Here is a 57,671-nt window from a genome sequence, read left to right as displayed (position 1 = left end):
AGGATAAGTTTGTACAATTTTGATTCGTTCTACCAAATAAAACCCCGTAACCTTTAACTCTATTTAACTGTTTTCCTTCTATTCTTTATGTAATCTTCAAAAATGTATTCGCCTAAGCCATTTAAAGAACTGTAAAAAGCTCTGCCGCCGTTAATTTCAGTAAACTGACGAACGAATTGTTGCAGATATGGGTCTTTAGCAATCATAAATGTAGTAATGGGAATCTTCAATCGCTTGCATTGAGCAGCCATATTTAAGGTTTTGTTAATTACCTTTCTATCCAAACCCATACTATTTTTGTAGTACTTTCCATTCTCTTTCAAACAGGTAGGTTTTCCATCTGTAATCATAAAAATTTGTTTGTTATGGGTTTTTCTTCGGCGAAGTAAATCGGCTGCCAATTCCAAACCTGCGTAGGTGTTGGTGTGGTAAGGTCCAACCTGCAAATAAGGTAAATCCTTTACCGAAATTGGCCACGCATCATTTCCAAAAACTACAATATCCAAAGTATCTTTAGGGTATTTTGTTTTTATCAATTCGGCTAAAGCCATGGCAACTTTTTTGGCTGGTGTAATTCTGTCTTCGCCATACAAAATCATCGAGTGCGAAATATCAATCATTAACACAGTAGAAGTTAAAGTTTTAAAATCCTTTTCTTCTACTTCTAAATCTCTGTCTGTTAAAGTAAAATCGCCAATTCCATGGTTAATTTGCGCATTTTGAATCGAGGCAGTCATGTCGATTTGGTCTAAACTATCACCAAAACTGTACTCTCTCCTATCAGCATTTTTTTCCTCACCAACACCAGATTGGTTGCTATTGTGATTACCTCTGCCCGATTTTTTTAGTTTCCCAAAAATTTCATCTAAAGCCGATTTACGAATGGTTTGTTCGGTTTTGGCTGTAATCTTAAATTCACCAGATTTGTTATCTTTTGTTAGGTAACCTTTATCTTTTAAATCATCGATAAAATTTCCAATACCATAATCATTATTGGTTAATTTATATTGTTTGTCGAGTTCATTTAGCCAGCTTAAAGCCTCTGCTGCATCACCTGCTGTATAATTTAGCAACTCGCTAAATAATTTCAGCAACTCATCGAACCCACCTTTTGGCTTATCGCCAGGCTTATAATCAGAAAAACGGAAACCTCTCATGTGTCTTTAATAACGAATTAATAAAGATAAAAGTTTCGATTTGGATTAATTTAAGCGGGATGTCATTTTTGGGTGAAAGGATGAAGGAGTAAGAATGTAGGAAGTAACAAAAACGAGAAACCAAAAACGAAAATCAAACTACTCCTCTGTCTGTATTCCTACAAAACGAAATAAGATAATTTAGTCGTCTGCGAAACATATATCATGGGTACAAAAATTTAAAAAGATATCACAAAATCAAATATTTTTTGAAGAGCAATAACCGTAGCATCTATTAATGTTCGTCCCGCTATCGTTCCAAGTCCTCATCCTCGTTCCTCGTCTTCCGGGCTTTCCACTCTATCGGGTCTAGTTAAATTTGCTTCTGCAAGTACTTAAGGTTGCAAGAAAATAATCTTGTCATTGCCAGGTAAGAAGCAATCTTCTTCTCAAAATTCATCTTTTATACTCCTCGGTCTGTGTCCCCACATACCGAAACAAAAATTACCTAACTAATAAAATGTGAGGAACAGACCACGATAGAGAATGAAAGACGAAAAACGATAAACAAAAAAATTAAAACATTTCAACCTTAAAACGGTTCGTCCAAATTCGTTTCGGGTTCAAAAAACACCCTCATTAGTTCCATTTAAACGTTTTAGTAAAATATTTTTAAATAAATTTTATTATTGTTTGCAATTAAGAAAAATAATCTGCTTCTTTACGGTGTAGATAATACACCAAGACAAATGAATTTTAACACTTCGATTATTACAACGATTATTATTACCACCTGGATAAACCAGCGGGGCTAATTTGTTGTAAATTGATTTGAAAACATAAAAACACAAAAAGCGTCCCGACACAAATCGGGGCGCTTTTTTTTTAAACACAAAAAAAAATGAAAGTATTAAAATTCGGTGGCACATCCGTAGGTTCGGCCGAGAACATTAAAACGCTGCTCAACATAGTGGCCAAAGAAAAATTACAGAGCAATCCGGTAGTTGTATTATCGGCTATGAGTGGCGTAACCAATTTGCTAACCGATATGGCCGAAAGCGCCGAACGGGGGGAAGATTACGATACTTCTCTAAAAGAAATTGAAGCAAAACATTTCGCAGTTATCCGCTCGCTTTTGCCTGCAGCGGCACAAAACCCGGTGTTTACGCGTTTAAAAATCTTCTTTAACGAACTGGAAGATTTATTGCAAGCCGTAACCAATCTTCGCGAGTTGAGTTTGCAAACCAAAGACCAAATTTTAAGTTATGGCGAACGCTGCTCATCTTTCATGATTGCACACATCGCATCGCAACAATTTGAGGAAGCAATTTATGTTAATGGTTCTGAACTCATTAAAACCGATAGCAATTTCGGACAGGCAAGGGTTGATACCGAACTGACTGAAATCTTAATCAATGATTTCTACCAGGCAAATAAAAGTAAAGTTTTATTCGTTACAGGTTTCATCGCAAGCAATTCAGCCGGCAGGGTAACAACTTTAGGCAGAGGTGGTTCTGATTATACTGCAGCAGTATGGGGCGCTGCTTTAAACGCTGAAGAAATTGAAATATGGACGGATGTTAACGGAATGATGACTGCCGACCCACGCATCGTGAAAAAGGCTTTCTCACTGCCAGAATTAAGTTACACAGAAGCGATGGAATTGAGTTATTTCGGTGCGAAAGTGATTTATCCGCCAACCATGATTCCGGCCTTTATGAAGAAAATCCCAATTGTAATTAAAAACACTTTTGAGCCTGATTTTGCCGGTACTTATATAAAAAGTGATGTAAAAGCATCGAGCTTACCAATAAAAGGCATTTCTTCTATCGACCACATCAGCATTATTAACTTAACCGGAAGTGGCATGGTTGGTAAAGCTGGTTTTAGCGGAAGGCTATTCTCCTTACTATCACGAGAGCAAATTAACGTAGTTTTAATTACCCAATCTTCATCAGAACATAGCATTACTTTTGCCGTTAAACCAACCGATGCCGGACAAGCAATTTCCTTAATTAAAAAGGAATTTGAACTGGAATTGGATGCAAATAAACTTGCTCTACCAGAGGTTGAAAATAACCTGGCGGTATTAGCAATTGTTGGTGAGAACATGAAACGCACTCCAGGGATGAGCGGAAGATTATTCAACGCTTTGGGCAGAAATGGTATCAACGTTAGGGCAATTGCACAGGGTTCATCTGAGTATAATATTTCAGTAATTATTAGCGCTGCAGATTTATCGAAAGCTGTTAATGCTGTTCATGATGCGTTCTTTACTGATTTGAAACGTACACTCAACATTTTCTGTTTAGGCACTGGTAATATCGGCAAAACTTTGTTTAATCAACTAAAAGAGCAAATGCCTTTCCTATCTGCCAACAACGATTTGCAAGTTAAAGTTGCGGGCATCAGCAATACAAGGAAAATGATTTTTAGTGCCGAAGGATTATCGCTTGAACATTGGGAAAGCAATTTAAATACCAATGGCGAACAGGCTGATTTAGCTGATTTTGTGGAACGAATGAAAGCGCTAAACCTACCAAACTGCGTTTTTGTAGATAATACCGCAGCAGAAACACCGATTGAATTTTATCAGGGCATTTTCGAAAGTAGTATTTCGGTGGTTACCTGTAATAAAAAAGGAAACTCTGCAGATTTTGCTCAATACAAATCGTTTAAAGATACTGCCCGTAAATTCGGTGTCGATTTTTACTACGAAACCAACGTTGGTGCAGGTTTGCCAATTATTCGTACGTTAAGAGAGTTGATGATGAGTGGTGATAAAGTGGCTCGTATCGAAGCCATTTTATCGGGTACAATTTCTTACATTTTCAACAACTTTAAGGGCGATGCCGGTTTTTACGAAACCGTTAAAGAAGCACAGGAACTGGGCTACACCGAACCAGACCCTCGCGATGATTTAAATGGAAAAGATTTTATGCGTAAAATGCTAATCCTGGCTCGCGATGCAGGTTATCCTTTAGAAGTTGCTGATGTTAAAATCGATAATATTCTACCTGAAGCTTGTTTAAACGCAACTTCTGTTGAGGATTTCTACTCAGAATTGCAAAAAAACGCAGCGTATTTTGAAGATTTGAAAACCAAAGCGGCCAATGATAAAAAAGTTCTGCGCTACATTGGTAAGCTGGAGAATGGTAATGTAGAAATCAGCTTGCAAATGGTTGATGACAGTCACCCTTTTTACATGCTTTCGGGAAGTGATAATATCATCTCGTTTACAACAGATAGGTATCATGCTCGTCCATTAGTAGTAAAAGGACCTGGTGCTGGTGCAGAGGTTACAGCCGCTGGGGTTTTTGCAGATATTATTAATGTGGGTTCTTTAAGCTAAAAGTAGAAAGACTAAGGCAATGACTCAATTGAATAACTAACAGGATGGCCCAAGGTTTCAGCCCTGGGAAAAAATGAAGAGATATACCATGCTAAATAACAATTTAAATTCAGTTGAAGCATTAGACAAAACCGACGGAAAGGCAAATGCCCCCTTTGAGGGTTTGGGGATGATTCGCGTTTTTGCCCCTGCTACCGTTGCAAACGTAGTTTGTGGTTTTGATGTACTTGGTTTTGCGGTAAACGAACCTGGCGACGAGGTTGAGATGCGCTTAACCGATGCTCCCGGTGTAATTATAAAAAGAATTACTGGCGACGACGGCAAACTACCTTTAGATGCAGCAAAAAATACAGTTAGCGCAAGTGTTCAACATTATTTGCAACACATTAATCGGTTAGATGTTGGTGTTGAAATTGAACTGCATAAAAAAATGCCAATCGGTAGCGGATTAGGCTCGAGTTCGGCCAGTACTGTTGCGGGCTTATTTGCCATTAATAAACTTATGGGCGATTTATTAACCGCAAAAGAATTGGTTCCCTTCGCTATGAAAGGTGAAGAATTGGCTTGCGGCTATGGACACGCAGATAATGTTGCACCTGCCATTATGGGAGGCTTTGTTTTGGTTAGAAGTTATGAACCACTTGATGTAATTTCTTTGCCAACTCCTGCTGGCATGTTTGCTGCAATTGTGTATCCGCAGGTTGATGTACCTACAAAAGATGCCCGACAAATGATTCGCAGTAAGGTTCTTTTAAAAGATGCTGTAACTCAATGGGGAAATGTTGCCGGCTTGGTAAGTGGTCTATTTATGAATGATTTCGACTTAATTGGCAGAAGTATGAAAGATGTTCTCGTAGAACCAACCCGCTCCATTTTAATTCCGGGTTTTGAAGAAATGAGGAACCTGGCGATGGAAAACGGTGCCATCGGTTTCGGAATTTCTGGCTCTGGTCCATCTGTTTTTGCCTTAACCAAAGATGAAGAAACAGCTAAAAAAATAACGAAAGCACAACAACAACATTTACATAAACTTAATATTAACAGCAAAGCTTTTGTTTCTTCGGTTAACGCCGAAGGACCGAGAGTAATGTAAGAAAGGCATGAGGTTTAAGGTAAAAGGCGTTAGGTCAAAGCGCCCAAATCCTAAACCTTAAACCTAAACCTAAAACCACTAATGAAACTATATTCAACCAACAATAAAGACTTACGCGTTTCTTTTAAAGAAGCTGTTTTCAATAGCATGCCGCAGGATAAAGGCTTGTACATGCCTGTAGAAATTCCACAGCTGGATGCTGATTTTATTGAAAACATAGCGCAATATTCCTTACCAGAAATCGCTTATAAAGTAGCATCCGCATTATTAAGAGATGAAATTCCGGCTGAAGATTTAAAAGCTTTAATTGAAGATGCCATAAACTTCGAAGCACCTGCTGTAAAGCTTGATGAGGATACCTACGTACTAGAACTCTTCCACGGACCATCATTAGCTTTTAAAGATTTTGGCGCTCGTTTCATGAGCCGTGTAATGGCTTATTTCTTAAAAGATGGCGAACAATTGTTAGATGTTTTAGTAGCCACTTCTGGCGATACAGGTGGTGCGGTTGCCCTAGGCTTTTTAGGTGTTCCGAATACAAGGGTTACCATTCTTTATCCAGAGGGAAAGGTTAGTCCGATACAGGAATTACAGTTAACCACCAACGGACAAAACATTAGAGCTATTGAGGTTAAAGGTACTTTTGATGATTGCCAGGCTTTGGTTAAACAAGCTTTTTCGGATGAAGAATTAAACGCAAAATTTAGGTTAACATCTGCAAATTCTATTAACATTTCGAGGTTAATACCGCAAACTTTCTATTATTTTAACACTTATGCCCAATTGAAAAAACAAGGCTTTAGTGATGTAATTTTTTCAGTTCCAAGTGGAAACTTTGGTAACATTGGTGCGGGTTTATTGGCTTATAAATTAGGCTTGCCAGTTAAACAATTTATCGCTGCAACAAACATCAATGATACCGTTCCACGTTTTCTTGAAAGTGGCGTTTATGAAACGAAACCATCAACGCAAACCTACTCCAATGCAATGGATGTGGGTGCTCCAAGCAACTGGATACGCATTATGGATTTGTTTAATCAGGATGTAGAAGCTTTGAAAAAAGTGGTAACATCTTACCGTTTTAATGATGAAGAAACACTTAACGGTATTTTAGAAATTGATGCTAAATTTGATTATGTTGCTTGTCCGCATACTGCAATTGCATATTTAGCAATAGAAAAATATAGAAAAGAAAACCCTGAAGATAAAAGCGCTGCAACATTTTTATCGACAGCACATGCTTGTAAGTTTCCAGATATTTTTCCTTCAGATATTGCTGCTAAAATTGAAATTCCTGAACAAGTAAAAGCTTTAGAAAGCAAATCACACTATGCTGATAAATTAGGTGTAGATTTTGACGGTTTTAAAAATTATTTGTTAACTAAGGTTAATTAACAATTTTAGCAACGGATTAGGTTCAGTTGAGGTTGTTTATGCTTAAAATCAATGAGACTAAAATAGATTCAGATTTAAAATTGAATATCATTCAAAACAAAAGCGGGATTCTTTTATCGATTAAAAAGAACGCTGCTTATACTTGTTTTAGTGAATAATAATTGTTGCAAGATAGAACTTGCTTCGACTATTTTTTATATTTCTCTGTTCGTGCATCTTTAATAATGCCTTTCCAGTTTAAGCCATAGCCAAAATCGTAGCTGTTACCCTCAGTATCTTTATGTGTAACTAAATCAAAAGGAACATCTTCTTTCTGCTCTTCTACAGTTTTCATGTTCGCCGGCATTTGCAATGGCAGCAAACCAGATGGTTCTGTTCTGCCCGAAATAACATCTAAAACTGCCTGAGTAGAAACACCAAAATTTAATACTATACCATTAACATTTTTCTCAAACTCATTAAAAACCATTGGTTTTGATGCCGTAACTGAAACAATTACCGGTTTGCCATTCATCATTTCTTTAGTATCTAAAATGGTTCTTAAATCCATTGTATTTGATACCGTAACTGTTTTGCCTTTATATCCTCTATCTTTTATCATTGGGTCGATGACCGGGTCGCCAGCTGCAATACTTTTCGATCTGGCTTGTTCAGCTGTATAAGTTCCATACTGCAAAGAAATTGGCACATAACCGTTGCTTCCTGCTGTTCTGTCATTGATATCGTAACCACCTTCTGCACTCTGCGGACTTGAAACAAAAACGATTGCAAAATCGGCCTTTTCTGGAGCATCCGTAACGTTATAATATTTTTTAACTAAATCGATATTCACCGGATAATCCAGTTTTGGAGCGGTATAAAAGCCCCACCAATCCTTTGTTGGTGCAGAATATATTTTGGGTATATAAACGGTTTGCTTTTCTTTCAGCGGAAGAACATTCGCTTTGTTTTTTAATAAGACTATTGATTTTAACTGTGCATCATAACCTGCTTTCATAAATTCGGCATTACCAACAACAGTTTTGGTTTCTTCTACATTTAAGTAAGGATTTTCGAAAAGACCAACGCGGAAAATATTTTTAAGTAAACGAACAGCCGAACGCTCAAAACGTTCACGCATAAACTTTTCGCCATATTCTTTTACACCCATTTGGTAAGCTTCCAAGACCGGTTTTTTATCATTGTTTCCACCAAACTGATCTACTCCTGCCATTAAAACTTTGTAATGTCTTTCGGCAATAGTTAAAGCCTCGGCTCCCCATGGCTTACCGGCAAAAATGTTTGGTGTTTTACCTTCATCTCCAGTAACAGACCAATCGGTACAAACCACACCATCGTAACCATATTTATCGCGAAGTAAATCCGTAATTATGTATTTGCTATAACCGTTGGCTACATTTTCTTTATATTTTTTATCTTGGTTAAACGTAATGGTATAATAAGGCATAACCGCCGAAGCTTTGCTAGTTTTGCCCTTCAATTTGAAAGCTCCATTCACAAACGGATCGATGTGCTGTTGTAAATTATTGCCGGGATAAACCGTGAATTTTCCAAAAGCCCAATGCCCATCTCTACCACCTTCTTCTGCACCACCACTTGGCCAATGTTTTACCATTGCATTTACGCTTTTATAACCCCAACCATCTTTAATTTCATCCTTCCCGTATGATGTTTGAAAACCATCGATGTAAGCTCTGGCCATATCCGTAGTTAACTGCGGGCTTTCGCCAAATGTCATAGCAATACGATACCAACGTGGCTCGCTACCTAAATCTATTTGAGGCGATAAAGCCGTTGAAATACCCAATGCTCTATATTCTTTTGCGGCAATTTGCCCAAATTGCTCAACAATTTTCGAGTCGAATGTTGCGGCCATTCCTAAACCATCTGGCCACATCGAAATTTTACCACCCGCACCTGCGTTAAATTCGCTGGTTGCCATGGCCGTATGGCGTGGGTCGGTACTGTTATTTGCCGGAATGCCTAAGCCAATACCTTCTACAAAAGCTTGCGCATTGTTATTCCAAATGGCTGCAATTTCTGGCGTTTGTACACTTGTTAATAAAACGTGTCGAAGGTTATCATCTTTAAAAAAGTCTTTTTGCTGATCGCTTAAATCAGATGCTTTTTCCTTACTTTCAGGAAAAACCTTTCCATTATATGTGCCCATATTGTAACCAAAAAGACCTGCAGGCAAAGCCTGATGTTTGCTGTAAAGCATTAAACCTGCAATTTGCTCAACTGTCATTTTCGAAGCTAAATCTTTAGCTCTTTCATCAGCCGTTAAGCGCCAATCCTCATATTTATCGAGCTTGCCGTTTTTATTCAAATCTTTAAATTTTAAACCGCCAACTGTTAAAATTTTTACGCCAGAGGCTGATGAATAGCCCAGCGTTGAACCGTTATTATTTTTTACCGTTGTGAATTGCTGTGCACTAAGGCTTAAACCGCCAAGGAGGCTAATGATTAATGTTGATGTAATTTTTTGCATTTGGTTAGAATTTAATATAGTCTCAGCCATAAATGGGAGATTTTTAATTGTCGAATCATAAATGTCCTTTAGCAGGATAATTGATTAGGAAAATCTGGCTAAATTTCATTGCTTCATAAAGAAGCAATGTATTAACTTTAGTTTAGAAAAACAAATCATTAATTTAGAAGTCTTTAAACTTTACCTTTTGTAAATGATCGTTCCTGACATACTAGATGCAAGTGCAGAATTTTGGAAAAAATCATTACCACATATTTCGATAGATTGTGTGGTTTTTGGTTTTCATGCCAACAGCTTAAATGTTTTAATGTTAAAACTTAAAAGCGCAGATAACTGGATGTTACCTGGTGGCTACGTAAACAAGAATGAAGCAATAAATGACGCTGCAAAAAGAGTTTTATTTGAACGTAGTGGAGCAGACAAAATTTTCTTAAATGTTTTTGGCGTTTTTGGTACGCTAAACCGTTCTGAGGAATTTTTTAAAAATTATCCTGATGATTTATGGCACAAGCAACGCTTTGTAACTGTGGGTTATTATGCGCTTGTAGATCACACACAGGTAACGCCTGTTACCGATTCGTATTCTGATAAATGTGAATGGATGCCGATTGATAATTTGCCAACCATGGTGATGGACCATCAAGAAATACTAAAGAAAGCGCTTGCAACCTTAAGAGAGCAATTAAGCTATAAACCAATTGGCTACAATCTGCTTCCAGAAACATTTACAATGCCCGAATTGCAAAGTTTGTACGAAACAATTTTAGGTCAGAAGTTAAACAGAGGCAATTTTTACCGTAAAATTATGCGTTATAATATTCTTGTAAAGCTTGATGAACCAAGAAAAGGTGGCGCACATAAAGCCCCAAACTTATATCGTTTTGATGAAGAAAATTACAAGAAAGCCTTGAATGAGTTTAATTGGTAGAACTTTCCCCCTCAACATTTATAATTTCTAAAGCGCTTTCATTACCTGTTCTATCAATTGCCGTAACGGCTATATTTTGCAATGGTTGCTGAATCATTTTAGCGGCATCAGCATAGCTAACTTTAGGCACCAATAAGAACCTACTTTTGTAATTTAAAATGGTGTAATTCCACTTACCGCCATAATTTGTGTAAACGATGTATTTGAAATCATCTCTTTTATTTGCTGGTTTCCAATCGATGTAAACATCTGTATTTCTATCTGCTATCGTTACATTAGGTCCTGATGGTTTATTATCATCCAACCAGGGCGATGCAGGAACCAAAGCTTCTGCTTTATAAGGACCCTTGAGTAAATCATTACGAAGCATTTCATTTTTGGTTAATGCAGCAATACTCCAATGTGCAACACCAGGAGATTTTGGTAAAATTCCGCGGCTTATCATAATTTGATTTATGATTTCATCACTGTTTTTCTCTCCACCACCAATGCCACTATTTAATCCTGGCCATAAATGTCGCTGTTTAGTATTTTCAGATTGCCACCAACCTAATAAAACAGGGAAACTTTGTGGAATGTTATTAACCTGCCAGTACAATTGAGGCATAAAATAATCAATCCAACCTTCATTTAACCATAATTTTGCATCGGCGTAAAGTTTATCGTATTGATCAAAACCTTTAATAGATTCGGGGAAGCCTGGTCTCCATATACCAAACGGACTGATACCAAATTTGACATACTTCTTTTCCTCTTTTATAATTTTGTAAACCCTTTGAATAAAAACATTTACCTGTTCCCGGCGCCAATCGCCACGAGCAAGTTGACCTCCATTTTTCTGGTATTCAGCATAGCTTTCCCCATCAGGAAAATCTTCACCACCGTTATATTCGGCGTACGGATAAAAATAGTCATCGAAATGAACTCCATCAATATCGTATCTTTTCACAATGTCTTTAACCACTTCAGCAGATAAATCTTGAGTTCCCTTTTTTGATGGATCTAGCCACCAATAGCCTTGTTTTAATTTATAAACCAGTTCTGGATGTTTCTTAACGACTGAAGATTCAGAAGGTTGACCGCCAGAAATATGATGCGCCCGATATGGGTTTAACCAGACATGTAATTCTAAGCCTCGTTCATGTGCAGCTTCAATCCAAAATTCTAATGGATCGTAATATGGTTTTGGCGCCTGACCTTGAACCCCGGTTAAAAAATACGACCAAGGTTCTAAACTACTTTTATACAATGCATCGGCCTGTGGACGAACCTGGAAAATAACTGCATTAAAATTATTTTTCTTTAGCATATCCAATAAAGCAACTGCTTCATCTTGTTGCTGTTGAGTTGATAAACCCGGCTTGCTTGGCCAATTAATATTTGCAACCGATGCAATCCATGCCGCACGAAATTCTCGTTGTGGTTTTGGTATTTCAGTTAGATTTATTTGCTGAGCATCAACTTTAAACGTAATCCAAAAAAGTATAAATAAAGCAGTTAATTTATTTCTCATAATATTGAATAAACTATAAACATAAGGCATTTTAAATTGCAACCAAGCTAATATTTTAAAATTTTTACACTCTTGTAAATAAAAAAGCCGAGGTAGTAAACCCCGGCTAAACCAAACATTAAAACTAAAAACCTACTTTGTATTTTTTGATTTTAAAGAGTCAACCTCAGCTCGTAATTGCTCAATTTGTTGTTGCTGCTCTTTAATACTACCAACCAATAGCGGTATTAAACTTTCGTAATCTATAGTAGAAACTGTTGCTGTTTTAAAAGCATTTTTTCCTGAAGGATAATCTTTAGCTTGCTTTCTCACTAGAGATGGTAGAATTTTTTGAACATCGGTAGCTACAAATCCCATTTGAGATTTATTGGATAATTTTAATTTTTCTGCCCATTTAGCATCATAATTAAAGCTAACTGGCTGTAATTGAGAAATAACAGAAATAGAATTATTTAATGGTTGAATATTAGTTTGCCCAATTTCTTGCGCACTAATTTTTAAAGATGCTGATATTAAAAATACCGCAAAAGATAATGAAATTGCTCGTTTCATAAGTAAGTATAAATTATTTAAATGTGAATAGAAATACCTTTCAGGACGATTTGCCGAAAGGGTAATATTGTAGTATAGCATCTAAGAAATGCCAGATGGTGGAGGCGTTAAAACCTCTGGAAAATAGGATAAGAGTGCATTATTTGTTGGATAAGACTCTTTAACCTTTACTAATACAGGTATTTTAACATGCTGAACAAGAAATAAATTGTTATCAAAATATTCTGATTCAATTTTCTTTTCTTCTTTCTCTGTACCATCCTGATTGGCGATACTATATTCCGTATTTTTAAAAGAATCGAGAAAAACAGATGATGCGCCAGTTGTTTTAAGCAGCAGCATTACTGCAAAAAAACAAATTAAAACATATTTTGAGGCATCTGATTTCATTACGACAAATATAACATCAACAATTTGTTAGCAAAAGTATATTCGTTAAAGTTGTGTCAGAATTTTTCTAATTACAAAAGCTAAAATATAGCTTTTGCAATTTGTTTGGTTTGTTCTGGTCGGCCCATAGTGTAAAAATGCAGCACCGGCACGCCAAAATCCATAAGTTCTTTGCATTGCTTTATCATGGCTTCGGTACCGATTTCTTTAGCTTCGCTATTGTTTTTTGCATGAGATAGCGCATCAGTTAATTCTTCGGGCAAATCGATATGAAAGATTTTTGGCAATACATTTAATTGAGACAGTGTACTTATCGGTTTCAAACCAGGTATAATAGGCACATTGATATCATTCTCTCTACATTTTTTTACGAAATCGAAATATTTCTGGTTATCAAAAAACATCTGTGTTACAATAAATTCAGCACCCATTTCTACCTTTTTCTTCAAAAATTTAAAATCTGAATTTAGGTTTGGCGCTTCAAAATGCTTTTCAGGATAACCTGCTACACCGATACAGAAATCGCTATTAAATGTTTCGATGTCTTCATGCAGAAATTTACCATCGTTGTGGTTTTTAATGTGCTGGATTAGATCAGTTGCATAACAATGTCCACCTTTGCTTGGCACGAAAGAATTGTCGGCAGCACGGGCATCGCCGCGTAAAGCCAAAACATTATCAATCCCTAAAAACTGCAAATCAATTAAAGCATTTTCGGTTTCTTCTTTGGTAAAACCTCCACAAATTAAATGCGGTACAGCGTCGATTTTATATTTATGGATAATTGCGGCACAAATGGCAATTGTTCCAGGGCGTTTTCGATAAGAAACTTTTTGCAATAAGCCATTTTCCTGCTCTTTGTAAATGTAATCTTCTCTTAATGAAGTAACATCAATAAATGGTGGTTCAAATTCCAAAAGCGGGTCAATAGCATCATAAATCCATTGAATGCTCTGGCCTTTTATTGGTGGTAAAAGTTCAAAAGAGAATAAGGTTTTACCTTTTGCGTTTTTTATATGGTCGGTGATTTTCATTTGGTTGGTTTGTTGTTTAGATATTTTGTTTTTTGGTAAGAAACCAATTAGTTCCCACGATTTAAATAAACTTATATCTATTCTTTTAAAAGGAATCTGATATATCCATTAATTAGTTTTCCTAAAGTTTCAATTTCATTAATGCATTCAGTCAGTTGCAATTCAGATATAAATCCAATATCAAACGAAACATAAATCTGAGTTTCAAGCTCATATAGAGATTCTCTAGAAATCGCTAAAAACTGAATTGTTTCTTTCGCATGTCTTCTACCGGAACCCTCTGCAATATTAGAAGGAATAGATACAGCGCATCTACGTATTTGAGATGTTAAGCCATATGCTTCTTCCTTTGGGAAAGCAACTGTTAACTTGTAAATTAAAGCAGTGAATGCTCTTGCCCTTTTCCAAACTTCTAGTTCTGTATACTTTTGATAAGCCATGCTAATTACTAAAACACCAACAAACTAATACGCCAAATTAGGCGAAAGCCACCTTTCCGCTTCTTCTATTGTCATTCCTTTTCTGGATGCATAATCATCAATCTGGTCCTTTGTAATTTTTCCTAAACCAAAATATCTTGATTCAGGATGGGCAAAGTAAAAACCACTTACCGCAGCTGTTGGATACATGGCATAACTTTCGGTTAAACGCAATCCAATTTGATTTTCGGCATCAAGCAAATTAAACAAAGTGCCTTTTTCAGTATGTTCCGGACAAGCAGGATAACCTGGTGCCGGACGAATACCAGCATATTCTTCCTTAATTAATTCCTGATTGCTTAAATTTTCGTTTTTGGCATATCCCCAAAATTCTTTCCGTACACGTTCGTGCATGCGTTCTGCAAATGCTTCTGCTAACCTATCGGCTAAAGCTTTAGCCATAATGCTATTGTAATCATCATGATTGGCTTCAAACTCATTTACCAAATCATCAATACCAATACCTGTTGTAACTGCAAAGCCACCAAAATAATCCTGTATGCCGCTTTCTTTAGGTGCAATAAAATCAGATAAAGCATAATAAGGCTGTCCATCTACTTTTTCTGCCTGTTGGCGAAGGGTGTGAATGGTGATGTAAGATGGATGATGTGAAACGGATGATGGGTTTGCTGTTCCATTTTCCATCTTCCCTTTTCCATCAATAACATCTGAAACATCTAACACAATATCATCTCCAACAGCATTTGCTGGCCAGAAACCAATTACACCACGAGCAGTTAATAACTTTTCATCTAAAATGCGCTTTAACAATGTCTGCGCATCAGCAAAAAGTTTTTTTGCTTCATCACCAACATTTTTATCATCAAATATTTTAGGATAACTACCGCGAAGTTCCCAAGTATGGAAAAAAGGTGTCCAATCGATATATGGAACCAATTCTTCCAATGGATAGTTATCAAAAACACGGGTTCCTGTAAATAGTGGAGCAGGTAGGTTTTGTTGAAAATCTATTTTAAATTTATTCGCTCTTGCTTCTTCTATGGTTTTAAAACGTTTATCAGATCGTTTGTTTAAATGTGCTTCACGGGCTTTATCATACTCAGCTCTAATGCCTGCAACATAATCATCTTTAGTTTCAGGATTCATCAAGGTGCTGCAAACGGTTACACTTCGCGAAGCATCCAGAACATGAATTGCTGGTCCTGAATAATTTGGGGCAACTTTAACTGCTGCATGAATTCTGGATGTTGTTGCGCCGCCAATAATTAGTGGTATGGTAAAGCCTTCGCGTTCCATTTCTTTGGCAAAATGAACCATCTCATCCAACGAAGGGGTGATTAACCCACTTAAACCAATAATATCAGCATTAATTTCTTTGGCTTTTTTGATGATTTCCTGAGCAGGAACCATCACGCCCATATCAACTATTTCGAAGTTATTACATGCTAAAACCACACCCACAATATTTTTTCCGATATCGTGTACATCGCCTTTAACAGTTGCCATTAAAACCCGCCCTGCCGATGAACTTTGATTTTGGTCTGGATTATCTAATTTCTCCTGTTCGATGAAAGGCAACAAGTAGGCAACGGCCTTCTTCATAACCCTTGCCGATTTTACAACCTGTGGAAGAAACATCTTTCCGGCGCCAAATAAATCGCCTACAATGTTCATCCCATCCATCAACGGACCTTCGATAACCTGAATCGGACGAGCATATTTCTGTCGGGCTTCTTCAACATCATCATCCAAATACTCTACAATTCCTTTTACTAATGAGTGAGATAATCTTTCCTCTACAGAACCTTTTCTCCATTCCTCATCTCTAACAATTTCTTTACCCTTACTTTTTATCGTATCGGCATATTCTACCAAACGTTCGGTTGCATCATCTCTTCGGTTAAGCAAAACATCTTCTACCCTTTCTAAAAGTTCGGGTGGGATTTCCTGATAAACTTCCAACATACCAGCGTTTACAATGCCCATATCTAAACCAGCCTGAATCGCATGGTATAAAAATGCTGAGTGCATGGCTTCACGAACGGTATTATTTCCTCTAAAAGAGAATGATATGTTTGAAACACCGCCACTCACTTTCGCATAAGGAAGGTTTTCTTTTATCCACCTTGTGGCATTTATAAAATCTACAGCGTAATTATTATGCTCTTCTAAACCAGTTGCAACGGTTAATATGTTTGGGTCGAAAATTATATCCTCTGCCGGGAAGCCAATTTCGTTTACTAAAATATCGTAGCTTCTTTTACAAATTTCTTTTCTGCGTTCGTAATTATCGGCTTGCCCCTGCTCATCAAAAGCCATTACTACAACCGCAGCACCATATTGCATAATTTTACGAGCGCTCTCTCTAAATTTATCTTCACCTTCTTTGAGTGATATGGAGTTTACAATTCCTTTCCCCTGCAAGCATTTCAAACCATTTTCTATCACCGACCATTTAGATGAATCGACCATGATTGGCAGTTTTGCAATATCAGGTTCGGAAGCAATAAGGTTCAGAAATTTTGTCATTGCAGCTTCAGAATCCAACATTCCTTCATCCATGTTTACATCGATAACCTGTGCGCCACCTTCAACTTGTTGTAGCGCAACCGCAAGTGCCGCTTCATAATCTCCACCCAAAATAAGTTTAGAAAATTTTGGAGAACCAGTAATATTGGTTCGCTCACCGATGTTTACAAAAATACTTTCGGGGGTAATGGTAACAGGTTCTAACCCGCTCAAGCGCATAAATGGCTCAATTTTTGGGATTTTTCTTGGCGATGTTTTTCTAGCATTTTTGGCGATACAGCTGATGTGTTCTGGCGTGGTACCACAGCAACCACCTACAATATTCACAAAACCTGATTCAAGAAAATCATCTACCAGGTGTGCTGTTTCATGCGGTTGTTCATCATAAGCACCAAACTCGTTTGGCAAACCCGCATTTGGGTATGCCGATACATAACAGCCAGCTTTTGCAGCCAATTCTTCGATATGCGGACGCATTTCTTTAGCACCCAAAGCACAGTTAAAACCAATGCTTAATGGCTTTGCATGCATAACAGAATTTAAGAAAGCTTCAGCAGTTTGACCGGATAGTGTTCTTCCAGAAGCATCGGTTATGGTGCCAGAAATCATAATTTCTAACTTCCGACCAATCACTTCTTCGTATTTTTTTATGGCAACAATGGCAACTTTAGCGTTTAGCGTATCAAAAATTGTTTCAATTAAAAGTACATCCGAGCCACCATCTACCAAGCCACGAACCTGTTCGTAATAAGCAGCTTCCAATTCATCAAAATAAACCGCTCGGTAACCAGGGTCATTTACCTTTGGCGACATAGATAGCGTACGATTTGTAGGACCAATTGCGCCTGCCACAAAGCATTTCCTATCAGGATTTGCTGCCATAAATTCGGTTACAGCTTCTTTGGCTACACGGGCACCTTCAAAACTCATCTCATAAGAAAGATCTTCCATCTGATAATCAGCCATAGAAATTCTTTGCGTACTGAAGGTATTGGTTTCGATAATATCGGCACCTGCCTGCAAATACTCCAAGTGTATTGCTTTTATAATATCAGGGCGTGTAATATTTAGCAAATCGTTATTGCCTTTCACATCGCAGGGATGATTTTTAAATCTTTCGCCTCTAAAATCTTCTTCGGTTAAAGTATAACGCTGAATCATGGTACCCATCGCACCATCTATCACTAAAACACGTTTTTCTAATTCTTCTCTAATGCTCATTCTGTTTTTAGATGTGAGATTGGAGATGTGAGATATGAGATATGAGAATTTATAAAACATTTATTATGTCTTTAATCTCAAATCTGATTTCTCAAATCTCTAAAATGGCTTATTTAAAAGTTGGAAATGATTGTAATCCTAAACTTATCTTTTCCCGATTAATCGGGATAGAATTTAGCACCTTGTTGGCACAGGTTGCTAAGACATCGTTGGGTCTAATCCCTCCGTCTTTCTTTATAAGCGATACAAAAATGCAACAAAGCATTATCAATTCCAAAATTTATCGCTTTGGTACCAAATAAAATTACAAAGGCCACGCAAAACTGCATGGCCTTAAGAATATTGTTCTGTTAATGATTACTTTCTGCTTCCAAAAATACGCAGTAAGAATAAGAAAATGTTTAAGAAATCTAAGTATAAAGATAACGCCGCAACAATAGCCATTTTTTTAGATTCGACTGCTAAAACTTGCTCGCCACTTGCTTCAATACCTTCACCAATACGTTTAATTTTCTGTACATCATAAGCGGTTAATGCAGTGAAAATTGCAATACCGATATATGCCATAAATAAACTAAAACCTTCACTTTGAATGAACATGTTTATTACAGTTGCGATAACTAAACCGATAACGCCAACCATTAAAATTGGTCCGAATTTACTTAAATCGATATTTGTTGTGTAACCCATAAAGGCCATTATACCAAATATGCCTGCCGCACCAGCAAAACAACTTACAACTGAGCCAGATGTATAGGCTAAAAGTATAAAGCTTAGGCTAATTCCTGTTAATACAGAATAAAGCACAAATACACCAATTAAAGCTGGTAATGATAATCTGCTTAAGCCAAAACCCATTAACAAAACTAAACCAAGTGGTGCAAACATGGCTATGTAGCCAAAAATTGACATACCAACCTTTCCGGTATTTGGGTTAATCGTCATTAAGTATTGCATTAATTGCTCATTTGTTCCGAATAAATATGCTGCAATAGTTGATAAGCTTAATGCTACAAACATCCATAAGAAAACGTTTGCAAAGAATTTTTTTGATATAGAGCCTTCTTGTACAAAAACGCTGTTATCCTGATATTGATAATTTTGTTGTTCCATTTTATTTTTGTGTTTTTTTATATTATTTGATAAATGATGAAAAGCCTTCAAAACTTAAATCTTCATCTAGTTTTTCCCAGTGTATGCCAAAAGGAGATAATTGATAATCTTGTCTTTCCTCATCACTTGCATTTAAAAGTTTTGGAAACCAACTTAATGGATGACTTTTGTTTTCTCCTGTTAAAGTTTTAATGTAGATATGATTATTATGAAACCAAACTTTAATCATATTTTCCATGATACTCAAACCATTTTGCAATAATAATTTCTTTATTTTCTTCTATCAAAGATTGTGCAAGGTTTATATCTTTATTTTTCAGCCCTTATTACTGACAAGTTTAACATTTTCTACTTCAAATTTAGCTTCTCCATCTGAATTTCTGACATGCACGTGAATCGGCAAATGTTCATTGGAATAGAAGAAAAAACGTAGTCCAAAAATTATGAATAACGTAGGCATCAGATAAATATAATTAATTCAATCTTTTAGTTAACTGCTCTTCCACCTTTTTAAAGAACTGTAAAGGTTTTAACGTTCGCCATGGCATATTATCGAAAGAACCTCCAAAATTAATGTAATAATCAATGCTATTGTCTTTAAACTCCCGAATTACATGTTCTTGAAAATTAACGCCAACTATCCAACCATCTTCAACTTCTTGAAACCATTCTTCGTAGTAACTATCATCAGATGCATGGAAATTTAATACATTTTCACCTATCAAGATAAACTTATTTAAACCTTCATCCATCATTAGCTCCAAAATATCACGCTTCATAAGCATAATATCATTGTTTATGGCATCGTTCCATTCGCCAATAAATTCTATAATTGCATAACTTCTGTCGTAATCGGCATATAGCACTTTCATATAAAGCGTGTTCGAGCCAAATTCATCCCATTGAGGATGTAACAAAAAATTATAAATCTGCTTATCAAAATATATTTCTGAATACTCGGTGTTGTAAAAAGGAGAACGCTCATCTTCTGCCGAAATATAATCATCTCTCCACTGGTAATAAGGCTCTATTTCGTGCATGTAACTTTAATTTTGAATGAATGATTTATTGAATGTTGAATGTTTTCGAGCGATTGCATCATTCAAAATCCCCTTAATCAATCATTTTTCTAATGAATTTGTTTTGCCTCTACGGCTCTACGTACACTTCCGTGAGTTGTCAAAAGTTCTGCAGCTTCCTCGTAACCAATATTCAATTCATCGGCAACCATTTGTATGCCTCTATCAACCAGTTTATTATTGGTTAGCTGCATGTCAACCATTTTATTACCAACAACTCGCCCAAGCTGAACCATTACGGTTGTACTGAGCATATTTAAAACAAGTTTTTGCGCAGTTCCAGATTTCATTCGGGTAGAACCAGTAATAAATTCTGGCCCTACAACAACCTCCACCGGGAAATCAGATTCGGCAGCAATTGGTCCGCCAGTATTACAAACAATACAACCTGTTAACACTCCGATTTTCCGGGCAGTATTTAAACCACCAATTACATATGGCGTAGTGCCAGAGGCCGCCAAACCAACCAAACAATCGTTTTCGTTGATGTTAAATTCCTGCAAATCTTTCCAGGCTTGCTCCGCATCATCCTCAGCAAATTCTACGGCTTTTCTTATTGCAGTATCGCCACCGGCAATTATACCAACAACCCAATCGAATGGTACGCCGTAAGTTGGAGGGCATTCTGATGCATCTACTACACCTAATCTGCCGCTTGTACCTGCGCCAATATAAAAAAGGCGACCGCCCTTTTTCATTCTTTCGGCAACTGCCGAGGTTAATTTTTCTATTTGAGGCAAAGATTTTTCTACTGCAAATGCAACAGTTTTATCTTCGTTATTAATGCCCTGCAAAACTTCCAATACCGACATTTTTTCGATGTGGTTGTAATTGGATTCGTGCTCGGTAACTCTATCCATAAATTTAATTTTGATAAAATTCGGTAAATTCTTTTTAAAAACTGCGCAAAAAAATCAAAAAATAAGTGTGCATTATATCTATTTAAGTTTTTACCAGTTAATTATTGTTAAATATTAGAAACAAAAGACTTTAAAACACAGTTAAAATTTAATCAACCCGCTTATTTTCATAAATTTGCATAACGCCAATGAAAAAGAATACCCGAAACAATATCCTTATCGCTTTAAGCTATTCAGTAATTTTAATAGTTGGTATGTATTTGGGTATAAAATTTATTAAAGATCAGGGTTATGGCGTTCAAAAACCAGCAAGACTTGCAGAAAATTCTGATAAGCTTGATGAAATCCTTCACATCATAAACGGTAATTACGTAGATGATATCAATACAGATTCTTTACAAAACTTACCGATTGATAGCGTTCTGCACCAGCTAGATCCACATAGTGTTTATCTTCCCCCATCAAATGCGCAAGATATGCAAAACGATTTGGAAGGAAATTTTGAAGGCGTTGGGATAGAATATTACATGCTGAATGATACCATGATGGTTACTGGTGTAATAAAAGATGGGCCTGCATACCAAGCGGGAATTAAATTAGGAGATAAAATTTTAAGTATTGATAGCACCATTGTTAGCGGAAAAAACTTGCCTAAAGATAAATTAAGCGGGCGATTTCGAGGCAAAGCCGGTAGTGGTGTAAATGTACTTTTGATGCATAGTGGTAGTCCGCTGCCAAACCGCGTTATGGTAACCAGAGGTAAGGTAAACATTAGCAGCATTGATGCCGCTTACATGATTAATACCGAAACCGGTTATGTGCGCATCAGTAAATTTGGCGCTAATACAGATAGTGATTTTGCAGCTGCTGCTTCAAACCTAAAAGCGAAGGGGATGAAGAAACTAATTTTAGATTTACGCGATAATGGTGGCGGTTATTTTAGTGCTGCTACCGGTTTAGCCGATCAGTTTTTGCCAGAAAATAAATTGATTGTTTACACACAAGGTAAACACGAACCGCGTACAGATTATTTTTCTACCGGAACAGGAACCTTTCAACAAGGCAAACTTGCTGTTTTAATAAATGAAAATACAGCCTCAGCGAGTGAAATTGTTGCGGGTGCTATTCAAGATTTAGGTAGAGGCATAATTGTTGGTCGACGTTCTTTTGGCAAAGGATTGGTTCAAGAACAGTTTTCTTTTAATGATGGTTCTGCTTTAAATTTAACCATTGCCAGATATTACACACCATCGGGCAGGAGCATTCAAAAATCGTATAAAAAAGGTTACGATGCGTACAAGCATGAGCTTGATGAACGTATGAATGATGGTGAATTAACAGGAGATTTAACATCTTTTAAAGATTCTATTGAAAAGAATGACGGTGTAAATTTATCTCAAATAAAGAAACCAAAAACTAGCGGCGGTATCCTTCCAGATATTTTTGTTAAGCTTGATACAACTGGCTATAATAAATTTTACGGCAGTTTGGTTAGCAAAAAAGTACTGTCAGATTATGTTTTTAATATCTTAACAAATAAATACAGTTCTACATATATAGAGCAGAATATTAATGTATTTAATCTAAATGATTTAGATTTTAAAGATTTCATTGGTTTTTTACAACGACGAAATGTGCAGATAGATAGATTTCAATTGTACAACTCGAAAACTGTAATTCTTAATGACTTAAAAGCACTATTATGTCGTTATTATCTTGGTGATGTTGGCTACTATAAAGCTGCAAATCAAAACGATAATGCGATAAAGCAAGCTTTAAACAATCTGTAAAAAGCTAAAGATTTGCGAAATTTATTTAATTTAACCATATAAATTGTAGCAAATTAAAATGGATAAATTACCAACTTTCTCTGCCTTAACGCATGAATTTAAGCACCTATTTAAACGCCAGGAGGTTGCAGCAAAAACCATCTTATTGCGTGAAGGCGAAACTGCCAAACAAGCATTTTATATTAAAAAAGGTTGTTTAAGAATTTGCTTCAATAATAATGGGAAGGATATTACTTTTCAATTTTTCTTCGAACAGGAATTTGTTTCTTCTATCGAGAGTTTCAAAACCAATCAACCCAGTTTATTTACCATCGAAAGTATTGAACCAAGCGTAATTTATTCCATTTCCAAACGTAATTTTAATACCATTATGGAATCTTCTAAAACCATCAAACAACAGGTTGAGGAATATACTTTTCATCGGTTGGTTTACTATCAAAAACTATTTCTATCTCGTATAAAAGATAATCCCGAGTTAAGATATCGGGAATTACTAAAACAAAACCCTAAAATCATACAACGAATTCCTCAACATTACATCGCCTCATTTTTAGGCATAACTTCTGTTTCATTAAGTCGGATTAGAAATCGCCGTTAAGCTTTCTTAACAATTGTTATCGTACAAGAACTTACAACTATCCAATTTTGTGGTGTAAAATTTAAACATCATAATATGAAAATAGTAATCGTTTTTAATCACCCCTACGAAGGAAGTTTTTGCAATGCCATATTAAATGCTGTAACCAACGGACTTACAAAAGGACATCATGAAGTTGACCTTATTCATTTAGATAAAGATGGTTTTAATCCGGTAATGACTGCTGCAGATTTAAAAGGCTTTAGGGATAAAAAACCTAACGACCCAAAAGTAATTGAATATGCAAACAAAATTGAAGAGGCTGACCATTTAATATTTATATTCCCAATTTGGTGGGAACTAATGCCCGCATTAACGAAAGGATTTATTGATAAAGTTATATTTCCAGGTGTAGCTTATGATTACACAAATGCAAGCAATACAAGAATGAAACCATTGTGGGAGAAACTTAAAGGCATTACTATAATTACTACAATGAATACCCCGAAATGGTTATACCTTATACTTTTCGGCAATGCAATTAAAAAAGCTATAATATTAGGTACTTTCTGGAAGATTGGATTTAAAAACCGAAAATGGATAAGCTTTAATCAAGTTAAAATGGTTTCGGCTGAACAAAGGGAGCGATGGCTAACGGAATTGGATAATAAATTTACGAACCTTATATCTTAGTATCAAAGCAAATAATAATTTGTACTTAACCCTAAAATAGTATGTTAGCATAGTAAAAAAATTAAGATATAAAAATTTTATTCTGTAAAATTTGTATATACATTAAAGATTTTATAAATTTAGTGTTCCGAGACAGGAGAGAAAACATAAAACCCCGGCAATTTGTCGGGGCTTTGTGTTTTCTATAAATAGATTACAGTTAGCTTTGTTTAAAATTAACGTTCATATTATATTTAACGCGAACAGGCTTCCCTTTAACAATCCCTGCATCCCATTTCGGCGATTGTTGAAGTACTCTTAATGCTTCTGCATCGGTTTCCTTAGTTAATCCTCTTATTATAGTAATATCAGTTAATTTTCCAGAGTTCTCTACAACAAACGATACCCAAACCTTTCCTTGTACATTATCCTTTTTAGCCTTTGCCGGAAATTTAATATTCTTTCCTAAATAATCATAAAAAGCTTTCATCCCGCCAGGAAATTCAGGCACTTTATCAACAGAAACAAAATCATACACTTTCTGTGCTTTACTTTCTAGGTTGCATATCATCATAAAGATAAGCAGAGCCGGTAGAATCAATAATTTTTTCATTTTTTTTTAAATTTAGTTATATATTATTTTTGGCAATTTTTATTTTTTTAGCAAATGAATCCCCAAACCCAGCATTTTAGCTGAGGTAATTTGTTCAATTCAATAAATTTATTGGTCTTGTGAGATTAGTTTTTCTCTACCGGTTTTTCTATAGCTTTAAGAATTGGTTTGGGTTTTGTGGTAATTAGAATTACACCGTTACTCGCTAGCGGACCATAAAGTTCAATTGAAGCTTTATCTTTTAATACGGTTATGGCTTTGATGTTTTTGGTATCAAGAGCATCCATTTCCCACTTATCTATTCTATTCCCATCTAAAATATACATAACCTCATTATAATTTACTGGGCGATTAATGCCTCGAAAAGCGATACCAAAATCTTTATTTGATTTTATAATAGCAGTTGTATCAGTTTTTGAAGTGAAGAATAAATTACTCAATTTGCTTACATTATTTAAATGAGCAATTTTACTCTCCAGTACCTTATTCGCTGCTGTTCCCTTGCCAGAAATTGTTGTTATAACTACTGCACCAAAGGTGGCTTCTGGTCCAAACAATGTTACTGCGTTTTCATCTTTTAGTATAACAACTTCAGAAATGGTTTCTGGATTTAAACTTGCTATTGAGAATTCTGTTTTTGGATCTTGTATTATTCCATTAACAGCATAAACAGGTTTTTTAGCAGCATTAATACTCACTGCCTTTTTTGTTGTTGAAGGTGTTTGCTGAGCAAAGTTATTGCTAACTATTCCTACTATTATGATGATTGTAAAAAATATATTTTTCATACCTAGAACTTTGATTTTAATTCATTTTGTGAAGACCTATCCACAGATAATTCATGAGCATTTAAATTTCTAAAAATTTGCCCTGAAGCAGATTTAGTCGTAACAATTAACACACCGTTTTTGCCTTGATTTCCATAAGAAGCCATTGCAAGGCGATCTTTCAATACAGAAATAGACGCTATAGTTTCTGACCTTATATTTTCTAATGCATCATTAGCTTGAATAACGCCATCCAATACAATTAGTGGTTTTTTTGAGTTGTCGAAATTATTCACACCACCAAAAGTTAATTTGGTAACCTTTCCCTGACTGCTAACAGCGTTATCAATAGCTTTGGTAGGTTCGGTTAATTCATTTAATTTAAAGTTGATGTTTATGTTGTATTTAACACGAACTGGTTTTCCGTTCTGAATGCCTGGTATCCATTTAGGCGATTCTTCTAAAACCCGCTGAGCTTCTTCATCTGTTCCACTTCCTAAGCCTCTTGTTACTGCAATGCTGGTTAGGCTTCCATCTTTTTCTACTGTGAAAGAAAGCCAAACTTTTCCTTGCACGTTATTTTGCTGAGCCAACATTGGATATTTAATGCTTCTACCTAAATAATCATAAAATTTCTTCATGCCGCCCACAAATTCGGGCTGCTTTTCTATCGATACAAAATCATAAACTTTCTTATCGTCGGTATTTGATGGAGCCAAACTTTGACCAGTTATATTTAATTGAGATAATTCTTTGTAACCTTTTGCAATCGGAATATTTTGGTTGCTAATATTTGTTTCTAAATGTGGTAAGCGAAAACCAACCTTAATCGCATACTTACCATTATCTACATTTTTAAAGCCATCATAAGATTCAATTGCTTTTATAACTTCCTCATCGCAACCATCACCTAAATCAACACTATTAATTAAATTGTTTACGCGACCGTTTTTAATGGTGAATTTAATTTGACTATTCCCTTGTAAACCATTTTCCTGTGCTTCTTTAGGGTATTTAATTTCATTACCAATATATTCGTAAAATGCTTTCCAATCCTTTTCAACAGGGATGTTTTTAACAACCTCTTTTATCTCAGGTTTTGCATCAGTTACAGGCTCAAGTGGTTTAGTCACAATATCCTGAACCAAATCAATAGGTTGTTCTAATGGAATTTGCTTTGAAATTGACAGCAATTTTTCGTTCTTACGTATCGTTGCCGAAGAGAAAACAATTAAGAGTGCAAACAAGGGAATAAAAATGCCATACTTAATTACTGCAATTTTTTTAGAACGCTCTTTATGAAGCATGTAAATCCGTTTCTTTACTAAAGATTTTTCGAAGAAATTACTGGTAAGTGCATTAGGGCTTATCCCGAACGACTTACTCAAAATTAACATTGCATATTCAGTTTTATCGCCTTGAAACTCTGCAGCATGCTCATCAGCTAAAAATTCATGAATATTTTTTATTGCTTTTTTGTAGAGATAGATAACCGGATTTAGCCATGTAAGTATTCCGATGATTTCGAAAAACAGGATATCCAATGTGTGCCATTGTTTAATGTGCGCTTCTTCATGAATATCAATTACATTGCTATGAGGTAGCTCTACATCAATTATTTTCTTGCCTAAAAAAGAAAAAGCCGAACCATCTTTTGCATTTTTAATTAATTTATTAACTGCCAATAAATTAAATATCAACCTGCAAGTAAAAAACAAAATACCGCCACAGTATATGTAAACCAATAAATTTGCCCAATTAATTCCTTCTTGTGCCTCGGTAACTATGGTAGCTTGCTGTAGCATGGCATCCCATTTTACGCTTGTGTAAACTTTCTGTGCAGCCTTTTGTTCCATTAACCATTCTAAACGTATGAAGGGTATGCAAAGCGACAGAAAACCAGCAGCAACCAAGTAAACACGATTTAACGTAAAGTAGGTTTCTTTATCCAATAGCAATTTATAGCATCCATAAAAAACAATCAGATATATGTTTACCTGCAGAAGGTAGTGGGCAAAACTCATCTCGGTCTGTGTTTAATTTTATTAATCATTTTCAAAATTTCATCCACATCACTTAAATCCAACTTTTCTTCCTTAACAAAAAAGGAGAACATGCTTTCTACCGAGTTTTCGAAATAGTTGCCCAGCAATTTTTCCGTGGCATGGCGCTTATATTCTTCTTTGCTTACTAAAGGGTGATACTGGTGCGCTTTTCCGAAAGCCTCATGACCAATAAATCCTTTTGTTTCTAAAATTCTGATGATTGTTGAAACCGTGTTGTAGGCTGGTTTCGGAAGTGGCAACTCGTCAATTACCTCTTTAACAAATGCCTTTTCCAATTGCCACAAAACTTGCATGATTTGTTCTTCGGCCTTGGTTAAATCTTTAATATCCATTGTATGTATTAATTATAGGAGCAGCCGAACTACGACTGTATATTAAAGTTAAAACTAATTAATTAGTTATGCAACTTTTTTATTAAATATTTTTGAAGGAAAAATTGAAGGATAGGTTTTTGAAAGATCATCATGCTCGCTTATAAACTCGCCCTTTGAAAGGCACGGGTGGTTGACCGGTAAATGCATCCCTCTCCTTTAAAAGATGGAAACCAAGTTACACTACTTAAAACCTATAGAATTAACTTACTGCCCCTTAAATCCATCTCTTCAAGGAGAGAGAGTGCTTAACATTACCCCAAGCAAAACCTTTGATAGAGTGAGGTAATGTACAAATAGAGATATTCCTCGACTCTTCTTCTGTGAATTCTGCGCTTAAATGGCAAATTAGATTTTTATTAAATCGTGCTTAATACCATATACAACTAAACCTGTTCGAGTTTTTATATTGAGTTTTGCAAAGAGCGATTCTCTGTAATTATCTACGGTCCGAGGACTAATATTCATTAAATCGGCGATTTCCTTGTAGGTCATTTCAGTACTACAATGTTGCAGAAATGTATGTTCTTTTTCAGTTATGAGGGGTTTAGGTTCGGTTTGTTTTAAAGAAAACAGCAATCTGCCCGAAACCATATCATTAATAAAAAACCCCTTTTCTACCACAGCTTTAATTGCAATAACCAAATCATGCGGTGTTGATTCTTTAAGCATATAACCACCTGCACCAGCTTTTAACATCCCGATGATGGCCTTTTCATCCTCAAACATGCTTAAAGCCAAAACATTAACTTTTGGATAGTCCTTTTTCACATATTGAGTAGCTGCGTATCCATCCATAAGCGGCATATTAATGTCCATAAGTATTACCTGAACCTGAGGATGTGATTTTAAATGCTTTTGCATATCTAAACCATTTGTAGCCTGAAATACAACATTTATTTCTTCAAATTCGGATAATAAATTTGCCAAACCCGAACGAAAAAGCGTGTGATCATCAACAATACCGATGGATAATGATTGTGTTTGCATAGCTTAAGGATATGGGATTTCTATAAAAATAGATGTACCCTTTTCAAGCGTTGAATTTACATCAATTTTACCTTTAATCATTTCAATTCTTTTATGAATAGAAGCTAAACCCATTCCTGCCTTTTTATTTTTGGCATCGTCATAGTTAAAACCAATGCCATTTTCCTTTACAGTAAGCAACAGAATCTCATTTTTTATAAACGCATTTATGTGAATTGAGGTTGCCTGTGCGTGTTTTATAATGTTATTAATAATTTCTTGTAGTAGCCTTAAAATGATTAAATCTTTATCTGGCGATGAAACTTTTAAATCAAGAAGATCATTATTTATTTGAAGTTCGTAACCACCTACCCTTTTTAACCAAGTAATTTCCTGATCTATTGCATGACCGATACCGGATTCTACAATTTGTTCGCCGTGCAATATTTTAGCAAGTTCTCTAATTTCCTTTATCGATTTATTAAGCAACGAAAGTGAATTACCGATTTTTTCAGACACTTTTTCGTTTTCAGGGATATGTATTGAATTTAATGTTAAGGTGGTTAAACTCAATATCTGACCAATGTTATCGTGTAATTCGGTAGCAATGGTTTGCATGGTTTGTTCCTGAACTTCGATATGAGTTTTCAAAATTTCAGATTCGAACTTTTGCTGCATATTCTGTTTCTCAACAATATGATTCTTTTTATGCCTGTTGTAAGAGCGAATATATATCAACAGAAAGAATGGCATCAATAGAAAAACTAATGAGGCCAATAAAATTAAGGACATATTTTCCGTTGGCGAGCTCTGCATATAAAGGAATAAGACCAAAAACCGTATAGAAATAAATTTAATGTAAAGTAGATAATTAAGCGAGTGTTGTATTTGCCTAAAAATTTTTGCTGAATTATTTCATCGAAAATGTTTGCTATCGTTCCTCCGAAATAAAAAATTAATACCCCACCCATCCACCAAAAAGCAGAATGGAATTTTAAATCTACATAATTCTCATCCTTCAACAATAGAAAGAAATACAAAAGCGCATAAATAACAAAGATAACAGACATAATACTTACCGTTACAGAGTTATATGCTAAAATGCCATATCTATAAGTGCAAAAAGAAAATATTGCTGCAATTAAAATATATGTTGCGATTATAATCTTCTTTATGTTAATGTAATCGCTTATAAAATAATATAGCCCATAACAAATATAGCTGGCCTCAAATATTGTGTATATGTTATAAACCCATAAATTATTGTGGTAAGTTCTACCACAATATTTCGCAAAATTTTCTGTAAAAACCACCACTACCAAGTATGCGATTGTAATGAGCCAAAATGTCGATTTATCCTTGGCTAAAAATATTATGGAAAAAATAAGGCAAATAAATTCTATTGTAGTTGTATCTACCATATATATTCTTTACGAACTAGCCTGTAAATTAGCTTTAAAATCTTACTCATTACAAAATCTATTTATTCATTAGTTCGCTACCATCGTCACATACATCAGGACAAAGTTTTCCTCTATTATCTGGGTCTGTTGGGTTTGGTGCATCGCCAACGTTTTTGATTGACACCTCATGGCTATCGTGTGAGGTTTTATCAACAAAGTAATCTGTTCTAGGTTTCCCATCAATATCTTTTGTAACAACGAAGAGCAATGTGTTCATCTCTGCATAAGATGAAGGGATTTCATCTCCATAGCCAAGTTTGTTTATGCAATCGATAATGTCTGCTGTGTATCTACCAAAATATATCCTTACACCATCGCCTTCAAATTTGGCAACTTTCTCTGCTAATGCAGTAATTTGGCTTGCCGGAAACCACGCTGCCTTCGTATAACTAGCATTATCTGTTTTCTCGCTTGCTCTAAAAGCAGCGGTCATTTTCTTTGCAATATCTACGGGGATTGTATTATCTGTACCATCTTTGGTAGAAGGATTTTCTATCATGCTATGTTTAGTCGTTAAATATTAAAATTGGCAATAATTACCCGATTTTACAACCGCTAATTAACCTTGCTTATTACCGTAAAATCACCCTATCAAAAAAGGTATTTCGAACCTGAAACTTAATGTATCATACTTCTAAATTTGATGCAAGCAAACCAAAAAGAATTGATGCAGATAAGAATTGCTTTTTAAAGAAATTATAACAATACAATAAAAATATTGCTTACTCAGCACACTCTCAAACACACCATTTAACACAGCTAATCAGATCATCATGTAAAATGATGATTCTGATATTGCTGGAATAAATTCATTATTTATGGTGTTGTGAAGAATTTGTAAAGGAAGCACCAACCAAATTTTTACATAAAATTTAGAGTGTACCATTAAAAGAGATTTAATCTTTTTAATCCACGGTTATTTACAATTAAAAACAAAATTTAATTTTAAATAACTCTCTAAATAAAGTTGTTGCTTGGATAACAACAGGCTCGACCAATTGTACTATTTAGCTGTAGTTAGGATTTATGAAAAACAATCCCGAAAAAAGGCCTGCCGTTTTATAACGGAGGCCTTTTTCGATTTATAAAATATTTGGAAATTAATTGCGAACTGGCGCTGTAGTTCCTGTTGCAGCAGCAGCTGGTGCCGCTGGCAATTCCTTTCTAGGAATTTGAGCATCGCGTTGCGAAGTATTGTAAACAAATGAGGCTACAATGGTAGCTGCTTGTTTCAAATCATCTTCAACCAATCTATCGTATGTATCCATGTTGCTGTGGTGCGTACGTGTATTGTAATCCATTGGGTCCTGTATAAACTGGAAACCCGGAATACCAACTGCATCAAATGCCTGATGATCGGTGCCACCGGTATTGCTAGCTGTGATTGTTGTAGCGCCCAAATCTGCAAATGGCGTTAACCAACTTTTAAAGATTGGTCCTGCGGCAACATTTCCTTGTAAATAAACCCCACGAATTTTACCTGTACCATTATCTAAATTGTAGTAAGCTGATATTTTTTTCTGATCGGGTGTTAAAACCATAGTTTTTGGATCACCAAAATGTTTTGCCACATAACCTCTCGAACCGAACAAACCTTGCTCTTCAGAACTCCAAAGGGCGATACGGATGGTGCGTTTTGGTTTAAAATCTAATGTTTTTAAAATGCGCATAGCTTCCATCATCACCGCAGAACCTGCAGCGTTATCTGTTGCGCCTGTACCTGCATGCCAAGAATCGAAGTGACCACCAATCATCACCAACTCATCTTTAAGCTTTTTATCCGTACCCGGAATTTCTGCAATTACATTGTAACCTTGAGGATCTTGATCGTAAAAAGAAGTTTTAACATCAGCCTCGATTTCTACAGGTTTACCAGCACGTAACAAACGCAAAATGTGTAAATAATCTTCAGCGGCAACTTCCAATTCAGGTGATACAGGTTTTGCATCCAAAGCATAAGAAGCGCCATTGCTGGTAAAAAAAGTACCTTGTCCGCCACGGGCATACGTTAAAATTAAACCAACTTTTTCTTCAACAAGCATTGCGCCCATAGCTGCACGAACTTCACGCATCTTCATCATTTGTGCCATTGCATTATTTGCTCCACCTGGTCGTGGCCCTCTCGGACCAGCAACTGCAGGTTTCGCCTCTGCCATTTTTGCTAAAGTACTATCTGCATAACGCATAAAATCTGGTCGGATACCGCTTGTTAATGGTGCACCAGCATCCATCATTACAATTTTACCTGCAAGCTTGCCTTTGTACCTAGCTAAATCGGCAACACTATCTGCTTTAATTAATACTACGTTTGATTTAATTGGACCATTGGTTCCTGGGGTCCAGGCCTTTGGTGAGGCAATAATGGCGTGATAATACGGCAATGTTGTAGCCGCATAATATTTATCAACCTGCCAGCCTTTACCAAAATTACCCCAAGCTTCGAGGTGTGCATTTTTTAAACCCCAATCTGTAAGTTGTTTCATTGCCCACTCTTGCGCTCTTTTTAAGCCGGGTGAGTTTGATAAACGTGGACCATTAACATCAGTTAGGTTGAAGGAAATTTCCATTACTTTAGAGTTTTCCAACCCTTCTTTTCTAATTTTTGATACAATTGCTGCATCAGGCGCTTCTTGAGCAAAAGCATACATACATAAGCCCAAGGCAAATGCGGTTGTAGTAAATCTTTTTATCATTTCTTTTTAGTTAGGTTTGATTATTGGAACCTAAAAATACATTAAATGTAGCTTTAATTGGTTTTCCATTGAGATTTTTACACAACAACCATTTGAATTTGCACCGGTAGAAATTAAGTGTTTACCAATAATCTGAGTTAGCTAAACCTTATTGAAACGAAAAGCCCGCAATCCCGATTTTTCATCGGGAGCGGACTTGTAGTGTAAAGAAGGACTAACATTAATTGGAAAAATGAAACTGCTTTCCAAAAAAAATCTATTCCATATTTATTTTATGCTTTTTTTAGAAACAATGAAATAGCCTATTATAAAAAGTATAACGGCATAAATTAAACTTGTAACTATTTCTTGTGTAAAAATTGGGAAATCGCTAATGTTAACTGATTTTTTAGAGGAGGTGCTGCTGTTTAACACAATTGAAGGGTGGCTATAAGGAATTAAATAGGCGTATTTCCAACCAACATTACCGGCTATAATGCCCATAATTGTGCCTACAAAACCAATACCCATTGGTTTTAAAAAATCAGACCAAATAAGGCTTAATATAAATTGTATGGATAAAATACCAAGTGAAGCTAAAAACAGTTTAAAATAAAATTTAACCAATAGCATAGATGGATCGTAACCTGAAAAGTTATAACCTGGAACCAGAACTTGAAGTAAATGACCGAAAAGAAAAGTGAACAGTGCAAATAACAGCAGGCAAATAAAGATTAATACAACTGCATAAATATACTTGGCGGCATAAATTGATAGTTTGTTTAGCGGCTGTGCGAAAAGTGTTTTCCAGGTATCGTTTTTATGCTCGATATTGTTTACCGAAAAAGCCATAAAAATAACGTAGAACGGCATAATTAATACGCCCATAACCCCTAAAGCAGCTCCGATGTATCTAATCCATAGCATTAATGGTGGATACTGCATTTTTAAAATCTTATCTGAGCCGCTATAAAAGCCAAATGAAATTAAGCCACAAATTACTAATGGAAGTAAAATTGCCGCCCAAAATGCAAGTGTTTTCCTTGATTTATAAAATTCGGAAACTAAAGAAATGTATAAAGAGCGCATGTTTAATTATTTTTTGTGATATCAAGAAACAGATTTTCTAAGTCTTTTCTTTTTTGATAAAGACTAGAAACCGTAAAACCGTTTTGAATTAATAATGTATTTAAATCGCCACTTGCTTTTGCGTTATTAAATGGGATGATGATTTTAGTACTGGTTTGTTCTGCAATTTCATAACCAGATGCTATTAAAAAAGCAGATGCTTGCTCAACGTTATCTACATCAATTTCTAACATGGGTTTACTTAACAGATGTAACTCATTTATTGTACCCTGAAACAATAACTGCCCCTTATTTATGATACCAACATGAGTTGCAGTTCGCTCTATTTCTGCTAACAAATGGCTAGAAACCAGTATAGTTTTATTGTGTTTGGTTGCAAGTTCTATCATTAAATTTCGAACTTCTATAATTCCGTTCGGGTCTAAACCATTGGTTGGTTCATCTAACAATAGCAGTTCTGGGTCTGAAACTAAGGCTAAAGCAATGCCTAATCTTTGCTTCATTCCTAATGAATATTTGCTCGATTTTTTGTTTGCAGCTTCCGTTAAGCCTACCAAAGCAAGCATCTCATCAGCTTTGCTTTTTTTAATTCCCAATAAAATGCAACGATTTATTAGATTTTCTTTACCGCTCAAATGACCATAAATAGCAGGCTGCTCTACTAAAGCACCAACACGTTTTAAAGTTGCAATACGATTTCGGTTAATTTCTTTACCAAAAACAAAAACTTGATCGGCAGGTGACTGGAGCAGGTTTAATAATATTTTTATCGTAGTAGTTTTGCCGGCACCATTCGGACCTAAGAAACCGTAAATGCTTCCGTAAGGCACTTGCAATGATAAATCTTTAAATACGGTTTGGTTACCGAAATTATAATTTAAGCCTACCGTTTCGATTGCAAAATTGCTCATACTATTTAAAAATAGCTGTTGCTTGTTTTACAATCGAAGTTGATGCTTTTGCAGGTTTAACTACCATTTCATCGCTTTTATTTTGGCTTGTATTTACGGTAAGCGTTAATACAATCATCATAAATACAGGTAACAACAAAAGTAAAAATGGCGAAGTGTTTGCTAATTTTTTCATGATTGGTTGAGTTAGGTTAATTGCTATAGAATTTTCAGTAGTAAGTGAAAAATTATTATTTGATGTATTTACTGCTGAAGTGTTCATATCGTTTTGTTTTGATAGTTCAAAGAAACATAAGAAAACAATCGTGCTAAAATCTATTATACCAAGCGTTAAAGATTATAGATAAACGGGTAGATTTGGCGTTCGTCGATAAATTTTGCCCGATAAACCGTTCGTAGAAAAAAAATGCCCGTTGGTAGATTGTGTGATTAAATACAACTTTCTTTATTTATTTTGGTTGCATGATTATTTGTACGCCAAATAGGCTTACATTCCTATAGTAATATGAAAAAAAGTAAAGCACCAATTATACTACATTCCATTTTTTGGGTGATAATTTTAATGATTATTACTGCAGGAAATATATTTGAAACTGATAAACACACGCTCAAAGATTACTTTATCAGCTATGTTGTATTCGGTGTGATAAACATTTCGATATTTTACATAAATTATATCTTTTTAATCCCCGAGCTGATTAAGAAACGTAAAAAATACTTTCTGTACATAGCTGCATTCTTTTTAATTATTGCAGTTTCGGTAGTTTTAAAAACAGCAATTGCAGTACTTAATCCGGATGATGTTTTAGCATCTATAAATGCAAAAGGCAAAAGACGGGATTTACCTGTGCATACTTTTGTGATTGGCGTTACATTTCTATCTGGATTTTTCCTAATTTGTAGCTGTATTATTCGTTTTACAATTGATTGGTTCGCCACAGAACGTATTCAGCGCAACCTGGAAAGTGAACGTAGGGAAATGGAACTTCAATTCTTAAAATCGCAATTAAATCCTCACTTTTTATTCAATTCGTTAAACAATATTTACTCTTTAGCTTATCAAAAATCTGATAAAACTGCCGATGCAATAATGAAGCTTTCGGAAATTATGCGCTACATGATTTATGAGAGCAATACGCCAACGGTGTCATTAAGCAAAGAAGTTGATTACCTTCAGAGCTACATTGAGCTACAAAAAATAAGGTTTAAAGATGGCGCATACGTTGAAATGACTTTAAGCGGCGAAATTGATGACCAAAAAATTGTGCCTTTAATGTTAATTTCTTTTGTAGAAAATGCTTTTAAACATGGCGTGGTTACAGACCCATCCGAACCTGTAAAAATTGATATTATTGCCAACCAAAAGATTCTGCATTTTAGCGTAATCAATAAAAAGAATAACCAGAATAAAGATGCGCAAGGTGGTGTTGGTTTACCCAATGTTGAGCGTCGTTTGCAACTTATCTATCCTGATAGATATAAATTAAATGTTGTAAATTCGGCTACCCATTACACTTGCGAGTTAATGATAGATATATAATTTTATCCAAGTTACGTATCCCTTACTAATAAATTATAGCTACTTAAAATGAATTTGAACTGTATTGTTGTTGATGATGAGCCTCTAGCACTTGATATTTTAGAAGATTATATTTCTAAAGTGCCCTTTTTAACCATGGTTAAGAGATGCGAAAACCCTATAGAAGCATTACAAATTGTTCAGAGTGGCGGTATTGATTTGGTATTTTTAGATATACAAATGCCAGAATTAACCGGAATACAGTTTTTAAAAATTGCAGGCAACAAATGCAATTATATTTTAACCACAGCTTATCCGCAATACGCCTTAGAAAGTTATGATTTAAATGTATCTGATTATCTATTAAAACCGATTGCATTCGATCGTTTCTACAAAGCTGTAGAAAAGGTTCATAATCAAACTAAACCTGCTGATGCAGCTCCACCACAGATTCAGCCTTTAATTACTCCAGCTCCATTTTCGGGTTCTCCAAACCCGATTCAGGATTTTATTTTTGTTAAAACAGAGCATAAAATTCAAAAAATATACCTTCATGATGTTTTGTATATAGAAGGATTGAAAGATTACATTTCTATTTTTACTAAAGATGAGCGCATAATTACGCTTCAGAGTATGAAGAAAATGGAAGAAGCTTTACCTCAAAGTCAATTCATCAGGGTGCACAAATCTTACATTGTTGCAGTTGACAAAATTGAAAGCATTGAACGAAGTCGCATTACGATAAACAAGAAAATTATACCAGTTGGTGATACCTATCGCGATGAATTTTTTAAAGTTATTGGCAATAAAAATATTTAGAAATGTTATTCCGCTACGTTTTAATGGAACTGGCGGGAAATGCCCGAAAAGCAACTTGCCTTTGTTAGATAAACGTGATTGAAATGCAAAGCCCCAATTCTTCATTGTGCTTGTAATGGAAAGCAGGGCTGAAATATCAAAAGAATTACTGAAGCAACGTTTTCGAGGAAAAATAAAATTGCCACAGAAATACAGAAATCACAGAAGAAGTGGGAAGTCTATTTTCGAAAATAGCCAAGAAAGATTTTCAATCGAGATGGCGGGAAGTGCCCGAAAGCAACTCACCTTTGTTAAATAAACGTGATTGACATGGAAAACCCCGATTTTTCAAATAATAGAAAGCAGGGCTGAAATATCAAAAGAATTACTGAACCTACGTTTTCGAGGAAAAATAAAATTGCCACAGAAACACAGAATTCACAGAAGAAATTTATCAAAACAGGCTAAAATTAAAATGATAAATAAATGGTCTGTGGAGACACAGACCATGGTTTACCGACTATTCAGCGTCGTAAATAATTACCTTCTCAAATAATTCTCTAAATTCATCAAGAAATGCTTTATGTAAATCATGAACCTGATATACATCATGCGCAGCCAAATCTTCAAAAAAGATAGTTAAACTGTAGGTGTAAGTTACATCAACAACAGCACGTTCGATTGGTGCAGGTTTACCGATATGGAAAGTTTTAACAACTTCTATATCCTCAAGGCTTTGTAAACCTTTATGAAATGCGCTTTTTTGTTCTTCGGTGGTATCGGCTTTTAGCCAAAATAAAACGTGGTGTGCTATCATCAATTTAATTTTTTTCCAAATATACTAAATGCCATAACCTACCTGTTTGTATTTTGAAAAACTTACCTAACTATTAAAGTTTAGAAGGAGTAATTCCGTAAGCTTTTTTAAAGGCGAAAGAAAAGTGTGAGAAGTCTTTAAAACCCACTTCCATATATACATCTGACGATTTCCATCCTTTTTCCTTTAAAAGGTAATGTGCATCTTCAAGCCTTTTTTGTTGTATCCATCGATTGGGTGAAGTTCCATAAATCTTTTCGAAATCTCTTTTAAAGGTTGCCAAACTTCTACCCGTGAGGTATGCAAAACGATTTATATCTACATTAAATTTGTAATGCTCATTCATGTAAGCTTCCAAATCAATTTTCCCTGGCTCGGTAAAATCAAATAAAATATTTTTTAGCTCAGGATTGGTTTGCAGCAAAATCAAAATTGCTTCTTTAACTTTTATTTTGGTAAGAGATTTATCGTTTGCATTATCCAAATAGGGTTTTAGCGATTCAATATAATTGAGTAGTAATGTTTTAGGCTCTAACTTTAAGCCCAAAATATTACCATCAGGCTTTAGCGCATGCAAATCGTACTCGGCACTTACAGCTTTTAAGGTTTCTTGATCAAAAATTATCGAAATGGATTTGTATTCGCCTCCTTGAGGAGGATATTTCGTGTACTTAGCCAATTGATTTCTTCTGAAAAACCGGAACTCACCATCACCAAAAACAAATTTTTGCCCACCAATAAATATTTCTGATGAACCAGAAATAACGTAGCCAAAAGTATGGTTAGGAATAAAATGTTCGCCCTCACTACTTTTTTTATGATAGCATGAATATAGTATCCCTGTTTGATTTTTTAGGCTTGCCATGGTATAAATTTAGCTTAAAGATTTTAGTGTCTGAAAAATAAAATGAATTAGAGGCAGGTGTTCCTCACCTCCAATTCAAAATGATATCTATTTTTTTGTGAAGCTTTTTCCTAATTCTGTATCCAGGAAATTGGTAGATTCATCATGATCGGTAGATAAACTTACTTCCATCCATTTTTCCATTTCAGTGGCTCTTGCCTCATCTGCAAATTTTAGCATACCAATTGCTTCGCTTCCTAAAACCAAATGCATTGGCGGCTGTGGATGTTTGGCTAAATCCACAATAACTTTTGCAGCCTTTTCAGGATCGCCGGTTGGAACAAAATTCCCATTTTGAAAGAAATCACTTCGAAGATCTACCAAATCATAACCTTCAACTCTTGGCGCATAAGTCATAGATTCTCCTGCCCAATCAGTGCGAAAGCCTCCTGGTTCTACGCTGGTTACTAAAATACCTAAGTCGGCTACTTCTTTTGCTAAAGATTCGGTGAAGCCGCTTAAGCCGAATTTTGCTGCCTGATAAATACTTACCGCAGCATTACCAACGCGACCACCTACTGATGAAATTTGTAAAATACGACCAGAGCGCTGTTTGCGCATGTAAGGCAATACGGCTCTTGTAATTTCAATTGGTGCGTATAAATTTGTTTCTAGCTGATTTCGAACTTGCTCATCTGTAAATGCTTCTGCGGCACCTACAATCCCGAATCCGGCATTGTTTACCAATACATCAATTTTGCCAAAATGCGCTACCGCAGTTTTAACGGCTGAATGAACCTGTGGATAATCGGTAACATCAAGCTGAATTGGTAAAACTTTATTTGGATATTTTTCTTCCAAATCTTTTAAGGCATTAATATTTCTTGCTGTAGCGGCAACTTTATCTCCACTTGCTAAAACTGCCTCTGTAATTTTTTTTCCCAAACCGCGGGAACTTCCTGTAATAAACCAAACTTTTTCCATTTTCTTTATTTTTTGTTAAGTCAAAGTTATGGTGAAATCGAAGTGGCAGTTTTGTTATAAAGCTCAAGTTAATGTGTTATAAAGCTCATGACATATATAGAACTATTTCTTGCTTTAAATGTTAATTACAGATAAAATTAATGTTATGGCTAAGGAAAAGAAAAAAGATAAAAAGAAAAAAGGTAAAAAAAAGGGCGGCAAAAAAAACAAACTTGGTGTAAAAAACTCGCTTGTAAATAATATCAATGCCAGAAAGAAGAAGGGAAAATCGAGATCAAAAAAGAAATCGAAAATTAGCAAAAAGGCTTACAAGAAAATGAAAGAAGGCTGGAAAAACTAGGCTGTTTTAGTCTAAATCAAACCGTCTAAAATCATTAATTTGGCTTTTAAAATGGCTGTTACGCTCATAGAATCAGTAATTTCGCCTCTCAATACCATTTGATAAACATCTTCAAAAGGTAGTTTTTTTACAACTAATTGTTCTGTTTCTTCGGGCATTGCAATACCCTGAATTAAGTTGGTTGCAATGTAAATGATGCTCAATTCATCGCTAACAGAATTTGATAAATGCATGCGCTGAATTTCTAACCAATTTTCAGCGCTCAAACCGGTTTCTTCCAGAAGTTCTCGTCTTGCGCTATCTAATGGATCGGAACCTAAAGGACCGCCGCCTTCAGGAATTTCCCAACTGTAAGCTTTTAAAGGATACCGATATTGCCCAACCAACCAGGTGTTGTAGTTTTCATCCAAAGGCAAAATCCCAATTGCCAGATTTTTAAAATGCACTTCGCCATATATCCCATTTCCGCCAGAAGGATTTATAACCTGATGTTCGGTTAACCGAATCCAATTGTTATCATATTTTACTTCACTCTGAAGCGTTTGCCAGGGATTGGTTTCTTCCATAATGCAAGTTAGAAATTTCGCTATTAGAATGAAACTTTTATCGATTACGAATACAGAATGCCTTTTGTGATTTTAATTACCACAAAAGGCATAAAGTTTTTAAATTATATGGATAATTTAGAAAGAACCTTCGTCAGGTCTGTTTTCCTGTTGTTGATCTTCTTTCTTAGTTTTCTTAACGTTATTGAATAAAGTTTTACCAAAACGATAAGAAAACGTTAGGTTACCCATTGTGCCTTGCATACGGCGTTGAAAATCAATATAAGTATTCGAACCTTCGGTAGTCATGCTCCAGGCACGGGTGTTGAAAATATCTCTGATATTTAAGCTTAATGAAGCCTTTTTATTCGGGAAATCATATTTTGCACCACCATCAATACCGTACATAGCGTTACGTCTTCCTTGTGCCATAACTTCAGCAGCACGGTAATCGCCACGGAACTGGAACGATAAATTTTTGATGGCCGAAATATTAGCCGTTAAATTTGCATTCCAGCTAAAACCACTATTATCGACAATACCAAAAGCTGGTACGCCATCAATTTTACTTTGATATAAGTTTACGTTTGTAGTAAAGTTTAAAGCCTTTATTAAATCGAAACGACCAATTAACTCTACACCACTATTTATGGATCTGGTTAAGTTTTGAGGCGTAGTTGTAATAATACCAGCTGCATCAGGTTCTGTTCTCACCCTTTGAATTACATCATTGGTTTGACGGAAATATATGCTTGATGTTAAAGTTACCTTTTTGAAATATTTACTATAACCCAACTCGAACGAATGTACATCTTCTGGCAATAAATTAGGGTTACCTGCTCTGTAATTTAGCGGATCTGATACATCTAAAAATGGATTGGTATCCCAAGGTCTTGGTCGGTTAACGCGACGAGTATAACTTAAATTTACCTGCTGTTCGCCTGATAATTTCTGCGTTAAAAATATGCTTGGATATAATCTATTGTATTTAATTCTGCCCAGCGTTGTGTAAAGCACATTTCCGTTAAAACCCTGCAATTCTGTACTTAATTGGGCATTTTCTGCCCTTAAACCAATCTGGTAACCAAAATCTTTAATTTGATTTTGATAGTTAAGATATAAAGCGTGAACCTGATCCTTACTTTCAAAGTTATTGTTTAAGCGATTGTTGCTAATGAAGATGTTAGAATTTCCAACCACCGAATCGGCCACCTGATTGTTATCACCTAAACGAATTTGGCTACGATAACCAGCCTCAATTTTACCCGCTTTACCAACCGGCAATGCATAATCGGCCTGTATATTATAATTCGTATTGTTACCTATATTATTGGTATTCTGAATGGAGGGACTAGGGTTAACCGCGTTTCCATTTTGGTTGTAAACCTGTGTGTTGTAGGTTTGAAAGTTATTATTATCACCTTCAGAATAGCCAAAGTTAAAAGTTAATTCTTCTTTTGGTTTTTTAAACTTTAAACTATAATCTAAATTCAAATCGAAACTGCTTCCATCGCCATTGTTGGTGTTATTTCTATTGCTAAGCGAAACAGGATTTAATGCACTATTTAATTGGTTGATGTTAATAAACTCGTCTCTTTCATTCAAACGGCTATTAAAACCACCTGAAAGACTAATTACACTCTTATCAGATAAGTAATAATCTAATCCTGCTTTTACATTATGCCCTTTATCTAAAGAAGTAGAGTTTGTATTTTGATTTGCAAACGCAATAGAACTTAGGCTGTTTAAGTAGGTAATATCCTGATAACCGCCACCTAAGCGATTGCCATAACGATAGCTGTAATTCCCATAAAGGTTAATTTTACTGTTCTGAAAACTTAAATTGGTGTTTCCATTATAATTGTCTCTATTACCAGCAGTTAGAGCCACCGAACCGTTAAAGCCTAACTTAGTATTTTTCTTAAGTACGATATTAATTATACCCGATTGGCCTTCAGCATCATATTTGGCTGATGGGTTGGTAATTAACTCAACACTTTCTATCGAACTTGCAGGTATCGAAGCTAAAATTTGGGCAACATTACCACCTGCAATTAACGATGGTTTTCCATCAATTAAAACCCTTACACCAGATGAGCCACGTAAACTTACGTTTCCATCAATATCAGTTTGAACAGAAGGAACGTTTGCCAATAAATCCGTCGCAGAGCCACCCTCGCTTACCAAACTTTGGTCAACCGAAAAAACTTTTTTATCAATACCCATCTGCATAGCTGCCTTTTGGGCTGTTACCGTAACATCTTTAAGTACGTTACCAGCTGCGGTGTTCATTTTAATTTCACCGAAGGCTAAAGTTCCAGTAGCTGCAGTAATTACAACATTATCTCTAACCATGGTTTGATAACCAACAAAACTAATTTTAAAGGTAAATGTTCCGGCAGGTAGATCGCTCATGGTAAAAGCACCATTCATATCCGTTTGAGCTATTTTTACATTGGCTTTGGTAGCCTTATCAAGTAAAACGGCTGTTGCGAAGGGAATAGTTTCCTGGGTTTTGGCATCTTTTAATACACCAGTTATTTTGGCTTTACCGCCAGTTTGTGCAAATAAACCTAAAGAAAGAAGAAGTAAGAACGTAGTGATTTGTATTGTTTTCGATTGTAAAAGTCTCATTAAATTTAAAAAGTTTTATAGTTTTCGTAAAGAGTGACAAAGAAACGGCAACTAAGTTTAATATAAGTGCCGTAACTATTTTATTACAGCGGTTTTACAGTAATATTTTTGTGGGTTTTCTAGCTCAATTTTGACTATTTAACATAGAGGCTTTCTTAATGAGAATCAAACAATATTACAATTGAACAATTATGAAAATGCTACTTTTGCCTTACCATGATTAAGAAAATATTAATTGTTGATGATTTGCATCCTGCCTTTAAAGAAGAGGCAATAAAGTTGGGTTACGAGGTAGATGATGAACCAAAAATTACACGCGAAGAAACTTTAAGCCGAATTGCAGATTATGAAGGCATCGCGGTTAGAACAAAGTTCAAAATTGATGCTGAAATTTTCGCCGCAGCAAGTAATTTGAAATTTGTTGCTCGTGCGGGTGCGGGCTTAGATAATATTGATGAGAAAGTTGCCTTAGAGCGAAACATCAAACTCCTTAATGCCCCAGAAGGGAATTGCGATGCCGTTGGCGAGCATGCAACTGGTTTACTTTTATCTTTGATGAATAATTTCCGCAGGGCGGATATAGAAATTAGAAACGGGATTTGGGATAGAGAAGGTAGCCGTGGTTACGAATTAAAAGGTAAAAAAGTTGGTATAATTGGCTATGGTTTCATGGGACAAAGTTTCGCCAGAAAGCTTGCAGGTTTCGAGGTTGATGTAATGGCTTATGATAAATATAAAACTGGTTTTAGTGATGCCTTTGCCCGAGAAGTAAGCATGGAAGAAATTGTAAAGCACAGTGATGTGTTGAGTTTACACATTCCCTTAACTACCGAAACTAAACAGATGGTTGATGATGAATATTTCTTTCATTTTAAAAAACCAATATTCTTTATCAATACTGCCAGAGGTGAAATTGTAAATACGAAAGCGGTGCTAAACAATTTAAAATCAGGTAAAATTTTGGGCGCAGGTTTAGATGTTCTGGAAACTGAAAAGTTCCCTGCCTTAAGCGAACAAAGCTGGTATGAAGAATTAAAGGTAAACGATAAAGTTATTTTAACACCACATGTTGGCGGCTGGACATTCGATTCTTACCGAAAAATTTCGGAGGTGTTGGCTGAAAAGTTGAAGGCTCTGTAAGCGTTATTTCTTCCAGATAATTTTTACAGCGGATATTTTAGATTGCTTCGTACCTCGCAATGACGCCGCCACACCGTCATTGCGAGGTACGAAGCATCTGATACATTAAAATAATCTTAACATCCTTAATCTCCTCCCCCAACCTTTCCTTAAAAAACCTGCCTCAAATCAATCTTATTTCCTTAAATTGGCAATACATTTCTAACTAATTATATCATGCCGAAAGATCATCTATACAAAACCACCGTAACCTGGACAGGCAATAAAGGTTCGGGCACAATGGATTACCGCTCTTACGATCGCGATTATTTAATTTCTGTTAAGGGTAAAGCTGATATATCTGGTTCATCAGATTCTGCTTTCTTGGGGGATAAATCTAAATACAACCCTGAAGATTTATTGCTATCATCTATTTCGAGTTGCCACATGCTTTGGTATTTGCATTTATGCTCAAAAAATGAAATTGTGGTAATTGATTATAAAGATGAGGCCGTTGGTACAATGGAAGAATCGGCAGATGGAAGTGGTAAATTTAGAGAAGTAACATTGCATCCGCAGGTTTTAATAGCCGATAAAGCTCATTTCGAACTTGCAGAAACCCTGCATAAAGAGGCTAATAAAATGTGTTTTATTGCAAATTCCCTAAATTTCCCTGTTAAACACGAAGCGAGTTGTAATGCGGAAAATGGCTAACAGTTTTCAGTTAACAGTTTTCAGTTAACAGTTTTCAGTTGGCGGTTCTCACTACTGAAAACCGCCAACTGAACACCGAACTATTTTACTTCGTAAATATTATCAATAGGCGTAGCGTCCATAAAAATGCCGCCATCTAATTTAATCGATTTTATTTTACGGTTCGTGTTAATGGTCATCGTCATTTCTTTCTGGTTGACTTTCCAAACCGCTGGTGTTTTATGAATGGTTTCTGTTTTGCCTTCGGTATCCGTTACCATAATATCAAAAGGAATTGCAAATCCACCTTCATTTTTAATTACAAAAGTTGCTTTCCCGCTAGAGATTTGAGGTTTAGTTATAGCTAAATCAATGTAATTATTGGTGAAAAACCAATTTTGGAAAAACCAATTTAAATTCTGACCAGAACCTGTATTCATCGAATTAAAATAATCCCATGGAATTGGATGTTTTCCATTCCAATTATCCATATAATGATGAAGTGCTTTTTTAAATAAATCATCACCTAACATATCTTTCAACGCGATGTAAGAAAGTGAAGCCTTTCCGTAAGAATTGTTTCCATAACCCGAACCAGAAACCTGGTCAGACATTGAAATTATTGGCTGGTCTTCTTCTGCAGATTTATCATTGATGTAACGCTGAACCCTAAAAGTTTTATAAAATTTATCAGCAGCCTCTTTTCCATGTTCGGCAATGCCAATTAAATATTCTAAAGTTGTTGCCCAACCTTCATCCATATACGCATAACGGGTTTCGTTAATGCCCATGTAAAATGGAAAATAAGTATGCGCTACTTCGTGGTCTTGTACCAGTTGCGCAAAAACTGGGTCGCCTGCATCAGAATCGTTCACCATCATTGGGTATTCCATATCTGCAAAACCTTGAAAAGCAGTCATTTTTGAGAAAGGATAAGGAACGCCCGGCCAGTTATTCGAGAACCACTTCAACGCGTATAAATTGTTTTTTACAGAGTTTGGGAAATCTTTTGATTTTACATTGTATGCAGCTTGTGTACTAACCCTTCTGTTGGCTTTAGCATCTACAATAACGCTTGCAGCATCCCAAAGGTACGTGCTACTTAAACCGAAACAGACATCGGTGATGTGGTTGGCTGTAAACTTCCAGGTGTTCCAATCTTTTTGTAAGGTAACTTTTCCATCTTTAAGTTCTTGCTCGATGGCAATGTGTTGTATTTCATCCGTTAGGTATGATTTTTTTAAACGAGATGCAATTTCCGGCTGCAAAACTTCATCAGGATTTAATAAATCACCCGTGGCATACACCACATAGTTTTTTGGTGCTTTAACGGAGAAGGTATAATCGTTAAAGTCGTTGTAAAACTCGGCTCTATCTGAATGTGGAATTCTATCCCAACCATTGTAATCATCGTAAACAGAAATCCTTGGGTAACTGTATGCAACGTACAAAGTAGTCGGGTCAATTTGCCCTTCTCTGCCACTTTCTTTCGATAGAGGATAATCCCAGTCTATTTTTACAGTGATTTTAGATTTTGGCAATAACGGCTTCTTCAGTCTTACATTGCCAACGGTTCCCCAATCGTTTTCGTTTACCGCAATGGCTTCTCCATCAACAGAAAATGCAGATATATTTAAACCTGTGGTTAAAAAATCCTGACTCACGCTTCCACTTCTTGGGGCTGTAGGTTTATGCAAATTATTTACAAAACGAATTACAAGCGTTCTTAAAGTATCAGTACTGTTGTTGCTATATACAATTTCTTCGGTTCCGCTGACAACTTTTGTATCAGCGTCAACTTTAATATCCATATTGTATTTGCCGTGATTTTGCCAATAATTTACACCTGGTTTACCATTAATAGAACGTGTGCCTTTAGCATAAGCAGCTTTAATGTTTCGTGGCATGTAAAGTTCTTGTGCTGAGACAAGATAACTTCCTAAACACATTATAAGGGCTATTGAAAATAATTTTTTCATTTGATGAATAATTTTGGCTAAGCTAAAAATAATGGATGAATTTAGAATGAAGGCAAATGGAAATTTTAAAAAATCAGCATTGTTAATCTTGCTACCAAATCCTAATCTTAAAATCTAATAATCCTAAAAATCTTGGCTAATCACAAAAATGATGTTCTTTTATTTGCTTTTGTAATTTCCACATTTTATCTTCGTTATAATTGAAGCAAGACTATGTAGCAAACCAACTATATAGTCTTGTTTGTTTTTTACAGCGTTTGATTAAATTAATAGAGCAATGACAGAGGTAACGTACTACACCCAAGAGGGCTTAGATAAATTAAAAGAGGAAGTTCATTATTTAACAACCACAGGTCGCCAGCTTATATCTAAAGCTATTGCCGAGGCGAGAGATAAAGGTGATTTATCTGAAAATGCAGAATATGATGCAGCCAAGGAAGCACAAGGTTTGCATGAGGCAAAAATATCTAAACTAAAAAATACTTTAGCAAATGCCCGTTTAATTGATGAATCGAAAATGGATTTATCAAAAGTGCTTGCATTATCGATAGTAAAAATTAAAAATGTTAAAAATGGAGCAACCATGACTTATCAATTGGTTGCAGAAACTGAAGCAGATTTAAAAACCGGAAAAATCTCTGTGAAATCGCCAATTGCACAAGGTTTGCTTGGTAAATCAGTTGGCGAATTTGCCGAAATTGAAGTGCCTGCCGGTAAAATGCAATTTGAAGTTTTAGAAATATCAAGATAAGGTAGAGGGTGGAAGGTAGATGGCATAAGGCTGACTTTCCACTTTTAAACCCTACACTTTAAAACCCTTTACCTCCCACCTTTATGACTATATTTTCGAAAATTGTTGCAGGAGAAATTAGCGCACATGTTGTAGCTGAAACTGTAGAATATTTAGCTTTTTTAGATGTTCAACCTTTAACCGCAGGCCACGTTTTAGTTATTCCGAAGGTAGAAAGAGATTATCTTTTTGATATGGAAGAAGACCTTTACGTAGGCCTTTGGATGTTTGCGAAAATTGTTGCAAAAGGTGTAAAAATCGCCTTTCCGTGCAAAAAGGTTGGTGTTTCTGTAATTGGATTAGAAGTACCTCATGCTCACATTCATTTAATACCAATGAACAACGTGAGTGACATGAATTTTAGCAAAGAAAAATTAAATCCTACCCAAGAAGAACTTGCAGAAGCCGCAGAAAAAATTCGCCAGGCTTTATTAGAGGAATAACCAATTACATTTTGTTATTTTTTTGTAAAGTGGCTTTGTTCTGGTAAGGGCACAAAATCTGTTTCGCCTGGAACCGGCTTAAAACTTTGATTTAACCATTTGGTTTTAGCTTCATCAATAAGCGTTTTATCTGTTGCTACAAAATTCCAGTAAATGAAGCGTTCTTCTGGAAATGGTTCGCCGCCAAAAATATAAACTGTTGTGTTTTCATGCATTTCAAATTCACAGAGCTTAGCATTGTTGGCAATTAATATGTGTTTTGGCTCAAAAATATTGCCTTCACTTTCTATGGCTCCATCTAAAATATAAAGTGCACTTTCTCCGAACAAGTCATCGCCAATATTTAACTTTTGCCTCGATGAACTTTTAATCTCGATAAAATAAAGCGGACTGTAAACCGGTACCGGAGATTTTTTCCCAAATGCTTCACCTGCTATTAGTTTAAACTTCAATCCATTTTCTTCCCAATGAGGAATTTCTTGTTCTTCGACATGGAAGAACTCAGGTTCCATTTGCTCTAAATGCTTTGGTAAAGCAACCCAAATTTGCAAACCATGAAGCATCTTATCTGTGGTTCTCAAATAATCTGGAGTACGTTCTGAATGTACAATACCGCTGCCGGAAGTCATCCAATTTACTTGCCCAGGTTTTATAACTACATCATTGCCTAAACTATCCTTATGTGTAATTTCTCCTTCAAATAAAAATGTTAAAGTTGATAAACCAATGTGTGGGTGTGGTGGAACATCTAGATTTTCATGGTCGCTCATAGCAGCCGGACCCATGTGGTCGATAAAAGAAAAAGGCCCAACCATTCGCTTTTCTCTAAAAGGCAATAATCTGCCAACCATAAAGTTGCCGATATTGGCTGGGCGTTCATCTATAATAAGCGAAATATTCGACATGGGTTTTAATTTTTTAAAAGTGAATTTAAGGAAAAACTTATCAAAATGATAATCAAAAAAAGGCATCCCTTTCGAGATGCCTTTAATATATTTAAGTAGAGCTTAAACTAATTCTGCTAAAGCCTCTTTACTAAAGCCTTTTAATTGGTCAAGGTGGTTATTTTTGATTTTTTCTACCCATTGTGGATCAGATAAAAGGACACGACCAACAGCAATTAAGTCAAAATCGCCTCTATCCATTCTGCGTACCAACTCATCTAAAGAACTTGGTTGAGAACTTTGTCCGGCAAAAGCGCCAAAGAAATCGCCATCTAAACCTACTGAACCAACAGAAATGGTTGCTTTACCAGTGATTTTTTTAGCCCAGCCTGCAAAATTCAAATCAGAACCATCAAATTCTGGCTCCCAGAAACGGCGTTGAGAACAGTGGAAAATATCGATTCCAGCATCTGCCATTGGCGTTAACCATTGTTCCATTTCAGCCTCGTTTTTAGCCAATTTATAATCATAAGCAGCAGGTTTAAATTGAGATAAACGAATGATCAAAGCAAAATCTTCACCAACTCTTTTACGCACTTCTTTAATTACTTCAACTGCAAACCTGGTGCGTTCTGCCAAAGTTTTACCACCATAAATATCGCTACGGTTGTTTGTTGCATCCCAAAAAAATTGATCAATTAAATATTGATGTGCACCATGAATTTCTACGGTATCAAAACCTAAAGCCTTTGCATCGGCGGCTGCTTGTCCAAATGCGGCTATTGTATCAGCAATTGCTGAATCTGTCATGGCAACGCCATTCTCAAAACCCGGACTGTTAAAACTAGATGGACCTTCAAAAGGTGCGCTTGGCAACCACCCTGAAGCGTGATTAGCAGAAATACCCTGATGCCAAATTTGTGGCCCCATTTGTCCGTTCTTTTCTTGCACATCGTTAATAACTTTATGCCATCCTGCTAATGCCTTTTCGCCGTAAAAATGCGGAATGTTTGGGTCGGCAGAAGCTGATGGTCTGTCAATTACCGTTCCTTCTGATAAGATTAAACCCACTTCGGCATCAGCTCTTTTTGCATAATATTCGGCAACATCGGCAGTTGGTACACCATCAGGTGAAAACGAACGCGTCATTGGAGCCATTACAATTCTATTTTTTGTGTTTAATGTTTTCAGATTAAATGGTCTGAATAAACTATCTGTATTCATAATATTAAAATTTATAATTCGGAATTGATGATTTTACTTAATTGTTCTATGCCTTCTTTATTGCGTTTATAGTATGTCCACTGCCCAACTCGGGTTGCAGAAACTAAATCGGCACGTTGTAAAATGGATAGATACTCTGAAATTGTACTTTGAGATAAACCAGCTTTTAATTGTATTTGACCAACGCAAACGCCAATGTTTTCAAAATCGGCATTTGGTTGCTCCGGAAAGTTCTCTGCAGGCGCTTTAAGCCAATTTAAAATTTGCAAACGGGTTTTGTTCGAAAGGGCTTTAAAAATTTCTACCTGATCCATAACACAAATGTATATCGGCTTTTCCCGATATGCCAATATTATTTAGCAAGTTGACAATAATATGTAAATGGAGGATGGATACTGTGGAAATGGGTTAAGATAGATATTTGCAATTTCTGCAAAAAAAGAACGGGGATAAATCATACCGACCTATCCCCGTCATCTAAATTAACGCTCTCGAATATATAAACACCAAAAATTGTTATTTATTATCTCGAGCTGAATTTTTTTTATTTTTTTACAGCTGGCTTTTTAGCAACTGCTTTTGGCTTCTTCTCTACTAATGGTAAATCTTCCTTTGCCTCTACTTTTTTCTTTGCTGGTGCCTTAGTTTTTTTCGGTTCTGCAACAGCTTTTTCTTCAACTTCAACCTTTTTCTTTGCTGGTGCTTTAGCTTTTTTAGGTTCTGCTACAACTTCTTCTTCAGCTTTTTTCTTTGCCGTTGCTTTAGCTTTTTTTGCCTCAACTACTGGTGTTTCAATAGCAACCTCTTCTTTAGCTTTAGGGGCATCAACCTGATTTAAGTAATTTGCTAAAACTTGTTTTAAATAAATCTCTGGTTTTGGCATGTTAATTACCGTACCTGGTTCTTTATCCTGAGATTGTTTAATATATGCTGATTTAATTTTGCCCCAATCTTTCGAGTATAATTTGATAAACATCTCTACGAATTGTTCATCTGTATATTTTTTAGACAGCCTGCCCAGCACTGCCTGAATTTTTTCTTCCTTTTTATGTAATACCGCCATCGTTTTAATTTTGCACAAAGATAACCGATAAACATGTAAATAGCGCATGTAAACTTTTTACCAGTTTTCTTATTGCATATTGGTTGTTAATCAGGTTATTATTAGATAAAATCTGTTATCTCAAAGCTTTAAATTTTTTCTAATATAAGATGCTCAACAGGTTCTACACGTTTATGGCTTTTAATTTCGCTTTGATGCAACTTTCTGTAAGAGAAGCAACCTATTAATACCGCAATCGCTCCTTGAAATAAAACTGTGTTTTGTGTACCAACAAGTTGAGAAATGCTACCAATTAATAATCCACCTAAAGGTTGCATACCAAAGAAGGCCATAGCATAAAAGCTGATAACTCTGCCTCTCATGTTTGGATCGACTGTGGTTTGTATTAATGTATTGCTAATTGTAATTTGCGACATCATTCCAAAACCTGAAACTGTTGCAAAAATTAAAGCAATAGGATAAAAAGTGGTATGAGAGAATAACGCCAATCCGGCACCGAAAACTAAAGTGTTTATTGCTAAAATTTTCCGTAGGTTTTTACCAGGTTTTAATGAGGCTAAAAACATAGCCCCCGAAAAAGCCCCTAAACCTATTACACTATCAATAACTCCAAAGGTTGAGGCTGTTCCTTTAAAAATATCTTTAGCATAAACAGGAATCAATGTGCTAAAAGGCAAAACAAATAAACTTATCAGCGCCAGCATAATTAAAACAGATGCAATAGATGGCTTTGCTTTTATGTAAGCAAAACCTTCTTTCAACTCGCCCACTATATTTTTTGTATGTGGTTTTGAAATATATTTAGGCAACTTCATCATTAATAACGAGCCAATAACGGCAATAAAACTTACTGCGTTTAAGCCAAAACAGATATCATAGCCAAATTTTTCTAAAGCCAAACCTGCTAAACCTGGTCCAATTAATCTCGATAAATTAACCATCGAAGAATTTAATGCCAAAGCGTTTGGTAAATCTGTTTTATCATCAACCATTTCATACACCAATGATTGCCTGGCTGGAACGTCAAAAGCATTAATTAAACCTAATAAAGCACTTAAGGCTATAATTTGCCACATATCATAATGTTTTGTAAAAATCAAAACCGTCATTAATAGGGCTTGAACCATCGAGGCGATTTGTGTAAATAATAATAGCTTATACCTATCATATCTATCGGATGCAACCCCGCCAATAAATGAAAAAATGAAGGAAGGAAAAAGGCTTGCGAAAAGCGTTAATCCGAGCATAAAGTTTGAGTGTGTTTGCTCGTAAACTACCCAGCTTACAGCTGTTTTTTGCATCCAAGTTCCGATTAAGGAAATGGATTGGCCACCAAAGTAGAGGCGGTAATTACGGCTTTTAAATGCATTAAATGTACTGATGTTCATAATTCAAGGCCATCTGACTAATAATTAACCAGTTTTGTTAAAGGACCTATAGCTTCTTTTAAAATTAATTGTTCTTGTTCTGTGCAAACTTCTGTGATGGCTTTGCTCAACCATTCATCTCGCTCATGCCTAACTTGCTGTAACATTTCTTTCCCGATTGGAGATAGCGAAATGTGAATTTTTCGTTTATCGGTTTCAGATGCGGTTTTAGAAATGAGATTTAACGCTGTAAGATGGTTTAATAATTGCCCCATAGATTGTGGCGTGATTTTCTCTAACACGGCAAGTTCTGCAGATAATAAATAATCATGCTGCTCCAATAAAACCAAAATTGAGCGCTCTGTTTGTGATAATACCGTATTTGATGGTGAAAGCTTTCGTAGTTTACGATTTAATCTAGCCAATACCGGCCGCAGTGCTGATGCTAAAACGTTGCTTTTTTCTGAACTCATTTTTGTAAGTATAACTTATAAGTTTACCTTACAAATATAAAATAATTTTAATCAAGTGTTTTTGCGAAAAACTTTAATTTACATTTAAAAGATTTTTGTAGCGAGAGATTCAATACATAATTTCAAACAGATCTATTTATGGGTTATAGATTTTGGCTTCTACTATTAACAAACAATCAAATTTCTATCTTTGTAAAATAAAAATATACTAATGAGTAAGTTTTTCGGCTACATTTTAAGTCCAATTTTTTATTTTTTCTTTGGGTTAACGCTATGCATTTTTCATCCTATACAATGGGTTTGCTATAAATTTTTTGGATACAAAGCCCATAAAATTTCTGTAGATGCGTTAAACTTCTTCCTTACTTATTGTCAGGTTTTTTTGCTTAACAGCGTTAGTTTCAAAAATAGCTTTGATTTACCAACTGATAGACCAATTATTTTTGCGTCAAATCATCAAAGTATGTATGATATCCCATCATTAATCTGGTTTTTACGAAAGCACCATGCAAAGTTCATTTCAAAAATCGAATTAACTAAAGGAATACCGTCTATTTCGATAAATTTAAGACTTGGTGGTGGGGCAAATATTGACAGGAAAGATAATAAACAGGCTATTTCGGAGATTATTAAACTTGGCCGGAGGATGAAAGATAACAATTGGAGCACTGTGATTTTTCCAGAAGGAACAAGAGCAAAAGATGGAAGATTAAAAACATTTCAGTTTGGTGGCGTAGCAACTTTATTAAAAGTTGTTCCTAACGCTTTGGTTGTGCCAGTTGCAATAGAAAACTCATGGAAAATTGTTCGTTTTGGATTGTTTCCACTTACTACCGGGCATGGTTTAAAATGGACAGTATTACAACCAATTGAGCCTGCATGCAAAGCCCCTGAAGAAATTACCTTACAAATTGAAACCGAAATCAGAAAAGTTTTAGGGCAAATTTAGTATTAGGATAGAGCTTTGTAGTATCAAGATTAAAGTATCAAGATAGATTTAAAAGGTTAGGCAAGTTTATTCAATCAGACAAACTGAGCGCCCTATAAGCTTTGACAACTTTATTTCTAAAGCGCTATAAAAGTTGTCAAAGCTAAATTCACGGAACCAGTGATAATTTTATTTTTAAACTTTCTTCGGAGGAAGATCAAAAGCTATAGCTTCATGTTCGAAATGGCCATTATGGGCACCATCGCAAAAAGGCTTGTTTTTAGATAATCCGCATCTACAAATTGATAAAACAGTTCTGCCTTGTAAGCCGTATTCGTTTCCGTTTCTATCTACGATTTCGAAATCGCCTTCTATTTTAACCGAACCGTTATTGTTTATTGTTAGTTTTGTTTTAGACATACTACAAACTTATAACAATAGAATTTAGTTCCGCATTTTCATTTTAATTTAGAAACGTTCTGTGTTTTGCCTATCAAAAAACTGGCTGAGTGAAATCATAAAAGGTCATCATGCCTTTATATTTGGGTATTATCCAATTGAAACATGATGACCTTAAATAAATTATTGACTACTTAATTTTTCTTACTCCCAATCTTCTATAAAATCCATTCCACCCATACCAATTGGAGCACCCGGAGGCATAACTTGTGCAGGTTCAGGTTGAAATTTTGATGGAGATTCTTCAAACTCTTTTATTTGAGATAATGCATATAAAATGTTTGCTTTTTGTTTTGGAGCAGCATTGGCCAACCTTCCATTCATCCACGATTTTAATTCTGAAATCTCCAATAAAGCTTCTCCCCTAACATTTTCTCCAGCACGATTATTTACTGCCAATTGTAATAAGTATTTTAATGTAAGATTATTTACCATTATTTGCAGTTGCCCTTTATAACCCGATACAGGTTCTGCTTTCCAGGTTTTAGCAATTAATTTTTCAACTACAGCAATTAGCCCTGGCTGCTCAGAATCGCGGGAATTGTATTCTACCAATCGCGAAGCACGTTCAGGATTTAGTAAAGAAGAAATGGTTTCATTTGCAGCAGCTTCGGCAGTCGCAATTGGATCGAAAGTTGGCCCGGTGTAACCACTAAATGTTTCTGCCGAGGCAGGATAACCTGAAGGGCGGGGTGGTATTTTTTGTATTAAACTTTCGGGTAAAGCCAAGGCTTCAGGACTAACCGTTGCCATCAAAGCATCGAACGCGGCCCACTGCTGTGCAGGTTCTACCATATTTGTTGGTTTCTGACCATCATTCTTTACGGCATGGGTGAAATACAGTCCGCCAATATTTTTCGCAACAGCTTCAATCTCATAACGATGTAGTAAATAAATTGGCACCAGAACTTCTTCCAAAGTTGCCAAGGGTGCATCTTTAACAATTGCCTTTTCAGAGAAGTTGTCTAAAACTGTTCTACGGATTTTCATCAACCGATAAAGCTCCGTGATTGTGTTTTCACCATCTTCCCATTGGTTTGCATTTGGATGTGTATATCCACCAATATCAGGAATGTATTGAAAACCCTGCTTCAATGTTTCATTCATGATTTTATCCAGCTCTGCATTTTCATCAGCACCTTTTGGAAAATCACTGTAACCCCACATTATGGCTCTCTTATCCCAGCTACCAATACCTTTTGCATAGGCATCAGATAAATCAATACTACCATCAGCCTTTTGTTTTATTCGTGGGAAAGGATAATCCATTACCGATGCCCTTTCTTTCGGGCTTGCGGCAAAATTATGGTTTAGGCCAAGTGTGTGACCAATTTCGTGGGCTGACAATTGTCTGATTCTGGAAATCGCCATTTCTTCCATTACTTTACTAACAGGTTTTCCATCGGTATATGGCTGCAATAAACCTTCGGCAATTAAATAATCCTGGCGATGACGGTCGGAACCTAGCGTTACCACACCTTTTATAATTTCACCTGTTCTTGGATCGCTATATGATGAGCCATAAGAAAACGCCCTTGGACTTCCGGCTCGGGTAATCCAGTTCACAACATTATAACGAATGTCCATCGGGTCGGCGCCTTCAGGTAATTCTTTAACTTGGAAAGCGTTTTTATAACCAGCAGCCTCAAAAGCTTCATTCCAAAAAGCGCCTCCTTCAATCAATGCTTTCTTTATCGGGGCAGGCGCTCCTCTATCAATATAATAAACAATCGGCTCAACAGCCTCACTTACTGTAGCATTTTTATCTTTCTTTTCTAACCGATGTCTGCGGGTGAAACGCTTAACCAAAGGCTCAGACATTGGCGCAGAAAAATCGGTATAGCTAAACATTTGATAACTTGAGCGTGGGTCGAATTTGCGCTGTTCAAAATTATTGTCTGGCAATTCTACGAAAGATTGATGCATTCTAACGGTAACCGCATTTGCATCTGGCGCAATATTCCCTCGTCCGCTTGCTGCACCACCTGTAAAGGTAAGTATGGCTTCAAATTCCGTGTTCTTTGGGAAGTTTTTGGTATTTGGAAGATACACCGCAGAACGCGTTTCATCAACACGATAAGTTGCACCGCCCGTTGCTGCACCTCTACCACCAGCACCACCTGATGATGCAGGGGCACCAATTGTTGCACCAATATTCTGACTATCGCGAATTATGAAAGGTGTCAAATCAATTAGTGCTTTATCGCCCTCAAGTGCTACAGGGGCAAAACCCCAAATTATTGATTTAGCAAAAGAGCCTTCTACAGTTTTAATTTCATCAGCATTGCCATTTCCAGCACGGTACGCCAGGTTTGGCTCTAAAAGAAAAACCTTCGGACCAACCTTTATAAATCTAGCTACATTTGCCGAAGCTCCACCACGCTCGGCATTTCTGCCTGCACCATCTGTAAGTGAACTGAAATACAGAAAATCTTTATCAAACTGATTTATTTCTACAAAAACTTTCCCGGTTTTTTCATCATAATAAAAATTGAAATAACCTTCATACTTTTTAAAATCTTTTGTAAAAGCAGAAATACTTGCTGCCGGAGCAGTAGGTTGCGTTCGACCTGCTGGAGGATTTGTTTGTGCAAGCAATGGTGGACAAGCAAACAGGGGCAAAAGAACGACTAGTGCGTAAAATTTTTTATTCATAAGGATTTTTGGTTTGGTTTAAAGAAG

General features: G+C 35.8%; 53 protein-coding genes and 1 riboswitch. Of the genes, 15 read left to right on the top strand and 38 right to left on the bottom strand.

From position 1 onward, the window contains the following. Positions 1–59: 59 nt before the first annotated feature. Positions 60–1,157 carry a vWA domain-containing protein gene (locus ACFOWA_RS18775; RefSeq protein WP_378988269.1) on the bottom strand — a complete coding sequence of 366 codons (1,098 nt, stop codon included), beginning with the start codon at positions 1,155–1,157 and terminating at the stop codon, positions 60–62. An 880-nt stretch (positions 1,158–2,037) separates the two neighbouring features. On the opposite strand from ACFOWA_RS18775, the gene thrA reads away from it, so the two are divergent. From thrA to thrC, 3 genes are all read left to right on the top strand, one after another. Beyond that, positions 2,038–4,488 (top strand): bifunctional aspartate kinase/homoserine dehydrogenase I, encoded by a 2,451-nt coding sequence (thrA, locus tag ACFOWA_RS18770; RefSeq protein WP_378988266.1) that lies wholly within the window; start codon positions 2,038–2,040, stop codon positions 4,486–4,488. Positions 4,489–4,657: 169 nt separating this feature from the next. Continuing rightward, a complete protein-coding gene (locus ACFOWA_RS18765; RefSeq protein WP_378988923.1) occupies positions 4,658–5,581 on the top strand; it encodes a homoserine kinase in 924 nt (307 codons plus the stop codon). Positions 5,582–5,662: 81 nt separating this feature from the next. Further along, complete coding sequence (thrC, locus tag ACFOWA_RS18760; protein ID WP_378988263.1) at positions 5,663–6,976, top strand: threonine synthase; 1,314 nt, start codon at positions 5,663–5,665, stop codon at positions 6,974–6,976. 187 nt (positions 6,977–7,163) lie between these two features. On the opposite strand, the gene ACFOWA_RS18755 is transcribed toward thrC, so the two are convergent. Then, positions 7,164–9,497: a glycoside hydrolase family 3 protein gene (locus ACFOWA_RS18755; RefSeq protein ID WP_378988260.1), complete on the bottom strand. Its 2,334-nt coding sequence runs from the start codon at positions 9,495–9,497 to the stop codon at positions 7,164–7,166. A gap of 163 nt (positions 9,498–9,660) precedes the next feature. Between ACFOWA_RS18755 and ACFOWA_RS18750 the strand changes: the two genes are divergently transcribed. After that, positions 9,661–10,395, top strand: a complete 735-nt coding sequence (locus ACFOWA_RS18750; RefSeq protein ID WP_378988257.1) for an NUDIX hydrolase — start codon at positions 9,661–9,663, stop codon at positions 10,393–10,395. Here ACFOWA_RS18750 and ACFOWA_RS18745 read toward each other — a convergent pair. The 11 genes from ACFOWA_RS18745 to murQ form a co-directional block, all read right to left on the bottom strand. After that, positions 10,385–11,908: a glycoside hydrolase family 10 protein gene (locus tag ACFOWA_RS18745; RefSeq protein WP_378988254.1), complete on the bottom strand. Its 1,524-nt coding sequence runs from the start codon at positions 11,906–11,908 to the stop codon at positions 10,385–10,387. The two genes, ACFOWA_RS18750 and ACFOWA_RS18745, sit on opposite strands and share 11 nt — an antisense overlap. A 132-nt stretch (positions 11,909–12,040) precedes the next feature. After that, positions 12,041–12,460 carry a tail fiber domain-containing protein gene (locus tag ACFOWA_RS18740; protein WP_378988251.1) on the bottom strand — a complete coding sequence of 140 codons (420 nt, stop codon included), beginning with the start codon at positions 12,458–12,460 and terminating at the stop codon, positions 12,041–12,043. An 81-nt stretch (positions 12,461–12,541) separates the two neighbouring features. Then, positions 12,542–12,850: a hypothetical protein gene (locus tag ACFOWA_RS18735; protein ID WP_378988248.1), complete on the bottom strand. Its 309-nt coding sequence runs from the start codon at positions 12,848–12,850 to the stop codon at positions 12,542–12,544. Positions 12,851–12,930: 80 nt separating this feature from the next. Then, on the bottom strand, positions 12,931–13,884 hold the full coding sequence (gene metF, locus ACFOWA_RS18730; protein ID WP_378988245.1) for a methylenetetrahydrofolate reductase [NAD(P)H]: 954 nt from the start codon (positions 13,882–13,884) through the stop codon (positions 12,931–12,933). A 77-nt stretch (positions 13,885–13,961) separates the two neighbouring features. After that, on the bottom strand, positions 13,962–14,324 hold the full coding sequence (locus ACFOWA_RS18725) for a four helix bundle protein (protein ID WP_378988242.1): 363 nt from the start codon (positions 14,322–14,324) through the stop codon (positions 13,962–13,964). Positions 14,325–14,348: 24 nt separating this feature from the next. Beyond that, positions 14,349–18,074, bottom strand: coding sequence for a methionine synthase (gene metH / locus ACFOWA_RS18720; protein ID WP_378988238.1), 3,726 nt, complete (start codon positions 18,072–18,074; stop codon positions 14,349–14,351). Positions 18,075–18,215: 141 nt separating this feature from the next. Then, positions 18,216–18,317: riboswitch (SAM riboswitch) on the bottom strand. Positions 18,318–18,431: 114 nt separating this feature from the next. Then, positions 18,432–19,187, bottom strand: coding sequence for a Bax inhibitor-1/YccA family protein (locus tag ACFOWA_RS18715; RefSeq protein ID WP_378988235.1), 756 nt, complete (start codon positions 19,185–19,187; stop codon positions 18,432–18,434). Between the two features lie 22 nt (positions 19,188–19,209). Further along, positions 19,210–19,425: a DUF2442 domain-containing protein gene (locus ACFOWA_RS18710; RefSeq protein ID WP_378988232.1), complete on the bottom strand. Its 216-nt coding sequence runs from the start codon at positions 19,423–19,425 to the stop codon at positions 19,210–19,212. Between the two features lie 78 nt (positions 19,426–19,503). Continuing rightward, on the bottom strand, positions 19,504–19,647 hold the full coding sequence (locus ACFOWA_RS18705; protein ID WP_378988229.1) for a DUF4160 domain-containing protein: 144 nt from the start codon (positions 19,645–19,647) through the stop codon (positions 19,504–19,506). 13 nt (positions 19,648–19,660) lie between these two features. Beyond that, on the bottom strand, positions 19,661–20,227 hold the full coding sequence (locus tag ACFOWA_RS18700; protein ID WP_378988227.1) for a hypothetical protein: 567 nt from the start codon (positions 20,225–20,227) through the stop codon (positions 19,661–19,663). Between the two features lie 89 nt (positions 20,228–20,316). Next, a complete protein-coding gene (murQ, locus tag ACFOWA_RS18695) occupies positions 20,317–21,126 on the bottom strand; it encodes an N-acetylmuramic acid 6-phosphate etherase (RefSeq protein WP_123207384.1) in 810 nt (269 codons plus the stop codon). A 188-nt stretch (positions 21,127–21,314) separates the two neighbouring features. Between murQ and ACFOWA_RS18690 the strand changes: the two genes are divergently transcribed. From ACFOWA_RS18690 to ACFOWA_RS18680, 3 genes are all read left to right on the top strand, one after another. Continuing rightward, positions 21,315–22,916, top strand: a complete 1,602-nt coding sequence (locus ACFOWA_RS18690; protein WP_378988223.1) for a S41 family peptidase — start codon at positions 21,315–21,317, stop codon at positions 22,914–22,916. 58 nt (positions 22,917–22,974) lie between these two features. Beyond that, the gene (locus ACFOWA_RS18685; RefSeq protein ID WP_378988220.1) at positions 22,975–23,514 is read left to right on the top strand and encodes a Crp/Fnr family transcriptional regulator; all 540 of its coding nucleotides are present in this window, start codon (positions 22,975–22,977) and stop codon (positions 23,512–23,514) included. Between the two features lie 75 nt (positions 23,515–23,589). Further along, entirely contained in the window at positions 23,590–24,186 is a 597-nt protein-coding gene (locus tag ACFOWA_RS18680; RefSeq protein ID WP_378988217.1) for an NAD(P)H-dependent oxidoreductase, read from the top strand. Positions 24,187–24,385: 199 nt separating this feature from the next. On the opposite strand, the gene ACFOWA_RS18675 is transcribed toward ACFOWA_RS18680, so the two are convergent. The 11 genes from ACFOWA_RS18675 to ACFOWA_RS18625 form a co-directional block, all read right to left on the bottom strand. Then, entirely contained in the window at positions 24,386–24,778 is a 393-nt protein-coding gene (locus ACFOWA_RS18675) for an energy transducer TonB (RefSeq protein WP_378988214.1), read from the bottom strand. A 125-nt stretch (positions 24,779–24,903) separates the two neighbouring features. Next, positions 24,904–25,566, bottom strand: a complete 663-nt coding sequence (locus ACFOWA_RS18670) for a TonB-dependent receptor plug domain-containing protein (protein ID WP_378988211.1) — start codon at positions 25,564–25,566, stop codon at positions 24,904–24,906. A 2-nt stretch (positions 25,567–25,568) separates the two neighbouring features. Next, positions 25,569–27,569 carry a TonB family protein gene (locus ACFOWA_RS18665; protein ID WP_378988209.1) on the bottom strand — a complete coding sequence of 667 codons (2,001 nt, stop codon included), beginning with the start codon at positions 27,567–27,569 and terminating at the stop codon, positions 25,569–25,571. After that, positions 27,566–27,943, bottom strand: a complete 378-nt coding sequence (locus ACFOWA_RS18660) for a BlaI/MecI/CopY family transcriptional regulator (RefSeq protein WP_378988206.1) — start codon at positions 27,941–27,943, stop codon at positions 27,566–27,568. Before ACFOWA_RS18660 ends, ACFOWA_RS18665 begins: the two co-directional genes overlap by 4 nt. A gap of 387 nt (positions 27,944–28,330) precedes the next feature. Continuing rightward, on the bottom strand, positions 28,331–28,972 hold the full coding sequence (locus ACFOWA_RS18655) for a response regulator (protein ID WP_378988203.1): 642 nt from the start codon (positions 28,970–28,972) through the stop codon (positions 28,331–28,333). A gap of 3 nt (positions 28,973–28,975) precedes the next feature. Next, the gene (locus ACFOWA_RS18650) at positions 28,976–29,743 is read right to left on the bottom strand and encodes a sensor histidine kinase (RefSeq protein ID WP_378988200.1); all 768 of its coding nucleotides are present in this window, start codon (positions 29,741–29,743) and stop codon (positions 28,976–28,978) included. A gap of 687 nt (positions 29,744–30,430) precedes the next feature. Next, a complete protein-coding gene (locus ACFOWA_RS18645) occupies positions 30,431–30,913 on the bottom strand; it encodes a hypothetical protein (protein WP_378988198.1) in 483 nt (160 codons plus the stop codon). Between the two features lie 601 nt (positions 30,914–31,514). Beyond that, positions 31,515–33,107 (bottom strand): M28 family metallopeptidase, encoded by a 1,593-nt coding sequence (locus ACFOWA_RS18640; RefSeq protein ID WP_378988195.1) that lies wholly within the window; start codon positions 33,105–33,107, stop codon positions 31,515–31,517. A gap of 267 nt (positions 33,108–33,374) precedes the next feature. Continuing rightward, on the bottom strand, positions 33,375–34,175 hold the full coding sequence (locus ACFOWA_RS18635) for an ABC transporter permease (protein ID WP_378988191.1): 801 nt from the start codon (positions 34,173–34,175) through the stop codon (positions 33,375–33,377). A gap of 2 nt (positions 34,176–34,177) precedes the next feature. Further along, on the bottom strand, positions 34,178–35,086 hold the full coding sequence (locus ACFOWA_RS18630) for an ABC transporter ATP-binding protein (protein ID WP_378988189.1): 909 nt from the start codon (positions 35,084–35,086) through the stop codon (positions 34,178–34,180). A 1-nt stretch (position 35,087) separates the two neighbouring features. Then, positions 35,088–35,348 carry a hypothetical protein gene (locus tag ACFOWA_RS18625; RefSeq protein ID WP_378988187.1) on the bottom strand — a complete coding sequence of 87 codons (261 nt, stop codon included), beginning with the start codon at positions 35,346–35,348 and terminating at the stop codon, positions 35,088–35,090. Between the two features lie 243 nt (positions 35,349–35,591). On the opposite strand from ACFOWA_RS18625, the gene ACFOWA_RS18620 reads away from it, so the two are divergent. Further along, positions 35,592–36,626 carry a sensor histidine kinase gene (locus tag ACFOWA_RS18620; protein ID WP_378988184.1) on the top strand — a complete coding sequence of 345 codons (1,035 nt, stop codon included), beginning with the start codon at positions 35,592–35,594 and terminating at the stop codon, positions 36,624–36,626. A gap of 48 nt (positions 36,627–36,674) precedes the next feature. After that, positions 36,675–37,424, top strand: a complete 750-nt coding sequence (locus ACFOWA_RS18615; protein WP_378988181.1) for a LytR/AlgR family response regulator transcription factor — start codon at positions 36,675–36,677, stop codon at positions 37,422–37,424. Between the two features lie 499 nt (positions 37,425–37,923). On the opposite strand, the gene ACFOWA_RS18610 is transcribed toward ACFOWA_RS18615, so the two are convergent. From ACFOWA_RS18610 to ACFOWA_RS18600, 3 genes are all read right to left on the bottom strand, one after another. Further along, on the bottom strand, positions 37,924–38,220 hold the full coding sequence (locus ACFOWA_RS18610; RefSeq protein WP_378988178.1) for a Dabb family protein: 297 nt from the start codon (positions 38,218–38,220) through the stop codon (positions 37,924–37,926). Positions 38,221–38,293: 73 nt separating this feature from the next. Beyond that, complete coding sequence (locus ACFOWA_RS18605) at positions 38,294–39,085, bottom strand: helix-turn-helix domain-containing protein (RefSeq protein ID WP_378988175.1); 792 nt, start codon at positions 39,083–39,085, stop codon at positions 38,294–38,296. An 87-nt stretch (positions 39,086–39,172) separates the two neighbouring features. Continuing rightward, on the bottom strand, positions 39,173–40,048 hold the full coding sequence (locus tag ACFOWA_RS18600) for an oxidoreductase (protein ID WP_378988172.1): 876 nt from the start codon (positions 40,046–40,048) through the stop codon (positions 39,173–39,175). A gap of 145 nt (positions 40,049–40,193) precedes the next feature. Here ACFOWA_RS18600 and ACFOWA_RS18595 point away from each other — a divergent pair, with 145 nt between their 5' ends. After that, positions 40,194–40,388: a hypothetical protein gene (locus ACFOWA_RS18595; protein ID WP_378988169.1), complete on the top strand. Its 195-nt coding sequence runs from the start codon at positions 40,194–40,196 to the stop codon at positions 40,386–40,388. A gap of 11 nt (positions 40,389–40,399) precedes the next feature. Here ACFOWA_RS18595 and ACFOWA_RS18590 read toward each other — a convergent pair whose 3' ends face one another. After that, the gene (locus ACFOWA_RS18590) at positions 40,400–40,954 is read right to left on the bottom strand and encodes an NUDIX domain-containing protein (protein ID WP_378988167.1); all 555 of its coding nucleotides are present in this window, start codon (positions 40,952–40,954) and stop codon (positions 40,400–40,402) included. Positions 40,955–41,071: 117 nt separating this feature from the next. Further along, entirely contained in the window at positions 41,072–43,567 is a 2,496-nt protein-coding gene (locus ACFOWA_RS18585) for a TonB-dependent receptor domain-containing protein (RefSeq protein WP_378988164.1), read from the bottom strand. A 216-nt stretch (positions 43,568–43,783) separates the two neighbouring features. On the opposite strand from ACFOWA_RS18585, the gene ACFOWA_RS18580 reads away from it, so the two are divergent. Both ACFOWA_RS18580 and ACFOWA_RS18575 read left to right on the top strand, forming a co-directional pair. After that, positions 43,784–44,707, top strand: coding sequence for a 2-hydroxyacid dehydrogenase (locus ACFOWA_RS18580; protein WP_378988161.1), 924 nt, complete (start codon positions 43,784–43,786; stop codon positions 44,705–44,707). A gap of 216 nt (positions 44,708–44,923) precedes the next feature. Further along, positions 44,924–45,400: an OsmC family protein gene (locus ACFOWA_RS18575; RefSeq protein ID WP_378988158.1), complete on the top strand. Its 477-nt coding sequence runs from the start codon at positions 44,924–44,926 to the stop codon at positions 45,398–45,400. 80 nt (positions 45,401–45,480) lie between these two features. On the opposite strand, the gene ACFOWA_RS18570 is transcribed toward ACFOWA_RS18575, so the two are convergent. Next, on the bottom strand, positions 45,481–47,358 hold the full coding sequence (locus ACFOWA_RS18570) for a M1 family metallopeptidase (protein WP_378988155.1): 1,878 nt from the start codon (positions 47,356–47,358) through the stop codon (positions 45,481–45,483). 277 nt (positions 47,359–47,635) lie between these two features. Here ACFOWA_RS18570 and greA point away from each other — a divergent pair, with 277 nt between their 5' ends. Then, entirely contained in the window at positions 47,636–48,109 is a 474-nt protein-coding gene (gene greA / locus ACFOWA_RS18565; protein WP_025146397.1) for a transcription elongation factor GreA, read from the top strand. Between the two features lie 83 nt (positions 48,110–48,192). After that, positions 48,193–48,591 carry an HIT family protein gene (locus tag ACFOWA_RS18560; RefSeq protein ID WP_378988152.1) on the top strand — a complete coding sequence of 133 codons (399 nt, stop codon included), beginning with the start codon at positions 48,193–48,195 and terminating at the stop codon, positions 48,589–48,591. A 14-nt stretch (positions 48,592–48,605) separates the two neighbouring features. On the opposite strand, the gene ACFOWA_RS18555 is transcribed toward ACFOWA_RS18560, so the two are convergent. The 6 genes from ACFOWA_RS18555 to ACFOWA_RS18530 all read right to left on the bottom strand — a co-directional run bounded on the left by ACFOWA_RS18555 (position 48,606) and on the right by ACFOWA_RS18530 (position 53,602). After that, positions 48,606–49,496, bottom strand: a complete 891-nt coding sequence (locus ACFOWA_RS18555) for a pirin family protein (protein WP_378988149.1) — start codon at positions 49,494–49,496, stop codon at positions 48,606–48,608. A gap of 102 nt (positions 49,497–49,598) precedes the next feature. Next, positions 49,599–50,699: an NADH:flavin oxidoreductase gene (locus ACFOWA_RS18550; RefSeq protein WP_378988146.1), complete on the bottom strand. Its 1,101-nt coding sequence runs from the start codon at positions 50,697–50,699 to the stop codon at positions 49,599–49,601. Positions 50,700–50,710: 11 nt separating this feature from the next. After that, positions 50,711–51,013: an ArsR/SmtB family transcription factor gene (locus ACFOWA_RS18545; protein WP_378988143.1), complete on the bottom strand. Its 303-nt coding sequence runs from the start codon at positions 51,011–51,013 to the stop codon at positions 50,711–50,713. A 230-nt stretch (positions 51,014–51,243) separates the two neighbouring features. After that, positions 51,244–51,762, bottom strand: a complete 519-nt coding sequence (locus ACFOWA_RS18540) for a hypothetical protein (protein ID WP_378988140.1) — start codon at positions 51,760–51,762, stop codon at positions 51,244–51,246. Positions 51,763–51,890: 128 nt separating this feature from the next. Then, positions 51,891–53,150, bottom strand: a complete 1,260-nt coding sequence (locus ACFOWA_RS18535; RefSeq protein WP_378988137.1) for an MFS transporter — start codon at positions 53,148–53,150, stop codon at positions 51,891–51,893. A gap of 17 nt (positions 53,151–53,167) precedes the next feature. Next, positions 53,168–53,602 (bottom strand): MarR family winged helix-turn-helix transcriptional regulator, encoded by a 435-nt coding sequence (locus ACFOWA_RS18530; RefSeq protein ID WP_378988134.1) that lies wholly within the window; start codon positions 53,600–53,602, stop codon positions 53,168–53,170. A gap of 211 nt (positions 53,603–53,813) precedes the next feature. On the opposite strand from ACFOWA_RS18530, the gene ACFOWA_RS18525 reads away from it, so the two are divergent. Further along, on the top strand, positions 53,814–54,551 hold the full coding sequence (locus tag ACFOWA_RS18525) for a lysophospholipid acyltransferase family protein (RefSeq protein ID WP_378988131.1): 738 nt from the start codon (positions 53,814–53,816) through the stop codon (positions 54,549–54,551). Between the two features lie 174 nt (positions 54,552–54,725). On the opposite strand, the gene ACFOWA_RS18520 is transcribed toward ACFOWA_RS18525, so the two are convergent. Both ACFOWA_RS18520 and ACFOWA_RS18515 read right to left on the bottom strand, forming a co-directional pair. Continuing rightward, on the bottom strand, positions 54,726–54,950 hold the full coding sequence (locus ACFOWA_RS18520) for a CDGSH iron-sulfur domain-containing protein (RefSeq protein ID WP_056087622.1): 225 nt from the start codon (positions 54,948–54,950) through the stop codon (positions 54,726–54,728). A gap of 183 nt (positions 54,951–55,133) precedes the next feature. Further along, complete coding sequence (locus ACFOWA_RS18515; RefSeq protein WP_378988128.1) at positions 55,134–57,644, bottom strand: zinc-dependent metalloprotease; 2,511 nt, start codon at positions 57,642–57,644, stop codon at positions 55,134–55,136. Positions 57,645–57,671: the final 27 nt, after the last annotated feature.

Source organism: Pedobacter lithocola, assembly GCF_042650845.1.
In the GTDB taxonomy this organism is placed as follows: Bacteria; Bacteroidota; Bacteroidia; order Sphingobacteriales; family Sphingobacteriaceae; genus Pedobacter; species Pedobacter lithocola.
This window is presented reverse-complemented; position numbering and strand designations above follow the sequence as displayed.

What these genes read in the sequence shown, in the direction of transcription:
- ACFOWA_RS18620 (WP_378988184.1), top strand. Translation starts at nt 35,592, where the DNA reads ATGAAAAAAAGTAAAGCACCAATTATACTACATTCCATTTTTTGGGTG.
- ACFOWA_RS18555 (WP_378988149.1), bottom strand. Translation starts at nt 49,496, where the DNA reads ATGTCGAATATTTCGCTTATTATAGATGAACGCCCAGCCAATATCGGC.
- ACFOWA_RS18705 (WP_378988229.1), bottom strand. Translation starts at nt 19,647, where the DNA reads ATGCCTACGTTATTCATAATTTTTGGACTACGTTTTTTCTTCTATTCC.
- ACFOWA_RS18750 (WP_378988257.1), top strand. Translation starts at nt 9,661, where the DNA reads ATGATCGTTCCTGACATACTAGATGCAAGTGCAGAATTTTGGAAAAAA.
- ACFOWA_RS18680 (WP_378988217.1), top strand. Translation starts at nt 23,590, where the DNA reads ATGAAAATAGTAATCGTTTTTAATCACCCCTACGAAGGAAGTTTTTGC.
- ACFOWA_RS18570 (WP_378988155.1), bottom strand. Translation starts at nt 47,358, where the DNA reads ATGAAAAAATTATTTTCAATAGCCCTTATAATGTGTTTAGGAAGTTAT.
- ACFOWA_RS18625 (WP_378988187.1), bottom strand. Translation starts at nt 35,348, where the DNA reads ATGAACACTTCAGCAGTAAATACATCAAATAATAATTTTTCACTTACT.
- ACFOWA_RS18560 (WP_378988152.1), top strand. Translation starts at nt 48,193, where the DNA reads ATGACTATATTTTCGAAAATTGTTGCAGGAGAAATTAGCGCACATGTT.
- ACFOWA_RS18605 (WP_378988175.1), bottom strand. Translation starts at nt 39,085, where the DNA reads ATGGCAAGCCTAAAAAATCAAACAGGGATACTATATTCATGCTATCAT.
- ACFOWA_RS18575 (WP_378988158.1), top strand. Translation starts at nt 44,924, where the DNA reads ATGCCGAAAGATCATCTATACAAAACCACCGTAACCTGGACAGGCAAT.
- ACFOWA_RS18580 (WP_378988161.1), top strand. Translation starts at nt 43,784, where the DNA reads ATGATTAAGAAAATATTAATTGTTGATGATTTGCATCCTGCCTTTAAA.
- ACFOWA_RS18715 (WP_378988235.1), bottom strand. Translation starts at nt 19,187, where the DNA reads ATGGAACAACAAAATTATCAATATCAGGATAACAGCGTTTTTGTACAA.
- ACFOWA_RS18535 (WP_378988137.1), bottom strand. Translation starts at nt 53,150, where the DNA reads ATGAACATCAGTACATTTAATGCATTTAAAAGCCGTAATTACCGCCTC.
- ACFOWA_RS18630 (WP_378988189.1), bottom strand. Translation starts at nt 35,086, where the DNA reads ATGAGCAATTTTGCAATCGAAACGGTAGGCTTAAATTATAATTTCGGT.
- ACFOWA_RS18650 (WP_378988200.1), bottom strand. Translation starts at nt 29,743, where the DNA reads ATGTCCTTAATTTTATTGGCCTCATTAGTTTTTCTATTGATGCCATTC.
- ACFOWA_RS18745 (WP_378988254.1), bottom strand. Translation starts at nt 11,908, where the DNA reads ATGAGAAATAAATTAACTGCTTTATTTATACTTTTTTGGATTACGTTT.
- ACFOWA_RS18765 (WP_378988923.1), top strand. Translation starts at nt 4,658, where the DNA reads ATGATTCGCGTTTTTGCCCCTGCTACCGTTGCAAACGTAGTTTGTGGT.
- ACFOWA_RS18755 (WP_378988260.1), bottom strand. Translation starts at nt 9,497, where the DNA reads ATGGCTGAGACTATATTAAATTCTAACCAAATGCAAAAAATTACATCA.
- ACFOWA_RS18655 (WP_378988203.1), bottom strand. Translation starts at nt 28,972, where the DNA reads ATGCAAACACAATCATTATCCATCGGTATTGTTGATGATCACACGCTT.
- ACFOWA_RS18590 (WP_378988167.1), bottom strand. Translation starts at nt 40,954, where the DNA reads ATGGAAGAAACCAATCCCTGGCAAACGCTTCAGAGTGAAGTAAAATAT.
- ACFOWA_RS18615 (WP_378988181.1), top strand. Translation starts at nt 36,675, where the DNA reads ATGAATTTGAACTGTATTGTTGTTGATGATGAGCCTCTAGCACTTGAT.
- ACFOWA_RS18520 (WP_056087622.1), bottom strand. Translation starts at nt 54,950, where the DNA reads ATGTCTAAAACAAAACTAACAATAAACAATAACGGTTCGGTTAAAATA.
- ACFOWA_RS18735 (WP_378988248.1), bottom strand. Translation starts at nt 12,850, where the DNA reads ATGAAATCAGATGCCTCAAAATATGTTTTAATTTGTTTTTTTGCAGTA.
- metH (WP_378988238.1), bottom strand. Translation starts at nt 18,074, where the DNA reads ATGAGCATTAGAGAAGAATTAGAAAAACGTGTTTTAGTGATAGATGGT.
- thrC (WP_378988263.1), top strand. Translation starts at nt 5,663, where the DNA reads ATGAAACTATATTCAACCAACAATAAAGACTTACGCGTTTCTTTTAAA.
- ACFOWA_RS18515 (WP_378988128.1), bottom strand. Translation starts at nt 57,644, where the DNA reads ATGAATAAAAAATTTTACGCACTAGTCGTTCTTTTGCCCCTGTTTGCT.
- ACFOWA_RS18530 (WP_378988134.1), bottom strand. Translation starts at nt 53,602, where the DNA reads ATGAGTTCAGAAAAAAGCAACGTTTTAGCATCAGCACTGCGGCCGGTA.
- ACFOWA_RS18585 (WP_378988164.1), bottom strand. Translation starts at nt 43,567, where the DNA reads ATGAGACTTTTACAATCGAAAACAATACAAATCACTACGTTCTTACTT.
- ACFOWA_RS18645 (WP_378988198.1), bottom strand. Translation starts at nt 30,913, where the DNA reads ATGATAGAAAATCCTTCTACCAAAGATGGTACAGATAATACAATCCCC.
- ACFOWA_RS18665 (WP_378988209.1), bottom strand. Translation starts at nt 27,569, where the DNA reads ATGAGTTTTGCCCACTACCTTCTGCAGGTAAACATATATCTGATTGTT.
- ACFOWA_RS18685 (WP_378988220.1), top strand. Translation starts at nt 22,975, where the DNA reads ATGGATAAATTACCAACTTTCTCTGCCTTAACGCATGAATTTAAGCAC.
- murQ (WP_123207384.1), bottom strand. Translation starts at nt 21,126, where the DNA reads ATGGATAGAGTTACCGAGCACGAATCCAATTACAACCACATCGAAAAA.
- ACFOWA_RS18640 (WP_378988195.1), bottom strand. Translation starts at nt 33,107, where the DNA reads ATGATAAAAAGATTTACTACAACCGCATTTGCCTTGGGCTTATGTATG.
- ACFOWA_RS18700 (WP_378988227.1), bottom strand. Translation starts at nt 20,227, where the DNA reads ATGCACGAAATAGAGCCTTATTACCAGTGGAGAGATGATTATATTTCG.
- ACFOWA_RS18610 (WP_378988178.1), bottom strand. Translation starts at nt 38,220, where the DNA reads ATGATAGCACACCACGTTTTATTTTGGCTAAAAGCCGATACCACCGAA.
- ACFOWA_RS18670 (WP_378988211.1), bottom strand. Translation starts at nt 25,566, where the DNA reads ATGAAAAATATATTTTTTACAATCATCATAATAGTAGGAATAGTTAGC.
- ACFOWA_RS18595 (WP_378988169.1), top strand. Translation starts at nt 40,194, where the DNA reads ATGGCTAAGGAAAAGAAAAAAGATAAAAAGAAAAAAGGTAAAAAAAAG.
- ACFOWA_RS18725 (WP_378988242.1), bottom strand. Translation starts at nt 14,324, where the DNA reads ATGGCTTATCAAAAGTATACAGAACTAGAAGTTTGGAAAAGGGCAAGA.
- ACFOWA_RS18600 (WP_378988172.1), bottom strand. Translation starts at nt 40,048, where the DNA reads ATGGAAAAAGTTTGGTTTATTACAGGAAGTTCCCGCGGTTTGGGAAAA.
- ACFOWA_RS18660 (WP_378988206.1), bottom strand. Translation starts at nt 27,943, where the DNA reads ATGGATATTAAAGATTTAACCAAGGCCGAAGAACAAATCATGCAAGTT.
- ACFOWA_RS18740 (WP_378988251.1), bottom strand. Translation starts at nt 12,460, where the DNA reads ATGAAACGAGCAATTTCATTATCTTTTGCGGTATTTTTAATATCAGCA.
- ACFOWA_RS18690 (WP_378988223.1), top strand. Translation starts at nt 21,315, where the DNA reads ATGAAAAAGAATACCCGAAACAATATCCTTATCGCTTTAAGCTATTCA.
- greA (WP_025146397.1), top strand. Translation starts at nt 47,636, where the DNA reads ATGACAGAGGTAACGTACTACACCCAAGAGGGCTTAGATAAATTAAAA.
- ACFOWA_RS18550 (WP_378988146.1), bottom strand. Translation starts at nt 50,699, where the DNA reads ATGAATACAGATAGTTTATTCAGACCATTTAATCTGAAAACATTAAAC.
- ACFOWA_RS18525 (WP_378988131.1), top strand. Translation starts at nt 53,814, where the DNA reads ATGAGTAAGTTTTTCGGCTACATTTTAAGTCCAATTTTTTATTTTTTC.
- ACFOWA_RS18710 (WP_378988232.1), bottom strand. Translation starts at nt 19,425, where the DNA reads ATGGAAAATATGATTAAAGTTTGGTTTCATAATAATCATATCTACATT.
- ACFOWA_RS18540 (WP_378988140.1), bottom strand. Translation starts at nt 51,762, where the DNA reads ATGGCGGTATTACATAAAAAGGAAGAAAAAATTCAGGCAGTGCTGGGC.
- metF (WP_378988245.1), bottom strand. Translation starts at nt 13,884, where the DNA reads ATGAAAATCACCGACCATATAAAAAACGCAAAAGGTAAAACCTTATTC.
- ACFOWA_RS18545 (WP_378988143.1), bottom strand. Translation starts at nt 51,013, where the DNA reads ATGGATCAGGTAGAAATTTTTAAAGCCCTTTCGAACAAAACCCGTTTG.
- ACFOWA_RS18635 (WP_378988191.1), bottom strand. Translation starts at nt 34,175, where the DNA reads ATGCGCTCTTTATACATTTCTTTAGTTTCCGAATTTTATAAATCAAGG.
- ACFOWA_RS18675 (WP_378988214.1), bottom strand. Translation starts at nt 24,778, where the DNA reads ATGAAAAAATTATTGATTCTACCGGCTCTGCTTATCTTTATGATGATA.
- ACFOWA_RS18775 (WP_378988269.1), bottom strand. Translation starts at nt 1,157, where the DNA reads ATGAGAGGTTTCCGTTTTTCTGATTATAAGCCTGGCGATAAGCCAAAA.
- thrA (WP_378988266.1), top strand. Translation starts at nt 2,038, where the DNA reads ATGAAAGTATTAAAATTCGGTGGCACATCCGTAGGTTCGGCCGAGAAC.